The sequence below is a fragment of the Niabella agricola genome, from assembly GCF_021538615.1.
Lineage (GTDB): Bacteria > Bacteroidota > Bacteroidia > Chitinophagales > Chitinophagaceae > Niabella > Niabella agricola.
The window spans coordinates 1556457-1614127 of record NZ_JAJHIZ010000003.1 but is presented as its reverse complement, the minus strand read 5'-3'; the positions used below and the strand labels follow the sequence as shown (position 1 = coordinate 1614127).

Below are 57671 nucleotides of genomic sequence, written 5' to 3'. Positions count from 1 at the left end.
GTGAACCATATTTTTGTGGTGATCTCCGGGTTAACAAAAGCTTCAAATACTTCAGCAACCGGCCTTCGGATCAGCCTTGCTGCCTGTGCAAAGTTTTGTTCTGTTGTTGCTATGACTTTTTTTATAAAAGTACATTTTTATTCAAAAACCCTCAGGTAGCGCGCTATTGAGTCATCAAAGGCCTTCCTCGCCTGCCGGGTAATCGCCTTTCCGAAGGCGCCGTACATGGCCTCAAATGGTACACCCGCGAGCGACGACCTTATATGCAGGATGCTTTTTTTATCGAGTGGGATGTAATTGGGATAGCTGTACATAAAGCTTGCGGTTTTAAGGTTGGGTGACACCTGTATGATATCGCCTACTAATAAAATGCGGTCGTAGTGCAAAATGGTACCGCCATCAAAATGACCGGCGCTGTTAATGAGCGTGGCACCTGGGAGGAGCTCTGTTTTTAACCCCTCCCAAAGCTGCAGGTTAAAATCCCTGCGGGGAATCCAGTCCGCATCCCGCTGATGGATATACACGGGTGCCCCAAAGGCATGGCTCCATTCTGCCATTGTCGTATAATAATGCGGATGGGAGATGGCTATTTTCTGAATACCCCCCAGTTCGTTAATCAGCTCAATGGTTATGGCATCGAGGTTGGCAATACAATCCCAGAGTATATTGCCCTGCGGGGTCTTGAGCAAATATGCCCGCTGCCCGATGGCAAGGGAAGGGGTAGTATACAGGGCATACAGCCCTGTGTCAATCTTATCAATGATGTTTTTATGCGTGCGGTTGATCTGCCTAAGCGTTGTCCAGCTTTGTCCCATCGGATTTACATACTGGCGCTCATCTTCGCAAACCGGACATGCTGAAGGTGGTTGTGTTGAAGGGGCGTAACCAGTACCACAGGTGGTACAAATAAATGATTCAGATAGCATAGATGACTGTTTTCGTTACAATGATAGCTGTTTTTTACCGGTGATAGCCGGCGAATGAACCGGCAGTACTACTATTCCGGTAATGCACCCAGCTGACGAAGAAAATGCCGGGTGATGGATTTCCGGCAATTGCCAAAGCCGGGGTTATTGTCAGACCGGCTGTTCTGAATACGGGTGGCAAAGAAGTATACGTTGTTTTTTGTAGTAACATATCCCGTCCACCACCCGATATTTTTGCCTGCAATACGTGTCCATCCCGTTTTGGAGCGGATCGTATGATGGTCGTTGGTTTCGGTGACCATTACGTTTTTCAGGATGGCCAGGTTCCTTTTGGAAAAGGGGAGTTGTTCCTGATATACTTTTATCAGAAAGGCTACCTGGTTTTGGGGTGTAATAGCAAAAGGACCAAAGTTCCAGAAGTCGGTCCCCTTCTCTGTCAGGTTCCCGTTCCCATAATGGCATTGATCGAGATAGTGCTGATATTTTTTCCGGCCGATGCGTTTAGCTAACTCAATAAATACCCATCCGGCTGAAACTTCAAATGCTTCTTTTACACTCATATCCCTGTATATATCGGGCCGGTATCCATAAAGGGTGGTGTCCGTATGCCCCGGCCATTTTACGATCTCCTGTTCATCCCTGATCACACCGGATTCCAGGGCAATCAGCAGGTTAATGATCTTAAATGTAGACGCCGGCTGTGTGGCGGCCTGTGCATCCGCACTGTCGGTGATGAACCAGCGGTTGTTATTAAGATCAAAGATCGTCGTACTACCTGTTACACCGCAGTCAATAAAGGGTTGTCGAAGGCCGGTCTGGCTCCGGACGCAGATCCCGGTCAGCAGAAAAATAAAAATAAAATATATACGCATAAATCTGCTGCAATTTAATAAGCCTGGGTGATTAAAAGAAACCGCATCGATGCTTGGTGCTGATCTGCGGATAGCGATAGTAACGCTTAATGGTTGCAAATACGATTTTTGAATCCTCCTGCATCTTAGGAGGCCCTAACTTTTCTATTTAGATTTTTTTGGTAGTTTTGACGGATGTTGTCCAATACCGAAGAAAATTATCTCAAGGCGTTGCTCTATCTGACGTCTGAGGATTCCGGCAAAAAAGAGGCAGGGACCAATGATCTTGCCATTCACCTGGGATTGAAGCCCGCAACCGTAAACGACATGTTGAAGCGGTTGAAGGAAAAGGAGTATGTGAGCTATAAGAAATATGGAAAGATTTCGCTTACCCGCTCCGGTAAAGACATTGCCATGTTTGTGATGCGTAAGCACCGGTTATGGGAGACTTTTCTCTGTGAAGTGCTGGAGTTTAGCTGGGATGAAGTGCACGAGGTGGCGGAACAGCTGGAGCATATTCAGTCAGACAAGCTTACTGAACGCCTGGATAAATTTCTAAACTATCCGGATTATGATCCGCATGGCGACCCCATTCCCAAGCCCAACGGCAAGATGCCATCCCGCGCCACAACCTTACTGTCTTCTGTGGCTGTTCAGCAGTCCTGTACGGTGGCGGCCGTAAAAGATACCTCTCCTGTATTTTTGCAATACCTCGAGCAGTTGTCCATCGGTATTGGCACAAAGATCAAGGTATTGGAAAAGATCTCTTTTGACGGTTCCATGACGTTGCTGGTGGAAAAAGATAAGCTCACCGTTTCGGAAAAATTTGCCAATAGTTTGCTGGTGGAGTGAAAGGACGGGTAGGGTTTGACGTTTAAAGTTTCAGGTTCGAGGTTTAAGGCGCGCCCGCCGTGGCAGATCTAATTAGGGTTTATGCTTGAAGACGTTAAATATCAGATACCAGATGCCAGACACCAGATGTGTATTATTAGTATCTAGCGTGTAACGTCCATAGAATATCGATCGGAGGCGGTTTACGGAGCAGGAACGGCATCTTCACTCAATATTTCTCATTAGAAATTTTACATTCCCCGAAGGGTAAGTACAGCATCTTCATTTCCACATTTTCATATTCACATTACTTTGTCCAGATTTCATCCAGCGCTTCGTTGAGCGTTGGATATTGAAATGCAAAACCGGCTTCCAGTAGCTTTTGAGGAACCACCCATCTGCTTTTTAAAACCAGTTCTGTTTCGGTGCCAATGAGTATTGCTCCCAGCTTTAACAACCATTCGGGGGATGAAAAATAAACAGGTGGTTTTATTCGTTGCCTTAATGCCAGCATCAATTGTTTATTGAGCACAGGAAATGGTGCAGCCGCATTGTAAACGCCTTTCGGTAGCGGTTGTTGCATACAAAAACATATTATCCTGTACATATCTTCTATGTGGATCCAGCTAAATACCTGCTGCCCGCTGCCCTGTACGCCTCCCAGTCCGAACCGAACAAGGTTGCTGTATGGTTGTATCACTCCACCACCTTTACCTAACACAATGGCCATCCGCAATGCGATTTTCCGTGTTTGAGGCGTGGGGGTTTCAAAAAAAGCCTGCTCCCAGGACCGGGCGACATTTACCGAAAAACCGGTCCCGATCTCGCCGCTGCGCTCATCCATGGCGCGGTCAGTTGCGTGCCGGTAAATCGTAGCGGTACTGGCATTGATCCATAATTTAGGAGGACGGATACATTGGTCAATTACAGACTGCAGCTGCCTGGTGCTTCCGACACGTGATTCCAGGATGGCCTGTTTATTGGTTGCGGTATACCGGCAATCGACAGACTTGCCTGTCAGATTGATCAGGACTTCCGCACCTTCAAGCGCTGTTTGTATTTTATCGTTATCGGCCCAGGTTATATAAGACGCGTTGCGGGAGATCAATAACACCTCGTAACCATCCTCACGGAACCGCTTTACCAGGTGCTGACCAATAAACCCACTGCCGCCTGCGATTACTATTTTTGATTTCATGATGTAGTTTTTTTAAGCTGGCATCAGCAATGGCGATGCCAGCTTTGTTTCCGCTTGTTTCATTTCAATGGCCTATACCTGGGGTATATTGGGATGACTGATAAACTGTGTGGCCAGCCTTTTTTGTTTAGCGATCCGTTTGCCTCTGAAGAACAGGTAGAGGTTCAGGAACAACATAGCACCCAGGTAAATGCTGAAGCCTCCGATTTTAACGCTCAGTGCTTCAATGGCCGCTTGAGGTGTTTCAAGAATCCGGCTGATCTCCAGGATATACAGACCAAAGCCCAGGTTGAGCAGGTAAAAGCCGATCTTGAAAAGGGTGTTGGTTGCAACGGCTATTTCATCGCGCCCGTTAAAGATGTCCTTCATGTACACCAGGCTGTTGCGAAACAGGCTATGCGCAACATAAAAAGTAAGAAGGATCACTACTGGTAAATAAACCAGGTACGCTATTACGATTAAGTTTTTCATGATGATTTGTTTTATGATGAATAATGAAATATACGTCTGGAAAGTATATAGATCAGTGCCATATTGAAGTAATGGGTTACGGCAAGGATGCTTACAAGGACGCCAGTCTTTACAGCGATGGAAGCGATCAATACCGGAATGGAAAGAACGGGTTGCCAGTTGCTGAACTGCACGATGGCATAGCCGGTATTGAACAGGTAATAGGCAACCAGGATAATATTATTGGTAGCATCTGCCTGTGCTGCGTGGTAGTGAAAAAGTCGTAAAATGAACACCCTTCCGTTTCTGTGAAACAGCCGTCCCACCCAGTAGATGATATAAATGGTAATGGATGTATAGATAATATAAGCTAGAATATTGTAGTTCATGGAGGCATTTGTTTATCAATTCTCTGATCTCCGTTTTTCAATCTGCAGGATACTGTTTTGTATATCTTTCATGATCCATTTAGCCCACCAGCCGGCGTAAAAATTGAAGGTGGTGGTGAGTTGGAAACGGCTGCAGAGATGTAGTCTGTGCGTAGTATTATTTAAGCGTTCCAGTTCGTAAGTGCCTTTAAGTACGTCAAAATATTTTCCGCCAATTACAATGTGCTCGTCCATGGTAGTGGACGGAATTTCGTGAGGATATGCTTTAATGGAGAAGACCATTTTTTGTTTATCCGTATATTCAGTTACAGTTTCGTGAAAGACAAGTCCGTTGGTGAACCGGGCTTCTCTTGAAGCGTCGATGCCTTCATAGTTAAGGATGGCTTCAACTGGCCTTGGAAGGCCTAATAGTTTTGTGAGCCAGCCTTTATCCTGCGCTTCTTTTATAGGATATACGCGGGTTACATTACTCCAGATTTTTTCCGCAGGCGCCTGTATGTCGATATAAGTAACGGCCTCATATGTGCGAGGTACAGCATTTATCATTTTTTCAGCAGGTGCCAACGGGATGGGAACGAGCGAGAGTGCTGACAAATGCATTTTGTTGGTGCGTTTCTTAAATTTGAAATAGCCGCCGATCAAACCGCCTACAGAGGCGGCCAGCAGAAAGAGAGGCATGATCATCATCCAGCAGGCCCAACCTTCCAGCCGGGTTGAAAGGGTAATAAAGAAGAACAGGAAAATGGGTATCCAGGGTGCAAAAATCCGGTAGGCTAATTTTCTTGCGTTGGCCTCGGTAGAAAAGTATACGATGAGTATACCGGCTACGGTGGGTAGACAGAATAAAAAACTAATGGACATCACGGTAAAGAGTTCGTTCCATTGTTTAATTCCAAAAAGCGATCTCAAAACAACGGCATAAAGCGTGGGTATGCCCACTACAATCAACGCTTTTTTTTGTCTGGAGTTGTTCATAACATATGATTGTTAATGTTACGATCAATGTTTTCTTAATTTCTGCAGCGGTATTGGCACCGCTGTTTACATAACCAGCTTCAACAATTTTAACAGCAGCTCCCCGCGGGTAGAACTGGCCACCCTTTCCACCAGGGTGCTTAATTGCCCGGTGAATACCTGGATCTCATGCACCGTCTGATGCAAGGCTTTTCCCTCCACGGTTTTATCCTTTTTTGTTGCGGTTTCCAGCTCGGTCAGTACATTTAATACAGGATCGATTTCTTTTTGCTTGCGCATCAGCGCTATTTTGAGTGCCCATTTCCATATATCTTTTTCCGCCACAAAATATTCCTTCCGGTCACCGGCGATCACCTTTTTGTAAATGATGCCATAGTCCAGCAATTGCCGCAGGCTCATATTGGCATTGCCGCGGGAAATAGTCAGGTGTTCCATGATCTCGTCGGTGGAAAGTGGGTTGTCGGAAACCAGCAGCAGGGCCTGAACCTGTGCTACAGATTTATTAATACCCCACTCCGTGCCCAGGGCGCCCCAGGTGTCAATAAATTTTTGTTTGGATGTTTCTAAGCTCATTTTGAATACATTTCAGGAGCAAAGATAATACTGTTTATTGAATTTTCAATATTTATTGAAAATTCAATAATATTTTTTCAAGGTTGACGGATCGTGTTTTACAAGAACAGGTCCGGCCGCCGGTGTAATCCGGCCCGGAGTGGCAACATCCTATTGCTAATCGCAGGGAATGCCAAAAAGGTCCAGACTGTTGCTCCAGTACAGGTGAAGTGAATCGGGCAAATGGCTTTTGAAGACTGCGCGCGACGGAAACCGGAACCGCTGCGCGTTTTGCAGATCGGGTATGGTAAAATTGTCGGTATAAGTAAAGTAAAAGGAATCGAGGCGGGCAAAAGTGCGGGCCGCTACCGTATCCATATGGCTGTAATCGCCAGGCTGCCGGGCCTGCTGCTGCCGGATCCGCTGGTCAATGGTTGTATAGGAAGAATCATATGATAAAGGCAGCGGCCGGGAAGCCGCAAGCAGCGGTTGCCCGATGCCGGCAGTGTCTTCCGGGCGGATGGTGCAAATGATGAGATTGGTAATGCATTCGTCCAGGGCATAGAAAACCTCTTGGTAGGTGATCTTTCGCATGCCTGTTGTGCCGTACAGGTAAAAGACCCCGGCCCATTGTTGCCGGATGGCTTTTTCAAGCGCTGGGTTCTTCATTAAAAGAAAAGGGCCGGAGCTGTCCGCAATGGTACAGGTAGTACAAGGCGTTACTGCAAACGGATGGAGGTGCTCTTTCTCTGCAATTGCGGAGAAGATTGAATCAGCCCGGGTGGGTGCCGGATTATCAATAATCTCCATAACAAGACCGGTCGTTTTAGGCGATAGGGTATACACCGCAAAAAATTCGGTGCTTTCAACCGGCAGCCGGATGAGCGCTTTTTCAGGGGAGAGGCTTACGCGGTGTGTTGTATCCGCTGGACGGTTTGCGTCTTTAGCGGCACAGGAGAAAAGTGCCATAAGACAGATACCGGCGACCAGGATTTGTTTTTTCATAAAGTAATGGTTCACTGATAGCATTATGTACCGGCGGTTAATAACCGGAGAACGGATGTTTTTACCCGTTCGATGTCTTTTTCTGTCGTTCTGAAATTGACAAATGCTGCGCGGATCCCGGCCTGTCCTTTGTATTGGGTCTGGGTCATAAATACTTCTCCGGTTTTATTTAAGGCAGAAAGAAATGCCGCCACTTTTCCTGCATCGCCGGCAGCACCTGCCAGAGAGAAACAAACCGTGTTCAGACGTACCGGCGCCAGCAATTGCAGCTGCGGGCAGGATTCGATAAAAGCCTCGAAGTTTCGGGCCAGTTGGATGCTGTTCTCAATAATATAACGGTATCCTTCACGGCCATATGCGTTCAGGGTAAACCAGGCTGGAAGCGCCTTTAACCGCCTGGAGTTTTCGGGAAGCAGGTTCAGGTAATTAAATTGTTCCAGCGGATCGCCAAGATAAGGCGCATTGGAATTTTGAAAAGTACTTACCTGTAACAGCCGGTGCCTGCGTTTGATAAAGAATACGGCGTTCTCATAAGGAACGTTCAACCATTTATGACCATCTACCGTAATGCTGTCGGCCTGTTCCCAGCCTTGCAGTAGCTGTTTGTGTGCGTCAGAAAGGATCGCGAAGCCACCAAATGCGGCATCTATATGCCACCAGAACTGGTATTTCTTTTTTAATGCGGCGATGGCAGTAAAATCGTCAAAGTCAACAGTATTCACTGTTCCTGCGCTGGAGATCAGGATAAAGGGCCGGCCATTCAACTGCAGGATTTTTGTTTCAAGATCGGACATGTCCATAGCCTCACGATTGCCTTCCATTGTTTTAACGCTGATGATATGGTTGCTCCCAAAGCCAAGTAAGGCCAGCGATTTTACGGAGGAGGAATGCGGAGTCGCTGTAAGTACGGGCAGTGGTTGTGTAATGCCTTCCTTTGCGATATCGGCTCCGTCCTGTTGTCCCAACCATTGCCGGGCAACGGCCAGGCAGGTAAAGTTCGACATGGTGGCGCCGGTTACAAAACCTCCCAGGAATTCATCGGGCAATTCCAGCAATTCCAAGAGCAGGCGAACGGTTTCCAGCTCGATGGCGGCAGAGATATCGCCGTCGCCCGTTATAGTCTGGGTATTCTGGTCATAGACCGTGGTAAGCCAATCTCCGGCTATAGCAGCAGGCGTGGTGCCACCCGTTACAAAACCCCAGTAACGCGGCCCGGATGCGGCCACCATCAACGGTTCCAACCGGCTGTTGAACTGCTGCAGGGTTTCAATGGTACCCAATCCTTTTTCGGGCAACCTTCCTCCGGGTACGGCTTCATGGTTCACCGAGGTATGCCGCTCTTCGATCTGTTTTAAATAATCCAATCCCTGCCGGCTAACCAGTTGCATTATTTTTTCAAGTGAAGAAAGATCTTCCTGCAATTGCTTATTCATATATTGATGGTTAATGAACGGTAAAGTAGGTCTGAGCCAGGTATTGTAGCAATCTCCTTAAGCGGCTTTCGCTGCGGCCGGTTGCTGCGTTGGTTGTTCCTTAAACAGTGCCAGGAAGATGAGCATACAGACAATGGCCATGGCGGCCGGTGACAGCCATATGTAACGCCAGTAGGTAGCACCTTCATAGGCTTTAAGTGCTTCGGAAATGAACCCGGCCACCCAGAAGCCAATGAGCATCCCGATCCCATACATGGCCACCGTTACCAGGCCCTGGGCGGAAGACCGGTATTGTTTACCCGCAATGGCATCGGTATAGATCTGCCCAACCACAAACATAAAATCATAACAAACGCCGTGCAGGAGAATACCGAGGATCAGCATAAAAGCCAGGTCCTGCCCATTGCCAAACGCAAAGAGCAGGTACCGCAAGGCCCAGGCGCTGATACCGATCAGCATCATTTTCTTATAGCCGAGCCTTACAAAAAAGAAGGGAACCAGCAGCAGGCACAGCAGTTCCGAGAACTGGCCCAGCGCCATTTTACCCGTGGGTTTGGGCAGGCCGGTTGCCACCAGGTACGGGTTCGCATTCTGGTAGTAAAATGAGATCGGGATGCAAATAATAATGGCAGTGATGAAGAATATCAGGAAGTTTTTCTGTTTCAGCAGGGCCAGTGCCTGCAGTCCCAGGGCATCGCCCCAATGGAATTTTTGATTTTTCTTTAATGGAGGTGTAGCCGGAAGCAGGAAGCAGAGCAGGCCCAGCGCCAGCGAGCAGGCAGCGCCCAGCAGGAACGTATTTTGCAAGGCTCCGGATGCCACGGCCTCCTTTGTATCCCAGTGAAACAGATAGCTGATGGAAAAGCCGGCTACCATCCACCCAAGGGTTCCAAACAGGCGTATGAACGGGTATTGTTTTTTGGGATCGCTGAGATTGCGGAAGGAAACGGAGCTGGTGAGGGCCAGGGTAGACATATAAGAAATGAAATACAGCAACACATAGGGATACATGCTAGCCGCATTGCCGGCCCGGTACATCATCAGCAGCAAACCTGCCCCTATCAGGTGCAATACGCCCATCACCCGCTCGGCATTAAAGAAACGGTCGGCGATAAACCCGATAAAGAACGGCGCTGCTACTGCGCCCAGTGATTGCGTGGAGAAAATATTGGAAACCTCCAGCGGAGCGGCCCCAAGGTTGGTTTTTAAGTAAGTACCGAGGGTAACAAACCAGGAGCCCTTCATAAAGAATTCCAGAAACATCATGGCGGATAATTGGAGCTGCAGCGACCGTTTCATATGTAGTTGACGTTAATAAAAGACTGAAAATAAGGTTGTTTTTTTAGTCTGCAAAGGAAGTGCCGGGCAGATGCGGTTTTTAATACAGGGGCGGTAACAAATTCCTGTTGCCGGTAACCGGTGCGGTATAGGCCAGGTGTAAAAAAAATCCCCGCCGGTAAGGCGGGGATTGGGGGGTTATTCATTTCTGCCGTGGCAGTTCTTATATTTCTTACCGCTTCCGCAGGGGCAAAGATCATTGCGTCCAACTTTTGGAGCTACGCGGATCGGTTCCTGTTTTACGGGTGGTTGTGAAGGATCAAAATAATCCCTTTCATTAGCACCGTAATCATCACCTGCGGCATCAATTTCATCTTTATTTACCCGCATTTTGCTCAGATCCGTCCGCTCTTCACGCCCTTCTCTGAATTTGGGTGCTTCTTCCTGTGCCGGTAGGTTGGCCTGTGTAAGGAAGGAGATGATATCCTTGTTCAGGTTGGTGGTCATATTGTTGAACAACTGGAACGCTTCTACCTTGTAGATCACCAGTGGATCTTTTTGCTCCAGGTAAGCGGTTTGCACGCTTTGTTTCAGATCATCCATCGCACGCAAATGTTCTTTCCATGCATCGTCGATCACCGCAAGGGTGATGGATTTTTCCATGCTGGCAACCAGCTCACGTCCTTCCGTAGTAATGGTTTTATCCAGCGGCGCCAGTACATTGATCGCTTTGCGGCCGTCCATGAATGGTACTACCACGCTTTCGATATGCGGGCCCTGTGTTTCGCGGATATTCTGGAATACCGGAACCGCCTGTTTTTGGATCAATTGCTTATGTTCTGTATAGCGGGCCAGCGCTTCTGCATATAATTGATCGGCCAGTTTGGTTGCATCGGTATTATGGAAAGTTTCCTCATTAATAGAGGTGTCCATACCAAAGTTTACAATGCTGGCCAGTTTGAAGCCTTCAAAGTCTTCCTGCTCTTTAAAAGAGGTACACAGGCTTTCGGCTACAATGGAGAAGGCATTATCGATATCCAGCGACAGACGCTCTCCAAACAACGCGTGGTTCCGTTTTTCATACACCGCATTCCGCTGCTTGTTCATCACATCGTCATACTCCAGCAGGCGTTTACGGATGCCAAAGTTGTTTTCTTCCACTTTTTTCTGGGCACGCTGGATGCTGTTGCTGATCATACTGTGCTGGATTACATCACCTTCCTTATATCCCATTTTATCCATCATGCTGGCGATCCGGTCACTACCAAACATCCGCATCAGGTCATCTTCCAGGGATACATAGAACAGGGAGCTTCCCGGATCGCCCTGGCGACCAGCACGACCTCTTAGCTGACGGTCTACCCGGCGGCTCTCATGGCGTTCGGTACCAATAATGGCCAAACCGCCTGCATCTTTCACGCCAGGTCCCAGTTTGATATCAGTACCACGGCCTGCCATGTTGGTGGCAATGGTTACGGCTCCGGGTAAGCCTGCTTCTGCAACGATTTCGGCTTCCCGCGCGTGCTGTTTGGCGTTTAATACATTGTGGGGTATCTTTTTTTGCTGCAGCATACGGCTGAGCAATTCACTGATTTCTACCGAAGTGGTACCTACCAGCACGGGCCGGCCGGCTCCACGCAGTTTCTCGATTTCATCGATTACCGCTTTGTACTTTTCGCGCTTGGTCTTGTACACCATGTCCTGGAGATCTTTCCGGATGATCGGCACATTGGTGGGAATGGTTACTACATCTAATTTATAAATGCTCCACAACTCACCGGCTTCGGTTTCTGCCGTACCGGTCATACCCGCCAGCTTGTGATACATCCGGAAGAAGTTCTGCAGGGTAATGGTAGCATAGGTTTGTGTGGCGGCTTCGATTTTTACATTTTCTTTTGCCTCCAGTGCCTGGTGCAAGCCGTCGGAATAACGGCGGCCTTCCATGATACGGCCTGTTTGCTCATCCACGATCTTGATGGCGCCGTCTACCACCACGTATTCATCATCTTTTTCGAAAAGCGCATAGGCTTTTAATAATTGCTGTACGGAGTGAATGCGATCCGCTTTTTGTGAATAATCATTCAACAAAGCTTCCTTTTGTTTGAGCTTCTCCTCCGAAGGAGCATCGCTCTTTTCTACCTCTGCCAGGGCTACGCCGATATCCGGTAATACAAAGAAATCGGCATCTTCTCCCACTTTGGTGATCATCGCCAATCCCTTTTCTGTAAGGTCTACGGAGTTGGTCTTTTCGTCGATCTTAAAGAGCAGGTCTTCATCCACGATCTTCATATTGCGCTCCTGTTCCTGCAGGTAGTAATTTTCCGCTTTTTGCATTTTTACCTTAACACCGGGCTCACTTAAGAACTTGATCAGCGGGCCATATTTCGGTAATCCGCGGAAAGCACGGTATAAATACAAACCACCGGTTTTAGGATCGTCTTCGCCTTTCTCGAAGAGCCGTTTGGCCTCATTCAGATTGGTACGCACAATACGCTCCTGTTCACGGTACAACTGTTCTACACGCGGTTTATGAATATGATATTGCTGCTCGTCACCTTTATCAACCGGTCCGCTGATGATCAGTGGTGTACGGGCATCATCGATCAATACGCTGTCCACCTCATCCACCATCGCATAATGGTGCTTGCGTTGCACCATTTCTGATGCATTGTGCACCATATTGTCCCGCAGGTAGTCGAAGCCAAATTCATTATTGGTACCATAGGTGATGTCGGCCAGGTAAGCGTTGCGACGGGCTTCGGAATTGGGTTGATGCTTATCGATGCAATCCACCCGCAGGCCCAGCCATTCAAACACCGGTCCGTTCCATTCCTGGTCACGGCGGGCCAGGTAGTCATTCACCGTAACCACGTGCACTCCTTCACCGGCTAATGCGTTCAGGTAGGCCGGCAGGGTAGATACTAGTGTCTTTCCCTCACCGGTAGCCATTTCAGCGATTTTACCGGAATGCAGCACCGCACCGCCGATCAGCTGCACATCGTAGTGTACCATATTCCAGGTGATCTTTGCGCCGGCGGCCGTCCAGCTGTTTTTATAGATGGCATTTTCGCCGTCAATAGTGATATATTCAGCTGTACGCGCCAGTTGCCGGTCCAGTTCGGTTGCTTTGGAAACCAGTTCGGTATTAGCAGTAAAACGGCGGGCAGTTTCTTTTACCACTGCAAATGCTTCGGGGAGAATTTCCTCCAGCACTTTTTCAATTTCTTTATCCCGATCCTTTTTCAGATCGTCCACTTGTTTATAAATAGCGTCTTTTTGCAGCAGTTCTTCATGAGGAAGCTGATCGGCCTGCTCATTCAGGGCCGTTACCCGGGCATCGATTTCACTCAGCCGGTCCTGGATACGCTGACGGAATTCATGGGTCTTATTACGCAGTTCGTCGTTGCTAAGTGATTGGTACTGAGCAAAATTCTTGTTTATTTGTTCAATGACAGGTGCAAGCTTTTTAACGTCTTTTTCCGATTTGCTGCCACCGAACATTTTAGATAGAAAACCAAACATATAATTATCGCGATATTTTATTAAAAACAGTGATCCTTCAAAAACAGTGCTATATCCTTTTTAAGCCATTTTGACAGCCTATACAGGCGGAGGGCAAAGATACGGAAGTTTCGGGGTTTGGCTTTTAGTGTTTGAAGTTCGATGTTTAGGAGCTAAAACGTTGAGTCTGAAACTTTAAACCTGAAACCGGCCTCATCCCAGATCAATACTCGTATTATCCCCGATATTCAGGCTCCGTGTTTCTCCTTTTATACTGGAATCGGAGCCAATAACGGAATGCTCCAGTACAATATCGAATAAATTGGAAAAGGCGCCTACAATCGAGTTACGGATGATGGACTGGTCCAGGAATGTATGCTCTCCCAGTGTAACATTCGGACCGATGATCGAATTCCGGATCACACATCCATTGCCGATGCTTACGGGAGGAACGATCACCGTATTTTCAAACTGGGATGCATCTGCAGTTGCTTTGTATTTTCGTAAAAGTGTGGCATTCGACCGCAACAGGGTCTCTTTATTCCCGGCATCGAACCAGTTGTCTACCTTAAATGCTTCGAATTTTACCCCGTTTTGGATCATGCAATGCAGGGCATCCGTAATATTAAACTCGCCATGGGTCAGCAGCCCTTTGCGGATATTAGAGGCCAGGCATTCGAACAGCAATTCGCTTTCGCGGATCTTATAAATGCCCACCATCGCCATATTGGATTTCGGGATATGCGGCTTTTCCACCACGGATTCGATAAACCCGCCGGCGTCGATCTCTGCCACACCAAAATCGCGGGGATTATCAACCTTCCGGATGCCCACCATCGAGTGCTCGTTGCTTAAAACAGCGGGTACGTCGTATTCGCAGATGGTATCTCCCAGCGATATAAACACCTCGTCACCATCAACAAGGCTTCGGGTAAGGTTTACGGCATGGCCGATACCGCGGCGTTCCTGCTGGCTTACATAATGCGCCTGGATATCCGGATGATGTTCTTTTACATAATCGGAAATCTTGTCACCCAGGAAGCCTACAATAAAAATAAATTCCTCTATACCCGCCTCTTTCAGCTGATCAATAATAAAACTTAACACCGTTTTACCCGCCAGAGGAATTAACGCCTTAGGTTGGGTATAGCTTTGTGGGCGTAGTTTTGTTCCGGCTCCTGCTACAGGAATGATCGCCTTCATGTATTTAAATAGTCGTTATCAATTAAATTATAAATGAGCCGTAAAAAAACGGGAACGTTCCCTGCTCATTTCGATGGGTGAAGGTAAGCATTTTCTTTTGTACGGCAGAACAGCTCTGTGTGAAGGCCGGATAAACGCAGCTGAATTGTTTTGAGCCATGGTGCGGTTTGTTTTTGGAAAGCCGCGCTTCAGCGCAGCAAGGAATGCTTTTATATTTTATCTTTCAGGAATACAAGCAGAAAAAATAATGTTTGAACCATGACCAACTATACAATTATACTGATATTGCTGGGGCTGATGGTATTGCTGAATGTAGTGGCCGACCGGATAAAGATCGCGTCCCCGATCGTGCTGATCATAGCAGGTATAGCGGTGGGATTTATTCCCGATATGCCGGTTCCGGAAATTGACCCCGAGATCATTTTCCTGTTATTTCTGCCGCCACTGCTCTATGATGCTGCGTTTAATATCCATTTTAAAGATTTCCGTGAGAACCTGGGAACGATCAGTGCACTGGCAATTGGTCTCGTATTTCTGACCACAGCAGGTGTGGCCGTATTATCGTATTACCTGATACCGGGTATGACCTGGCCACTGTCGTTCGTGTTGGGTGCCATCCTTGCGGCAACGGATGCGGTGGCCGCCATCAGCATTACCCGCAACCTGGGTCTTCCAAAACATACAGTAACCATACTGGAAGGAGAAAGCCTGATCAACGATGCATCGGCACTGGTAGCGTACCGCTTTGCTGTGGCCGCGGTGATGGGTACCAGCTTTGTATGGTGGAAGGCTTCTCTCACGTTTGTACTACTAATGGCCGGAGGTTTCCTGGTGGGGATGATACTGGGCAAACTGTTGGCGGTAATTTTGCGCTATGTACGAAAAAACACAATGGCGGTGCTGGCCTTTACACTTCTGGCGCCGTTTACCACGTACCTCGTCGCGGAGGAACTGGAAGTTTCCGGGGTAATTGCTGTTGTGATCCTTGGCTTTGGTGTTTCCATGTTAAGTGAACGCCAGTTTTCCCCGGCACTCCGTCATCAGTCAAAAACAATATGGGAAGTGATCGTTTACCTGTTAAACGGGCTCATTTTTATCTTCATCGGTCTGGAATTTCCGGTGGTGATCCGCAATGTTGATTCGTCGAGGTTCCTGCCCTATATCGGTTATGCATTCCTGATCACGATCGTTACCATTCTTATACGGATGATGCGGGTGTTTGCCCAACGCCGGCGACTGGAAAAGGGCTTCCGGGATCCTAAAATGCAGCGTTCGCGACGCGCGATTACCGAGTCTGCATTGCTGAGCTTCCAGGAAAGTGTGATCATCAGCTGGTCCGGCATGCGGGGGATCGTTTCCCTTGCCATTGCCATCGGCCTGCCCACACACCTGAAAGACGGAAGTCCGCTTCCCATGCGCAATGATATCATCTTTATTGCTACTGTAGTGGTCATCATTACCATTCTTGGCCAGGGGCTGTTGCTGCCCGGGATTGTTAAGAACGTGACAGGGAGGGAGGTGGGAAAAGGGGCATAGTGCAGGGGGGATTATCGCCATTAAAAGCGCTGGTTGACTTTGCCTTTCGGGCGCCGGCCACCACTAGCGGCCGGTTAAGCCGGAGAAAGTTTTTCTTCCGGTGTCAGGAAACACGTTCATGCGGTATCATAATGCGTTGCTCCAGGAGAGGCAGCGGAACCGTAGCTTTCTTGGGGGGGCAGCGTTGATGCAACAACTTATGCAGGATGCTGATAGGGACGGTTTACAATAAACAAGGGTGTTATCATTGCAGGCAACGGGAATTGAAATGACCATTCAACGGGAATGTTTCTTTGGGCTTGATGAAAATGATAAACGGGCATTTAATCGATCCCATAAGCATGTTTGATTCCGGTGGAGACATCTCAACTTAAAAGCCGGAATGGAATACTCCTGCATAAGGCATTATGGTAATACGGATGCTAACAACTGGTAGCGGATGGCGCGGATCATTGATAGAAGCGGTATATAGCCCGTCACGTATAATCCCTCCAACTTTTCAACCCATAAACTTTTCAACATCCCCGTACCCCCTTAACTTTGCGCCATGCAACAGGATAATACAGTATTTGACCTTATCAATAAGGAATTAGACCGCCAGCGCAATGGCATTGAACTGATCGCTTCAGAAAATTTTGCTTCCCTGCCCGTGATTAAGGCCATGGGGACCGTACTTACCAATAAATATGCGGAAGGCTATCCCGGCAAACGCTATTATGGGGGCTGTGAGATCGTAGATGAAATCGAAACCCTCGCGATCGACCGCCTGAAAAAGGTCTTTAACCTGAGCTGGGCCAATGTGCAGCCGCATAGCGGTGCGCAGGCCAATGCCGCCGTGTTTTTTGCCGCGCTGAACCCTGGCGATAAGATCATGGGATTGAACCTGAGCATGGGTGGCCACCTGACACACGGAAGCCCGGTAAATTTCAGCGGGAAACATTACCAGGTGATTTCTTACGGAGTTGTAAAGGAAACCGGCCTGGTGGATTATGACGACCTGGAAGCAAAGGCCCTGGCAGAAAAACCAAAGATGATCATCTGCGGTGCTTCGGCATACAGCCGCGACTGGGATTATGCCCGCATTCGTGCGGTTGCTGATAAGGTAGGGGCATTGGTGATGGCGGATATCGCACATCCGGCCGGACTGATTGCAGCGGGATTGCTGAACGATCCGTTTGAACACTGCCATATTGTAACCAGCACCACGCACAAAACCCTGCGCGGTCCCCGTGGCGGCATCATCATGTTGCGCAATGATTTTGAAAATCCCTGGGGCTATAAAGATCCCAAAGGAAATACACGTACTATGAGCCAGCTGCTGGACCTGGCCGTTTTTCCGGGAATGCAGGGCGGACCGCTGGAACATATCATTGCAGCAAAAGCCGTTGCTTTTGGTGAGATCTTATCCGACGACTGGAAGATATACGGGAAACAAATCATCGCAAATGCACAGGCGATGGCCAAAGCCTTTGTAGATAAGGGCTATAAGCTGATCAGCGATGGTACCGATAACCACCTGATGCTGATTGACCTGCGCAATAAGAACCTGACGGGAAAAAAAGCACAGGAAACGCTGGATAAAGCACATATCACATTAAATAAGAATGCTGTTCCTTTTGATGACAAGTCGCCGTTTGTAACCTCCGGTATCCGTGTGGGCGTTCCGGCGGTAACCACCCGGGGAATGAAGGAAGCCGATGTAACACAGGTGGCGGAACTGATCGATAAAGTACTGATGAATGCTGATGACGAAAATGTAGTCGCATCGGTAAGAGAGGAGGTTAAGACATTCATGCAGCAGTTTCCGCTTTATCCGGAGCTGTCCTGATTCATTGTTTGAGGTTTATTGTTTGAGGTGCTGGTTGGTTTATGAAACTATTGAATGCCGGAAGAACTTCAAATCCTAAACCTCAAACCTCAAACTATTTATCATGATCCAAAGAAAACAAACATTGTGGCTGTTATTGTCCGTGATCTCCGCCGGGCTTACGTTTAAGTTTCCTTTTTATAATGGTACCGTAACCGGCACCGAGGGGTTGGCGGGTGCAGATATGAATGCCGCAAGCAATATCTGGCTCACGCTTCTTACAGGCGCCATTGCAGCATTGGGATTGATTACCATTTTCCTTTATAAGAACCGGAAGCTGCAGCTGCAACTGACCTTCCTGGGACTGGTGGCCTCCGTGGGTTTAATTGCGCTGTATGTTAGTTATATGAAAGCATTTCAAACCGGAGGTATTGCCATTACAGCTATTTTGACCTTATTGGTGGTGGCAGGCTTCTTTTTTGCATTAAAGGGTATTCGCAGGGACCAGAAACTGATCCGGGACCTGGACCGGCTGCGGTAGACCGTATAACCTTCAGGCGCCGGTAAAGGCGCCTGTTTTTTTAACAGCATCAACCGATCAAATAAATTGTATGGCAAAAGTAAAAGTAGGTCTGGTTCAGATGAGTTGCAGTGCCGATAAGCAACAGAACCTGAATAAGGCCATTGAGAAAATAAAGGAGGCAGCGGCAAAAGGCGCACAAATCGTGTGTCTTCAGGAATTATTCACATCGCTGTATTTCTGTGATGTGGAAGATTACGGCAACTTTCAACTGGCGGAGCCTGTACCCGGGCCCTCCACGGATTCGTTGAGCCGGGTGGCCAAAGAGCTGGGGGTGGTGATCATCGCCTCGCTGTTTGAAAAACGGACCGAAGGGTTGTATCATAATACTACCGCGGTACTGGATGCAGATGGTGCTTACCTGGGTAAATACCGGAAGATGCATATACCCGATGATCCGGCCTATTATGAAAAGTTTTACTTTACGCCCGGCGATCTGGGATATAAAGTGTTCAAGACTAAATTTGCCACCATTGGAGTACTGATCTGTTGGGACCAGTGGTATCCCGAGGGTGCACGGATCACAAGCCTGATGGGCGCCGAGATCCTTTTTTATCCTACCGCTATCGGTTGGGCCACCACACAGGATGAAGCAACCAACAAAGAACAATACAATGCCTGGCAGACCATCCAGCGCAGCCATGCTGTTGCAAACGGTGTGCACGTGGTGAGTGTAAACCGTATAGGCCTGGAGCAAAATGGCGCTATGCAGTTCTGGGGCGGATCCTTTATCTCCAATCCCTTTGGTACCCTGGACTATCTTGCTTCGCACGACCAGGAGGAAGTGCATGTACAGGAGCTGGACCTTTCCAAAACCGATACCTACCGGACACACTGGCCGTTTTTACGCGACCGGCGCATCGACTCCTATGCCCCGATAACAAAGCGTTACATTGATGATGAAGCTTAAGATCGAATTTTCACTACATTAAAAAGAGATCCCTTGAATACAACTGCTGAAGCAACCCCCAAAGAACTGGGCTATTACTTTCCTGCTGAATGGCATCCGCATGACGCAACCTGGCTGAGTTGGCCGCATAAAGAAGCTTCATGGCCGGACAAGATCCAAACCATCTATCCCTATTATGCCCGGTTTGTAAAAGAACTGGCAAAGGGTGAACGCGTTTGTATCAATGTAGGGGATAATGCGATGAAAGCCGCTGCAACCAGCCATCTCGAAACCGCCGGTGTCGATATGGAAAAGGTGACGTTTTATGATCACCCCACCAATGATGCCTGGTGCAGGGATCACGGTCCGGCTTTCCTGATCAACCCTGGTGCTTCTGTAAAAAAAGTAATTGTAGACTGGGGATACAATGCATGGGGGGGTAAATACCCTCCGTTTGACCTGGATGATGTGATTCCGACAAAGATTGGAGCACACTACAATATTCCGGTTTTTCACCCGGGGATTGTAATGGAAGGAGGTTCGGTGGAATTTAACGGCAGCGGAACCATTCTTACTTCTACGGCCTGTTTGCTGAACGAGAACCGCAACCCGCATTTGAACCAGGAACAGATCGAAACCTATTTGTACAATTATTACGGTGCGGAACAGGTGCTGTGGGTGGAAGAAGGCATTGTGGGAGACGATACCGACGGACATATTGATGATACCATCCGGTTTGTAAATGAAGATACCGTACTGGCTGTAGTGGAAGAAGATAAAAATGACGAAAATCATTTGCTGTTGCAGCAGAACCTGGAGCAGCTAAAAGCGATGCGGCTTTTAAACGGTAAGCAACTCAATATTATTGAACTGCCCATGCCCGAAGCAGTAATTTGGGAAGATCAGCGTTTGCCGGCATCCTATGCTAATTTTTATATCGCCAACCAGGCGGTAATTGTTCCCACCTTCCGCAGTAAATACGATGATAAAGCACTTCGTATCATCGAAGCGGCTTTTCCGGACCGGAAGATCGTGGGCATTGATTCTACAGAGATCATTTGGGGACTGGGTAGTTTTCACTGCCTGAGTCAGCAGGAGCCAGCAGTTTAATCACTTAGCGGCCACGCCATAAAAGGCTGCCATCGCCATAACTCAAAAAACGGAAATCATTCTCTAAGGCGTATTGATAAACCATTCGCCAGTCATCCCCAATAAAAGCGGCCACCAATAACAATAGGGTGGAGGAGGGCTGATGAAAATTGGTGACCAGGGCGTCTGCAATTTTAAAAGGATATCCCGGCGCTATCAGGATCTGCGTTTTAGCAACCAGGGTGGTCAATTGTTTTTCCGACAGATAGGTGACCAGCGCATCTAACACGGCATGTACCGGGTACTGCTGCAGTGGTTCCTCGTAAGCCTCCCATTGATCAATATAGGGAATGCGGCTGTCGAAACAGTGCGGATCCCGCAGGAGCTTTGCGCCCAGCCAGTACAGGGATTCCAGGGTTCTGAGCGAGGTGGTACCCACAGCGATCACCGGGTGCTCCTGTGTACGGGCAATATTCCGGATCAATTGGGGAGATACGGAAATGAATTCCGCGTGCATCTCATGATCGTTCATCACTTCCGCTTTTACCGGCTTAAAGGTTCCTGCACCTACATGCAGGGTTACAAAATCGGTTTCAATCTTTTTTTGCGCCAGTTTTTGTAATACCTCATGGGTGAAATGTAACCCGGCAGTTGGAGCAGCTACCGAACCATCGTGCAAGGCATACACGGTTTGATACCGTTCTTCATCTGCCGCGTCGGCGGTTCTTTTTATATAAGGCGGCAGCGGGACCTGTCCTGTAGCGTGCAGGATCTCTGCAAAACTCAAAGAGGCCGGCGTCCAGCTCAGGTCGATCAGAAAACGATCATCCCGTTTTTCTAAAAAGCGAGCCTCCAGAATGGTTTCACCGGCCGGCCCGTTGATGGAACGGGTTAGCACCTGTCCGCTTTTCCATTTAGATGCGCCGCCAATAAGGCAAAGCCACAGCACGTTACTCTGCTGCGCCATCGCCGTGGTGATATCTGCATAACCTTCATAAGGCTCCAGACAAAAAATTTCAATTTGTCCGCCTGTAGGCTTTTTAAACAAGATCCGGGCTTCCACCACCTTTGTGTTGTTGAAAATTGCCAGCGAATGCTCCGGGATGTATTGATCAATGTTGCGGTAGATATCGGTAGCGATGCTACCAGATTGATACACGAGCAGCAGCGAAGCGTCCCTTTGTGTTAACGGGAAAAAAGCGATCTTTTCTTCGGGAAGTTCGTAGGTGAAATCTGCGATATTCAGGTCCTTTGGATGCAAAATGAAACGGGTTTTAAAAAAATAAAGTGCAAGTTAGTTTATTTTATTGGCCATACGAACAGCTTCAAAGTCTGTTTATAAATTGCCGGACCGAACGGCCGGCCTGCAGTGGGCGGGTTTTGTATCCGTTGACAGACTGCCTTCATATTACATGCTAAAGAAATCCCAAAGATTCGCCTTAGCGCCGGGTTCAATCCGGATATCAAAAGTTTTTTTACAAGCGGCCGAATCGATGTAGCCATAACAAGCATGGGTTAACATCCACGTAGTCTTGCACAGATACCGAAACAATCCCGGTCGATCCGGCGACATGACGGAGGTGGATGGATGCCGCCCCGTGCGCTGCCGCTAAAACTCTTTCTCACCCATTTCACTTTGAGGCAGATTAATCTTCCGGTTACGGCGGGAAAGATTAAAGCCTACAGAGAGCTGGAACTGGTCGGGTTCGTAAATATAATTGGTGGTCGTATAAAAATTCGCACCGTAGGTAGTGATGCGCTGACGGTTCGATTCCTTCATTCCGGCGTCGATATTCAGCCATTGCATCTGGAAATACCATCGTTTATCTTTTGTTGTTTTTTTGACTGTAAAATGGGGAGTTAAAAAACGGCTGTCTTCGCCCTGCGCAGTTACGCGTTCAGAAAGATAGTTCACGCTTAACTGCAGCAGCCAGTCGGCCGGAAGCGTAACGTTTTGACTGGTATTGACTGCGTATACCCAGCTGCTGTTGGAAACCGGCAGGGTACCGTTAAAAATTTCACCAGCAATTTTGTATTTGTACAGATTGCCGCCCAATACGCACTGCCACCAGGGCGTAACGGTAATACTGAGATTGGTTTCCAGCCCGGTTTGAAAAGCTTTTCCGGCATTGGTAAATACCCGGTTAAGGATGGAATCGTTATATACTTTATTCACCCGCTGGATGGGGTTCAGGATCCGCTGGTGGTACAGGGTCAGGAAAAAGGACCCGGACCCTAGTTTTTGTTCCCATCCCAGTTCATAAGTGCCCGTTAGCTCCGGCAATAAGTGCGGATCACCCTGTTCCAGTGTTTCAGAATGCTCCCGCTCCGGAAACGGATTGAGCTCGTAGTTGTTGGTACGCTTGATCCTGCGGTTATAACCTGCTTTTAATGTAGCGTGATCCGTAAGTGTATACCGGAACTGTGCGGCCGGAAAGAAATTATTCAGCACCAGCTGTTGCTTTGCCTCGTCTTTGGAAAAGTCCAGATCCCGTTCAGAGTATTCCAGCCGGGCGCCCAGGTTATAATTCAATTTCCGGGCCTGTCCGTTTAACTGCACGTATCCTGCATGAATGCGGTTAACGGTTTTAACACGACTGGTAAACTCGGGATCGATCGCATAATCTGGCGTTCCAAGGATTTTTGTGTAATAGGTAAAAGTGCCGTCCTGCAGGTCGTACCGGAGCTGATACCCTCCCTGAAGGGTATGCTGTGCGCCTATTTTTTGTGTATAATCTGCTTTGATGCGGAAGGCGTTCAGCGGATTACTATTGGGGTTATGTGTAAACTGCAGGGTATCGGAGGTGTTGGGATAGTAAAGGTTCCTGTTATAGGTATTGCCCGACAGGCCGGCATGCTCATAGAGCGCAGAAACCGTAATGCCGGAGGTTTTACTGAAGTGATGGGTGTAATCCAGGTTTGCAAGGCTGAACAGGCCTTCTTTTTCCTGGGTATTGGCATTATAATAAGTAAAGGGGGCAAATACTTCACCGGTTTGCACCTGTTGGCGATAATTGTGGTAGAGCAAGTCGGCCTCCCGCGACTGGAATTTCTTACCCATATAAAACCCGGCACTAATGAGGTTACGGGCATTTGCCTGGTAACTGGCGGCAAACCGGCCTCCGTAATTATAGCGTTTAAAGCTCCGTTCTCCGTTTGACGGAAACGCGGTTTTAATGCCGTCGCGGAGGGTGTATACATCTCCTTCGCGGTAGCCTGCAATATCATTCCGCAGATAGTTCAGTCCGCCGCTGATATCCCATTTGTTTTTGCGGTAGCCGGCGCTGATATCGGCTCCAAACCGTTGCGGATGATGCGCATTGTCAAAATCATTAACAGGAGGCATACCGTACATCAGGCTGGATTGCAGCATCCACCCATCCTCAACTCCCGTTTTAGTCACCACGTTGATGATGCCGGCTTTGCCATCGGCATCATAGGCGGCGGAAGGACTGGTAATGACTTCGATATTTTCGATGGCGGCGGCGGGCAGCTGGCTCAATACGGTTGCCGGGTCACCCTGCGCGGGTTTGCCATTGATCAGTACCAAAAAGCTGGAAGAGCCCCTGAAACTGATTTCTCCAAGCGCATTTACGGAAACGGAGGGTAGGTTCCGGATGACGTCTACTCCCGTTCCGGAAGCGGCGTTACCGAATTGCCCGGCATGGTACACCTGGCGGTCTACCTTAAAAGATACCGGGGGCTTCTTCCCCCGTACGATGACTGCTTCCAGGGATGTGGTAACGGGTTGCAGGTAAATGGTATCTGGTATTTGGGCCGGTGAGGAAGACAGCTCAAGTTTCCTGGCCTGGTAGCCATTGTGGGATACCAGCAGGGTGGCATGTTCACCGGATGGAATACGGATTGTAAAGCGGCCGTTGTTTTGAGAAGCAACGGCAGGACCTGCCTGGTTGTTGTGGTATGAAATGACGGAGGCCGCTTCCAGCGGGGCATGTGTGGCACTATCCGCTACGACCCCCGAAATGGTAACCTGTTGTGCATCGGACTGAAGATAAAAACCAAGAGCCAGCAGCAGGCCGGAATATTTTTTCATTGTTAAAAGAACGTATTTAATAGTATGGATCAAAAAGAACGGTAAATATAATGAAAAGCCCGTATCGGACCGGAGGAACCATGCGTAAAATGGCCGGTACCGTTGGTACAAACCGGTACGGGAGCACCTGTGCGCATCAGCGGATCATTAACGCCCTCTCCGGAATTCATTGCACCGGCCATAAGCAGAAAAAGTTTTGTATTTTCAATATCGATCGTGTGGCGAAGACATACGCTGTATGATACAGCTGACCCAGGCACCGGTAAATGGAACTATAAAAAATATATAATGATAACGGAAAAAGCATTTGCAAACCTGGCTCTTTCTTTTCCGGGAACGGAAGCCCGGCCGCATTTCGATCGTACCGGCTTTAAAGTAATTGGCAAACGGATGTTTGCAACATATCTTGACAAAAATAACACCGCCAATATTTTTTTAAACAGGGAAGAGCAGGCACTCTTTTGCCAAATGGATGCAAAATATATCTATCCGGTGCCCAACAAATGGGGCGAGAAAGGTGCTACAACATTCGAACTGGATGGTGTGGCTATCGAACTGGTAACCGAAGCGCTGCTGGCTGCTTATAACGAAATCCTCAAACAGAAAAATAAAAAGGAAGGATGAGGGTAAATCAACGACCTGAAAATCAGCTGAATATAAAAAAGGCCTGCCCTAAAAAGAGCTGGCCGTTGCTAACCTATGAAAAACACTGGTATAAAGGTACGAAAATTTTCATATATAAATAATGTTTTTATTAATAAATTAAATAATTTTTTAAGGCCACTCAACGCAACGCGGTTTCCATAAAAAAACCAATGCATTTGGGAGTAGCAGGAACCGGCCTTAATTTATATTTGCCGGAACTGCCTGGTTTTACCGGCCTGCGGGGAATTTAAATCATAGAAATATGCGGATCTGGTCATTACATCCAAAGTACCTGGATGCAAAAGGAATAGTGGCATTGTGGCGGGAAACACTTCTTGCCAAACATGTACTGGAAGGCCGGACGGTAGGATACAAAAATCATCCGCAGTTAAACCGCTTTAAAGCCCTGAAGCAACCCGTAGCAGCCATCAACGCGTATCTCATAACCATATACGAAGAAGCATTAAGCAGAGGGTATCGGTTCGATCAAACAAAGATTGGCCGTACATCCCCGGGGGTCCGGATCAGGGTGCAGGAGGGGCAACTGAACTATGAGTTCCGGCACTTGCTGAAAAAGTTGGAAACGAGAGATCCTCAAAAGTTCAAACAGCTTCAAAACTGCAGGAATATTGAGGTGAACCGGTTGTTTGAGGTAGTACCGGGGGAGATCGAAGATTGGGAGATCATTTAATATTTTGAGTAAGCCGTTTTAAAGCCGAGGCTGCAGGATGTATCATTTTTATTATGCCATATATCAATTTACAGGTTACACCGGGTATTTCCCGTGCTCAGAAAGAACAGATCGTACAACAGTTTACCCAAACCCTGGTCCTTGTTTTGGGAAAAAAGCCGGAACACATTCACATCGTGATCCAGGAAATTGAATCAGACAACTGGGGATTTTCAGGAATGCTGACCTCCGATTTCCGTAAGAGGGAAGCCGTTTCAGGAGACTAGCCATATTGACCGTTCAATATGAACCTGTTCCAGGAAATCCTCATCATGCGACACAACAATCAACGTGCCCTGGTAGGCATTCACGGCGGCGGTCAGGATCCCGATATTTTGTAAATCCAGGTTATTCGTTGGCTCATCCAGGATAATGATATCCGGGGCCTGGCTGCTGATGGTAAGACAACAAAGCAGAAGCCGCATCCGTTCCCCGCCGCTTAGCTGGTTGCAAGGTTTAGTCCAGTATTCGGAGGTAAACAGGAACCTGCTGAGCCGGATCTTAATCTCGTGCTCCTGCAAGTCGCCGGTGTTAAACTGCTGTGCCTGCTCGTAAACGCTGCGATCGTTGTGAACAAGAGCATAGTCCTGGTCGATATAAACGGATGAAATGTCGATTCTGTGAATGGTGCCCGTAGTGGGTGCAATAGCACCGGTAATCAGCCGGATCAGCGTGGTTTTGCCGGACCCGTTCAGTCCTTTTAGCGCGATCCGTTCCCCGCTGCTGATCTGGAGGGTCAGTGGTTCCTTCCACAGCGGATGCGATCCATAGCTGTAGTTAATTCCCTCAGCGGAAAAGAGCACCTTCCCCTTATGCAGTGTGGCATGCTCAAAGCCAAATTTCATTTTGTCAATATCTGGTAATGCCGCACGCAGTTCCTGCAATTCCTGCGAGATGCCGCCGATCTTTTCGGCATGTACCTGTTTGAGTTTTGAGGTGCTTTGCTCTGCACTATTCCGGAGCGTATTCATCATAATGCGGGCCACACCGGCTTTTTCCTGTTTTCCTTTTCCCCGAGCATCCAGTTTTTGCTGGCGTTCCAGGGTCTCACGCTCTTTCTCTTTTGCCTTACGGAGCGCTTTTTCCTTGCTTTGTATATCCTGGCTCAGGGCCTGTTGTTCGGCTTGTTTCTGAGTGGTATAAAAGTCGTAGTTACCGCCATAAACGGTCAGGCCACGTTTGTCCAGCTCACATACGGTATCTAAACGGTTCAGGAGCTTCCGGTCATGACTCACCAGGATGATGGTGGCGGGAGCAGATTCAATAAATTGATATAACTGCTGCCTGCCGGCAATATCAAGGTGATTGCTGGGCTCGTCGAGCAACAGGATGCCGGAACGGTGAATGGTCATTCCGGCCAGGAACAGTTTGGTCTTTTGACCGCCGCTCAGCGTAGATAGCTGCCGGGAAAGATCCGGTTCGTCCAGTTGCCATTGCTGTAACGCTTCACGGCTTCGCTCCTCAATCGTCCAGTCATCATCAAGCGCGGTAAAATATGCTTCTGACGTGTTGCCATTGAGGATCTCCCGCAGGGCGGCCCATTTTTTTTCAATGCCCAGGGCCTGTGCCATGGTGTAATGATCATATTGTCCGAACGCCTGCGGAACATAGTAAGGCGTAACATCGGCATAAATATGTCCGCCCGATGGTGGCAGCAGGCCGGCGATCACCCGTAGCAGGGTCGATTTACCCGCACCATTGTTACCGGTTAAAGCGATTTTATCGCCCCTGTTTACCGTGAGATGAATATTGCTGAATAATGGCTCTTTGTCCGGGTGGACGTAGGATAGGTTATGAAGCGTCAACATGTTTCTTTCTTTAAGGATGGAGTAATTCGGCGGCTCCCCCGGGAGTGCCCGTTCTTATGATCTTAAAAGAAAGAATCGATTACATGTGTTTGTTAGATGATTATAGGTGAGTGGCAAAGATACGGATTTTATTGAACCAGCCAACCCTTCGGTCCGCTTACATGAGCGGTTGGCTATAATTTCTGCTTATTTTTGAAAAATGATGCCGTTCGAAATTCAAAATATAAAAAAAGGGATAGTGCTGGTGAGTTGCTGCGTCTTATTACTTTTTAACGCCGCTGCACAACCGAATGCGCAAAAGGTCTTTACCGAGGATATTGATCATTTCTGGACGGCCTATGACAGTTGCCGCACAACGACCGACAGTTTGAAACAACTTCATTTTGTTCAGACGCTGTATGTCGACAAGGGCACCGAAGGCCTCCTTGCGTTCATGAAGGCCCGCGACTACTCGGCGCCGCTATGGGTAAGCCTGATCCGGAATTATCCCCGGTTCTGGAATTCGATACGGCCGGCCACCAATACGGTAAAGTCCAAGGCAGGCGACATAGAAACCAGCATCCAGAAATTTAAGCGCCTGTACCCGCAGCTACGGCCCGCAAAAATGTATTTCACCATCGGCGGATTCCGTTCCGGCGGCACCACTATGAATGACCTGGTACTGGTAGGTACAGAGATCGCAGCGGCGGGACCGTCGACCGACGTGTCTGAATTTCCGGAAAAATGGAAATGGCTGACCGATGTGTTCCGGAGCCAGCGGTTAGACAATATCGTATCGCTGAACGTGCACGAATATGTACACACGCAGCAACGCGGCGAGGCCGTAAACCTGCTTGGAGATTGCATTATGGAGGGTGCCTGCGATTTTGTTACAGAACTGGTAATGGGCCGGCTGTTGCAGAATAACTATATCGTTTACGGGAGAGCGCACGAAACCGAATTAAAAGCACAGTTTAAAACTGAAATGTTCAGCCCCGCCTCAGGTAACTGGTTGTACAATGCCTCAAGTGCGGCTACGGTAGCGGATCTCGGTTATTTTATGGGCTACACAATCTGCAAACAATACTATAAAATAGCCGTCAATAAACAACAGGCGTTAAGAGAGATCATAGAACTGGATTACTCGGATACCGCTGCCGTGGAAGCCTTTCTGCGAAAATCGCAATATTTTAAGGAGCCGCTTTATAAAACGCAGCTGGTTCAGGCCTACGAGGCTAAAAGACCCATGGTAACAGGAACTGCACCCTTTGTAAACGGTGATACCCTGGTAGACCCTGCGGTTAAAGAAATACACATTCTTTTTTCGGCTCCAATGGATAAAAGACGTTACTCCGTTACGCCTGGTGAAAAAGGAAAAGAAACCTGGCCTGTGACGGGCATTACCGGCTTTTCTGCAGATGGCACCGCTTTTACGTTGCAGCTGGATCTCAGGCCCGGCCGGGAATATGAGATCCGGGTGAGTGAGCGGAATTTTGCTTCTGCGGAAGGCTTCTTTTTAAAACCCTATACGGTGAAATTTAGAACGCGCGCAGCGCAGCGCTAGGCATTATTACAACAGGCCGCTCACATTCCGGGACCCGTATTCAACCTCGGTGTACTGCGGGCGCCGTCAATTTTAGATGCCTTCCGGAAGAGAGGGTAATAACAGCGATTTTTTCTATTTTTATAGACGGAGACCCGTATTATGACAAAAATTTCCAGGCAACAATTATGGAACAGCTATTCCGGTATTATTCTATTATTGGGTGGGATGCTTACAGGAGGCGTTATCGGTGTTTGCTTTCCGGGTTCAGTGGCTGTTCTGAAGCCCCTGGGAGATGTGTTCCTAAACCTGCTTTTTGTCACAGTAGTGCCCCTGGTATTTTTTGCTATTGCCATATCCGTTGCTGCTATTGAGCAAAAGAACCGGCTGGGGCGAGTATTGGGAACGATGGCGCTCACTTTCCTGGTATTTGTAGTGTTGGCTGCATTGTTTACGATACTAATGGCCTGGCTGTTTCCGTTATCAATATCCCCAACGGCACAGCAACCGGGGATTGGCATCGGAGAGGGCGATCATAAAACCTGGGGAGAGCGCCTGGTTTCTTTTTTTACAGTAGGGGAATTTTACCAGTTGTTATCGCGGCAAAACATGCTGGCATTGCTTGTGTTTTCGCTGTTGCTGGGTACGGCTGTCCGTAAATCAGGACCAGTGGCCAAACCTTTTTATGAATTTCTGGTAGCGGCAAATGAAGTGATGAAAAGCCTGCTGCTGCTGATCATGAAGGGGGCACCGGTAGGGCTGGGTGCGTATATTGCCTACCAGGCAGCCGACCTGGGGCCACAGTTGTTTGGCTTTTATGCAAAACCCATGGCGTTGTATTATGGAACCAGTGTGCTGTACTTTTTTATTTTTTTTACGCTGTATGCATTTGCTGCCAATGGTCCCCGGGGAATACACTTGTTCTGGAAAAACAATATCGTTCCATCCCTTACTGCTGTAAGCACCTGCAGCAGCCTGGCCACTATGCCGGCTAACCTGGTTGCCGCCGAGCGCATTGGCATTCCGGCTTCCATTGCCAATGTGGTCATCCCGCTGGGTACAACCTTGCATAAGAACGGCTCATCGATCTCTGCCATTGTAAAAATTTATGTAGTATTCCAGATGCTGGGATGGGATTTTTTTGATCCGCAGCACCTGTTGCTGGCGCTGGGCATTACCATATTATGCAGTATGGTGGAAGGCGGCATTCCGAATGGAGGCTATATCGGCGAGTTGCTGATGATCTCGGCCTATCACCTGCCCACCGAGGCAATACCGGCCGTAATGATCATCGGCACTCTTGTAGATCCGTTGGCCACCGTTCTCAATGCCACAGGAAATACCGTGGCGGCCATGGTAGTGACCCGGCTTACAGGAGAGCGGTTTCATATTCCATCTTCAACGCCTATAGCCACCGGGCCCACATCAGATGTGTCCAATGCCTGACGGGCTTATTAGGGTTATGTTTAAAGTTTAAGGTTCCAGGCCCGCCCGCCGTGGCGGGTCAGATCCGTTTTAGTTTAGCTATTAGATACCAGATATATCGTCTAACGTTTATCGAATATCGATCAGAGCGCAAATTACAGAGCAGGAACTGCAACTTCACATTTTCACAGCTCCCCATTTCCGCAAGCCCGTATGTCATGCCCGCAAATTTGGAATTTGATTTTTGGAATTTGAGATTTTGTATTTAGTATTTGATGTTAAACATCCCCTATCTTAGCGGTCATGAACCGTAAAACCTTTGTTCAATCATCAATGACTTTGTTGGCCGCAGCAGGAATGCCGGCAATAGCCCGTGCCCATGTATCAACAACGGATAATAAAGAAATCATTCCACCTTATCTAAAGCCGGGCGATATGATCGGCATTACCGCTCCGGCCGGGTTTATTTTGAGGGAGGGCATCATCCCGGCTGCAACCCTGATGCAGCAATGGGGATTTAAGATACGGGCAGGTTACACCATTGGCCGGCGGGATTTTACATTTGGAGGAACCGATGCAGAACGGATGGAGGACCTTCAGAAAATGCTGGATGATCCGCAGGTAAAGGCTATCATGTGCGCCCGCGGAGGCTATGGATCGGTACGGATTGTAGATGGGCTCAACTGGGACCGGTTCAAAGCACGTCCCAAATGGCTCATCGGGTTTAGTGATATTACCGTGCTGCACGCACATATTCAGCAAAATTTCGGCATCGCTTCCATTCATTCAAAAATGTGTAACAGCTTCCCGGATGTATGGGATACGGCAGATCCGCTGCAGAAAGATACGATTGAATCGATCCGGAAGGCCCTTACCGGCGAGGAAATGCATTATACCGCAGAAGCATTCAACAGTCTTAATCGCCCGGGAACAGCTGCCGGTGTGCTGGTTGGGGGAAACCTCAAAACTCTTGAAAGCCTTGCGGGGTCTGCCTCTGATATGGATACAGACGGTAAAATCCTGTTTGTGGAAGATACGGGCGAGTACTTATATAGCATCGACCGCATGTTCTGGAACCTGAAACGCACCGGTAAGCTGGCGCGGCTGGCGGCGCTGATCGTGGGTGGAATAAAGGTAAAACAGGATCCGGTTGACGAACAGTTTGGGAAAAGTATTTATGACATTGTACTGGAAAAAGTAAAGGAGCATCGTTATCCGGTTTGTTTTGATTTTCCGGTCGGTCACCAGGTCGATAATTACGCGTTGCGTTGCGGCACCAGGCATCAGCTAACGGTTACTGCGGGCGGTGCCACGCTAACCAGTATATAAAATAATTTGTGTATGCGTATAATATTACCCCCGTATTTGAAAAAGGGCGATACCATCGGAATCGTATGCCCGGCAGGATACATGGATGCGGCAAAGGCCGAAACCTGCATCAAAACTCTAAAACAATGGGGTTACAACGTGAAGACCGGTACCTCCCTTGGCGGAGATTCGGATACCTATTTCTCCGGAACTGACGCAGAACGCCTGCAGGACCTGCAACGGATGCTGGATGATGACGGCATAAAGGCAGTGCTTTGTGGCCGGGGCGGTTATGGTACGGGACGTATTATTGACCAGATCGACTTTAAGAAATTCCGGAAAAACCCGAAATGGGTGATCGGATACAGCGATATTACAATATTTCACAATCATATTTACCGCAATTTCGGAATTGCCGGGCTGCATGCACCCATGGCGGCGGCCTTTAATGATAACGGGTACAGGAACCGGTATGTGCGATCGTTGCGACAAGCGCTTGACGGAATAAAGGCCTCCTATACCGTTCCGGGATCCAGATACAATCGGCCGGGAACAGCTACCGGGCACCTGGTTGGAGGAAACCTGTCATTGCTGGTAAATATGATCGGTACCCGGTCCGATGTGCCAACGCGGGGAAAGATTCTTTTTATAGAAGACATCGGCGAGCAGAAATACAATATCGACCGTATGCTGTACCAGCTGAAACGCAGTGGAAAATTAAGCGGGCTGGCAGGGATGATTTTTGGCGGTTTTACCGATCTGCAGGATACAACAAGGCCATTTGGGGAAGCGCTTAAGGACTTGCTTTGGGATAAAGTAAAAGAATACAATTACCCGGTTTGTTTCGACTTTCCGGTGAGTCACAACAATGAAAATTATGCCCTAAAAGTGGGGGGGCAGTACCAGCTAACCGTGGATGAAAAAGTGTTACTGGAAGAACTATAGTGGTCTGCTGGTGGTGACAGAACCGGTGAAAAAAAGGTGGCGTTTATCAATGATTAAAGACCAAAGTGAGGAAAGTTGCATTTCAGTGACGCGGTGTAGTTATAGCCAAAATCAATAAATTTCTTATTTTTATCGACAAAACCGATAGCGTATGACCCTGCAGCAACTGGAATACATACTGGCCGTGGATACACACCGGAATTTTATAAAGGCCGCGGATTCCTGTTATATTACCCAACCCACACTGAGTATGCAGATACAGAAACTGGAAGAGGAGCTGGGGGTGAAGATCTTTGACCGCAGCAAGCTGCCGGTAGTGCCTACATCTACCGGACAGGGAGTGCTGGAACATGCCCGGCGTGTGCTGCATGCCCGCAACGAGCTGAACCGCTTTATTGAGGATCAGAAGGGAAAAATATCCGGGCAGCTGCGCATCGGGATCATTCCCACACTGGCACCGTACCTGCTTCCAATTTTTGTACCTGCTTTTATAAAAAAGTATCCCGACATCAAACTGATCATCCATGAACTGATGACGGAACACATTGTGTCTTACCTGAAGGATGAAAAAATAGATGCAGGGATCCTGGTAACACCATTAAATGAAGCCGGCATTACAGAGCATGTTTTATTTTATGAAGAACTCATGGTGTTTACCTCTAAAAAGAACCGGGCTTATGAAAAACAATACCTCCTTCCAAAGGATATTGATACCAGCAAACTTTGGCTGCTGGAGGAAGGGCATTGTTTCCGCTCGCAGATTCTTTCCATCTGTGAATTGCAAAAACAAAGCCGCGAACATTCCGGTTTAGAATATGAGGCAGGCAGCCTGGAGACCCTGAAACGGATGGTTGAGATCAGCGATGGGGTTACGATTGTGCCCGAACTGGTAACCCTTCAGATGCCCAAAAACCAGCAGCAGCTGATCCGCCATTTTAAAAAACCGGTGCCGGTGCGGGAAGTAAGCCTTGCGGTACACCGCGATTTTTTAAAGGAGAAGCTGGTAAAGGCCCTCCGGGAAGAGATCCTGCTGGCAGTGCCGGAGCAGTTAAAGAAAAAGCCATCACCGAATGTGATCCCGATTGGGTGAGGCATACGCCTTGTAGAATTTGGAAATGTAAAGTTAGGGAATGGCGAGTAGCCAGCAGAGAGGAGTTAAGTACATGATGGATAAAATCCGACCCAATCTCAAACCCTCCATTCGGAAATGTAAAATATCCAATGAGAAATATTAAATGTAAAAGTGAAGATGCCGTTCCTGCTTCAGTAAACCTCCTCCAATCGATTCAATAGAGACGTTACACACTAGATACTAACGATAGACACCTGGTGTCTGGAATCTGGTATCTAATATTTAACGTCTTACATCAGGCATAAAGCCGAATCAGACCCGCCACCTGAAACAAATCTTGATCACTCCGGGTCCTGGATCCTGTTGAGTTTAACGCTGGTAACCGGCGCCACAATCAACGGGAATTTTTCTACGGTTACATTGGAAAGATCCAGCCCAAAGCCTTTTTCTTCAGACAGACTGATCTGTTTGATGAGGAAATGCAGCTTCATGATGATCTTCTCTATAAAGGGCAGGTCATTATCCGGGCTGAGATATTTTTCCATCACCATAAACTGGAAATCACCTACCGTATTGCTGCTTGCCAGGCTTTCGTAACGGCTGATGATGTTTACTTCATTATTTACTACCAGGTCTTCCACCACTTTCTTAAACATAATATTGATCCGCGGCTGTATACGGAAACCCAGCCGGAAATCGATGCGGATAATATCGTTGGGAATAATATGTTCTACCTTGTATTCGGCCGTGTACGGATCATCCAGCGTATCTACATGCACAAACCAATAAATGTCGGCACGTTTGGGCTTCTTATTCAGGATGGAGTAAATGATCTTATGCTCAATTTCCCTGGGATTATCGGCACTGGTCAGATAGATCAGATGTGTGGCATATTTGGCAATAGAACGGTCGGCGCTCAGTTCCTGCATTTTGGGAATATAATGCTCCATACGCACAAATTCCACGTAGCGGTTCTTGATCTTACGCGCGCGGTACCATACATACATAACTACAAACATGATTCCGCCGATCAACAAGGTAAAGAAACCTCCATGTGCAAATTTTTCCAGCAGCGCAATGAGGTAGGCAATTTCAATGATAGAATAACTGATGATAAACACATAAACCAGCGCCGGCCGTACTCTTTTTAACACCAGGTAATTGGCAAAGAGGATGGTGGTAGTGATCATGGTAACGATAATGGCCAAACCATAGGCGGCCTCCATACGGGAAGACTGCTGGAAATAAAGCACCACACCAATACAGCCCACAAACATCAGGGTATTGATGGCCGGGATGAACAGCTGCCCTTTGGCTTCCGAGGGGTAGCGTATTTTTACCTTCGGCCAGAGGTTCAGCCGCATGGCCTCACTGATAAGGGTATAGGCACCGGAGATCATGGCCTGGCTGGCAATAATAGCGGCTGTTGTGGCAATGATTACCCCGGGTACAATGAACCAGTCGGGCATTAAATTGAAAAAGGCATTGATGCCCAGTGTTTTTTTAACGGATTCGGTAATGGTAAGCCCGTTGTGATGTGATAAAAGATAGGCCCCCTGTCCGAAATAGTTTAACAGCAGGCAGAATTTTACATATATCCAGGATATCCGGATGTTTTCCCTTCCGCAGTGCCCCAGGTCGCTGTAAAGGGCTTCTCCTCCCGTTGTACAGAGAAATACGGCTCCCAGCAGCCAGAAGCCGTGAGGGTAGGTGATCAGAAAATCAATGGCATAATGGGGGCTGAGCGCACGGAAAATAGAAAGATCGTCAAACAGGTGAAGCAAGCCGAAAACGGCCAGCATGGTAAACCAAAGGAGCATGACAGGCCCGAATATTTTACCGATGGAAGCAGTTCCGAACTGTTGCAGGAAGAAAAAAGCAGATAAAATGCAAAGGACGATGACTACGGTAGTATTGGTTGACATGTGTCTGAGAGAGGGGAGAATGGTAAGGCCTTCAACCGCAGAAGTGATGGTCATAGGCGGGGTAATGATGCCATCGGCGATCATGGCGGCACCGCCAATCATGGCAGGAATGACCAGCCATTTTCGTCGCCGCCGGACCAGGGCAAATAAGGCAAAAGTACCTCCCTCACCCCGGTTGTCCGCCCTTAAAATGAGCACTACGTACTTGATCGTGGTTTGTAGCGTAAGGGTCCAGATGATACAGGACAACGACCCGATTACCAGCAACTCGCTCACCTCCCGGTTCCCGATAATTGCATTAAACACGTAGAGCGGGGAGGTGCCGATGTCACCATAAATAATTCCCAATGCAACTAGCAGGCCGGCGGCCGTCATTTTGTTTGTGGAAGCTTTCACTTGCTATGAGTCCTTTTATTCTGCGATAAAGCAGCAAAGTTTAAATAAAGATTAATAAACAAAAAACTTATTTTATTACCGCCTTTCACTATATTTTTCCCCTGGTAACGGCCTTTGTTAAAAGCAGGCAGGGTATTAAAAGAAAGCTGTAACTTTATATAATTGAATATTGAAAATGTATGAAAAAATTGATTTTTAGTCTGTTACTACTTAGTTTCAGCCTTATAAACGTTGCAAATGCTCAAAGTATTGTGTACGCCGATGTAAATAAGGCGGACGTGCAGCGGATGAATTTTGAAATCATTGGAAAGCTGGCCAACAATTATCTTATCTACAAGGAGGTGAAAGGGAACCACCAGATCAATGTCTTTAATGAAAGCATGCAATTGCTGGAATCGGTACCCATAACAGTGCTCCCCAAACAAAAAGACCTGCTGGACCTGACTTTTTACCCGTTTCATAATTATGCGTACCTGCTGTACCAGTTTCAGAAAGGGAATGTTGTTTACTGCAATGCCCTGCGGATAGAAGCAAATGGCCGGGTCCTCCAGGAGCCGGTGACCCTGGACACAACGATTATCGCTTATACGGCAGACCGGAAAATCAACAGTTCGGTAAAAAGCAGCGACGGGGGCAAGATCCTCCTGTTTAAGATCAATAAAAAAGACCCCGCGCACCATGTTTTTAAGACCCGGCTTTACGACGGTGAACTGAACCTGGTTAAGGAAAGCCGCTATACAGTATCCATGGTTAAAGGCGGCGATTATCTGAGTGGCTACAGCCTGGCAAATAATGGCGACTTTGCCTTTGTGAAATATAACCGGCTCAACAGCGGTAACATCCAGGAGGCGGCACTGATCGTAAAACCGGAAAACAGTGATATTTATAACGAATACCCGCTTTCGGTAGATGCCTTATACCTCGACGATATAAAACTGAAAATAGACGAGGGCAACAACCGCTACCTCTTGAGTTCGTTCTATGCCCAGCAAAAGCGGGGAAATATTACAGGTATTTACAACTATGCGTTGAGCCTGGACCGCCGGGAAAAGCTTTTTGAGACCCAAACGGCATTCAACGATGACCTAAGGAAAAAAATGGGCGGCAAAAGCGGAAGCAAAACGGCATTTAATGACCTGTTCATCAACAGCATTATCATTCATCAGAACGGCGGTTTTTCTATAGGTGCAGAGGCGCTTTATACGACCAGCTCCGGTGGGATGTGGGACCGGTGGAACTACTGGGGCGGCCCTTATGGCTTTTACGGAGGCTGGGGAGGCTGGGGCCCCTGGGGTCGGGGATACTGGTCGCCTTACTATTATTACTCGCCTTTCTTTTACCGGAGCTATTGGTGGGGAACCGGCTATGGCTATGGGGATGGCTATGCGCGTTATAATGCAGGCAATATTGGTGTGTTTTCTTTCGATAAAGAAGGCAATCGTACATTCGAACAGATCATTTTCAAGAATCAGTCGGAAGTTGGAACAGATGGTACCATTTCTTACCAGGTGCTGGTAGATGGAGACCGGATGCATTTTGTATTGAACAGAGCCGCCAAGATCTCCGACCTCGATGATGTGATCATTACCGAAGATGGTCAAATGACCGAAGCTGAGCCGATCGAGGCAAAAGATAAATATGTGAACTTTATGCCCAGGTATGGCAAGCAGGTAGGATCCAGCAGCATGATCATTCCTTATCTATACAAAAAGAATATTTCATTTGCAAAGGTCGACTTCTAACCCATAAAGGGATCCAAATAAATATGACTGACTGTTATTGTGATTGGAGTTTTTAAACAAAAGAACCCGGGAAATCTTATTATGATTTTCATTCTGGGGCTATTGCTGAAATTGCCCTGGTTCTTCCTGCCTGGTGTCCAAAATGAAAGGCGACCGGTAGTCATCCGCCGGCAGGATGGGTTTTTATACGATCAATTGCTCCGTATCCTGGAACCGGTTGCTGCGGTATTCCCATCCGTTTTTGCGATAACGGCCTTCCTGCTGTTGTTTTGGCAGGCCTACCTCCTGACTAATTTTATTAATAACCAGCGGCTGGTGAACAGGGCCAATTATTTGCCAGGTATGGCATTGATGCTGGTTTCTTCTTTTATACCCGAATTTAATTACCTGTCGGCGCCGCTCATTGTATCCTTCCTGTTCCTGTTGGCGTTTATCTTTATTTTCAGAGCACATAATCATCCCAATGCCAAAGGCCTTATTTTTAACTGTGGATTGGTTTTGGGTGTAGCCACAATGTTTTTTCAGCCATCTGTATTTTTTCTGGCATGGGGCCTGTTGGCATTGGGCATATTAAGACCGTTCAGGATAAACGAATGGTTGTTGTTGTTGCTGGGCGTTTGTACCCCGTTCTATTTCTACCTGATTTATCTGTTTTTAACAGACCAGTGGGCCCAGTCATACTCGATGTTGGAGCCATTCTCCATCGGCATTCATCTTGGAAAACAGCGGCTTTGGTTTGCAGGGGCCCTGTTTCTTACAATCCTGCCTCTATTGGCAGGAATCTATTCGATCAATGCCCTTTCCTCGAAAATGCTGATCCAGGTGCGAAAAGGGTGGGTCCTGTTTCTCCTGTACTTTGTTGCTGCAGTAGGCATCGCCTTCGTGAACCCCGGGCCGGGATTTACCAATTGGGTGCTGGTGCTGGTACCCTGTGCGGCAGTGCATGGGTTTGGTTACCTGAACAGTGAAGTGCGGCTATACCCGTTAATTGCATTTTGGTTAACAGTAGGCTATATCATTGCAGTAGAAATCGCAGGGTTCCGGTAGGAATATTGTTTTAACACTCGTACTGGTGGCCGGATGGCAGATCCCTTGATCGCTGACAACGGAAAGCGGATGGCCTGGAGCAGGATAAATCCGGATTGTGGGCTCCTGTTACCTGGAATTGAACCACTTTTATATTTAATATTTTACATTTAATATTCTAAATTCCAGCAAGGAAAATAAGGCCTATCTTTGCGTTCTGGATAAAACAAGATACGAATGAAATTTGGAGTAGTTATATTTCCCGGGTCTAATTGCGACCGCGACATGCTGGATGCCTTACAGTACGATCTGAACCAGGAAGTGGTTCCGCTCTGGCATAAAAGTGAGGATATCAGTGCTTTTACCACGGAGGATTGTATCGTGCTGCCCGGAGGATTTTCTTATGGCGATTACCTGAGATGTGGTGCTATTGCCCGTTTCAGCCCGGTTATGAAGCAGGTGATTGAATTTGCAAACAACGGAGGGAAAGTATATGGAGTGTGCAATGGCTTCCAGATTCTTTGCGAATCGGGCCTGCTGCCCGGCGCATTGCTGCGGAATGAACGCCAGCAGTATATCTGTAAAAATATTTTTATTAAGCCCGATGGTTTTTACAGGGAACAGCTGAAGGAAGATCCTGAGCGTTTTCAGGAAGTATACAAAATTCCGATTGCTCATGGAGAAGGCCGGTTTTATGCAAACCCGCAAACGCTTGAAGAACTGAAGGAAAACGGGCAGATCCTTTTCAGATATTGCGATGCTGCCGGTAATGAAACACCCGAAAGCAATCCCAATGGAGCCATCGACAATATTGCCGGTATCTGCAATGCCGGGCGGAATGTATTTGGCATGATGCCGCACCCCGAGCGGGCCTGTAGTGCTGTTTTGGGTAATGAAGACGGTAAAAAAATCCTTACCTCCCTGCTGATGGCCAGACAACTGGTTTCTTAAGTTCAGCGTCCTTTATAAACTCATTTTAGGTTTTTGTAAACGAATGAGCGGGTACCTTTGTGTGTGAAAAAATAAAATCAGAAAAGATGAAAAGTATTGTATTGGCGCTGGTGGCTGTATTAAGCCTGGCTACAGCAAGGGCGCAGGTAGATCCTGCAAGCTGGAAGTTTACGGCAAAAAAAATCAGCGAAAAAGTTTATGAAGTACAAATGGTGGCAACCCTAAAAAACGGCTGGCACCTGTATTCGCAAACACAGCCCAAGGGCGCCATAGCGTATCCCACAAAGGTTGGTTTTACAAACAATCCACTGGTCGTGCGGTCCGGTAATGTAAAGGAACTGGGAAAAATGGAGAAATATCATGATGTCAGCACCAACTCAACAGCACATCAGTACGCCAACACGGTAACTTTTGTGCAAAAAGTGACCTTGAAAGCGGCTGCGAAAACAGCGCTTTCCGGAACGGTAGAATACCAGACCTGCGACGACAAACAATGTCTGCCGCCTAAAACCGTTCGCTTTAATATTCCCTTAGGATAAACATAATTTACAAGTGTAAAGGTCATCTGCTGAAGATGACCTTTTTCATTTACAGAGAGTGTTGCTTTACAGGAAAGGCTTTGTGTAGGAATCCAGGAAGAAAGGACGGCCGGTGCAGCTTATGTCTTTACAGGGCCGCTCCGGCCTTATACCCTCAGTACGCTTGCTGCTGCGATTTACAGGAAAAGAAACGCCATATAAGCATCGTTAGTTGATTTTACGAGCTCAAGGCTGCTGTTGCAGGTCTCTTTAAACCTCCTGTCCGGCACTGCCCCAGCGATAGGACGGAATATCAAAGCCGGCCAGGTCCAGCACCCGGTCTACTACGGTGTCTGCAACGGCTTCAATGCTTGTGGGATTACTATAATAGGAGGGCGTTGCGGGGCATACAATGCCTCCGGCAAGGGTCAGGAATTCCATATTTTTTATATGGACCAGGCTATAAGGCGTTTCACGCACCACACAAATCAGCTTCCGTCGCTCCTTCAGCACAACATCAGCCGCCCGGGTGATCAGGTCGTTAGAAATTCCCGTAGCAATCCGGCCTAGCACGCCCATCGAGCAGGGCATAATGATCATTGTATCAAACCGGCCGCTGCCCGATGCAAAAGGCGCATTAAAATCGGTGGTAGCATAATAAGAAAAGGAGGGATCCGGTGTAAAAGCGGTTCCTGTTTCCACCTGCCATACTTCCTTAGCATTGTTGGTAACGACCACCCCAACCTCGTTCCATTGTTCCCGTATTTGTAAAAACTTGGAAAGCAGCCGCAACGGATAAATAGACCCGCTGGCGCCGGTAATGGCCACTACAACTTTTCTTTTCATTGATTTTTAGCTTATTAGGGGTTTGGCAGTAAATAAATTGATAACAAAATGTGAAAATTTCCCACACTTCAAAATATTACTTTTGAAATATAGGAAATAGTTTATAAATTTGAGATTGAATTTTCATAGGATAAGGTTTAATGGTTAATGGTTTTTGATGAAGGTCCCCAACGTGTAACAATGTTGGGGATTTTTTTATCCCATTTTGATCATTCAATCGGAAATAAGACGCAGGAAGACGGAACCTGGTTGCCTGGTTATCAATATTTTTTGGCTCGCCAAAACGATTGTTTGTTCACGAAACCTTCGGTACCTCCGCTGCATCCCTGTTGCCGCCAGTAGCCGGAACCTCAGATACCCTCAATTTTTACAGCAGTTCCGCTGGCTGCCACCATCAGCATGCTTTGGCCAACCGTTTCATAGTCCAGGTCTATGCCAATTACACCGTTGGCACCCAACCGCTGGGCATGTTCCTGCATTTCTTTAATAGCGGTGTCCTTTGCTTCCCGCAATACTTCTTCATAAGAGCCCGAACGGCCGCCCACAATATCGCGGATGCCTGCAAAAAAGTCGCGCACGATATTTGCGCCAATAACTGTTTCGCCGGATACAATACCACAATACTCCACGATTTCGGCTCCTTTCAGGTTAATGGTGGCGGTGGTGGAGAGGATGAATTGCTTGTTCATAACAGATTTAATATTTTTGTAAACCTACAAAATTTTAAGAACGATGCTAAGAACACCCCGATACCTTTCTTTTTTTTTATGGTGCCTGTATGCCTGCGGCCATGTGGCTGATCCGAAGCAAGTACAGGATGATACCATGAGCGGGCAACACCCCGATACCTTATTTCATCCGCCCGCTAAGGATACGCTGCCGCCGAGCAGTCCGGAATCGGGTGATTCCATTATGGTATTAGCGTCTTCCGGGAACAGGGATACGCTGCATGCGGATATACAGAAAGAGTATCAGCAAATACATATACGGATTCCGGTAACCGGTACACAACATTTAGCGGTACAGTTGAAACCGGAGGGGTATGAGCGGAATGTCCGGATCAGCCAGATTGAAATGCCCGATGGAAAAACGGATGGACCTTTTGGACTTACTATGCAATATAAAACCGGAAAAAAAGGAACGTATACGCTGATCATTGCAAGAAGCAATATGGCAGACGGGACTGTTAAAGGACCCGTAAACATTTTTGTTCAAAAAAACTAAGCGGCTGGAAGCACCGTTGATTGTGATGGATGCGATGCGTTTCTGAAAAATACCATTGTGCTTGCTAAGAGCCGCATCGATATAATAAACGACTCATCGAATAAAGAACGGTGTTCATCGAATTTCATTTAACTGCAAACGCCACAGTATCTACTTTTGCCGCACAATTTAATCAAGACGGATTGAAGCAACCAGATGAGATTTTATGATTCCGGAAAAATAAAGCTGATCTGGTTTACAAATTCGGTGTATGAAAAATGGAATATATACGGGTGTGATTTCTAGAGCGCATCCGGGAACCCGGGTTACCAGTTATACACCGTCCGTTTAAACTGCAACTCTCTTACCTTCTATCTCTTAAGGACGTATGCGTTAATGCTCAGCATTAAGCAAACGGAGGAATTATGTGCTGTTGTGTACCTGAAGAGATATCGTAAAAGGGTTGTAAGGAACGGTAGTTGCTTTTCTGTATGCGTTGAATTGTTTACACCTGATTGCTGTATGAACAGCAACAAATCATCTTAAACACATTTTAAACAAAACAAAATGAAAAAACGGTTTTTACTCCCTTTAATAGCGCTTTTTATTGCAGGCTTTGCCAATGCTCAAAATTGTATTCAAATTACCCGCGCTATCTTTTCTAATCCCAGTAATGACGGTCAAACCTGGCAGCTTGACTACAGCTACCTGACAGATGGTAACAAATCGTTACAGGTATATATTTATTGCGACGGAAACCTGGTTGCAAGTTCCGATTGTTTGAAATACCCAGGCGGGCCAGGCTCTGCACAGATGACCGGGGTAGCCTGCAGCGGCGGCCTTTCCAAGCTGAAGGCTGTATTTGTGAGATGGACCGGGAATTGTGGCGCAGCCAGATGCGGCGATGATATTGTAGTACCCGGAGATGTACCACTGGGCGTTCAGTTTGAAAGCGTAACCGCCGCGATAACAGGAGGGAAGCTGCAGGTGAACTGGCGAACCGGAAGTGAGGAAAATAACAAAGAATTTGTTGTAGAAGGGTCTGCAGATGGCCAGGTGTGGACCGCGCTTGGTAAGTTGGAATCTAAAGGCATCGATGGAAACTCCGCGCAGCCATTGGATTACAGCTTGCTGCTGAGTCTACCGGCTTCATTTGCCGCGATTGGTCTGGGTGGCTTATTGCTGTTGACTGTAACAAGATCCAGGTGGATGAAAGCTTTCATGATCCTTGCGATTGTTATTGCAGCGGGAGCCTGTGCAAAAAACGAACAAGTCCTGGAAGGGAAAAATCAAACCGCCTTTGTACGTATTGCTCAATATGATAAGGATGGCGCTGTAAGCTATTCGAAAGTAGTAAAAGTTATTCAGGAATAAGGTGTAGTAAAAACCAGGATGACGGGGCTGTCCGACGGGGCAGCCCTTTTTTTATTACTGCTTTAACCTGTTTGCAAAACATATCTGACGAACAAAGCCCGGTACTCATCGAAATTTATAAATATCCGATCTGTATATGATTATTTTTGAAGTAAGAAACGATTAGGTAATGACTGCTGTGAGATAAAGACGGTTGGTCTGATAGCCTGGCGGACAGCGGATATGCTACAAACAATATGAATGTACAGTGATATAAAATTCATTCATTACGTCAATGTTTAGTCAAAGGATCTTGCTGCATGCCGGTAATCTAAAATAAAACGGACAAGAGGCCTTGTTTTTTAGAGTCGGAGAGATGATTCGGGCGGATTACCTTTATTGATGGATGTTGATCATTGCTACATTTCCTCCAAACAAACGGTTACATTCGTTGCGAATGTTACTGCTTCCCTTGAATAAATACAAATAACAGATGCTGTGATGTAGCGCTCAGTTTATCATTCCTGTGCCTATATGCTGTGGTCTGTATACCACTCAAAACTTATTGATACTGCTTCGTATCTAAATTTTTTGAACCCAGTTTGCCTTCGCTGCCAGAAGTTGTTTCTGGAGAAGACCTCTTTTTTTGTTTTTTAAACTGCTTAAAATGAAACTCAGATTTTTATGTTTTTTTATTGGGCTGCTCGCTGCATTGACAGGTACCGCTCAAAACGATACGATTCCCAATGCCGGAGACGACAATCTGATATGGGATCTTGACATTACGTATGCTGCAAACGGAAGTAAATTGCTTGAAATAAAAGTGTACGATAACGAAGACTCTATTCCGGTGTATACAAAATACGTAACAATCAAGGATGATAATGACGAGGTAGCTGTGCTTGATTATTTGAGAATGGGTGCGGCGTTTGGACGGATAGCCGCAACTGCTGCCAATGGTAGATTAATGGTGTCCTGGCAAACGGTTACCGAGGAGAACAGTAAGGAGTTTGTAGTGGAAGGGTCTGCAGACGGGCAGCAATGGGAGGCGCTGGGTACAATTCAATCAAAAAGCAGTAATGGAAGTTCTGCCGAATCACTGGAATATGGCCTGCAGTTAAAGCTTCCGGTTTCTTTTGCAGCAATTGGTATGGGCGGGTTGTTGCTGTTAACCGTTACCCGTTCCCGAAGAACGAAGTTGCTGATGATTGCTGCCGTTGTTTTAGTAGTCGGCGCTTGTAGAAAAAAAGATCAGATGGCAACAGCAGGAACCGGTAAAACAGAATATGTTCGGATTGCCCAGCATGAAAAAGATGGTGCAATAGGTTATTCGAAGGCCGTAAAGGTGACGTATAATTAAGGCATAAAAACGACAGCCTAAAGGGTTTATTGCAATTGGGATATAGTAGCTAAACATCCTTTTTTGTCTTCCTGTAAAACGCATTTGCCGAATAAAAAAGGAGGTTCAACGAATTTATATAAAACTGGGCATATATATAAGTAGATTTGAAATTGAAAAATTGCGGACAGTACTCGTATGTGGGTGTTGTGTGAAGCAGAAGACCAGGCGAGGTATGAGCTTCGTTCTTAATGAGGGCACCGTGTAACCAGAAAACGATGGTTTCGCACAAATAATCCGAAGCCGGGCCTTGACTGTCTGTTATTTTTAATTTTTTCTGTCTATGCAATGGCATCCCTATTTTCAGGGATTTTCCAGGAGCCGGGAGGGTAGTAATTTTGTACAGAATAAATGCTCCCTGTGATGGGCTGATCCATCCTCACCCATACCTTCCAAACCAATTTGCAACATCCGTTGCGGATGTTACCGCGAACCGTGAAAGCAAACCGTATGGTTATACGGCTGCTATTTTTGTCTACATTCCGGCCGGAATGACAGACATAGATATACGCCGCTAACCCCACTCAAAACTATTGCGATACCCCGTACGTATCCGACATTTTTTGAATATCCCATCCCTCTCTACCAAATGTCATTTTGGTAACTGGTTTCTATTTTTTTAATTCTAAAACTGCACAACGATGAAAACTCGGTTTTTAATTTTAACTGCAACACTCTTTTCTCTTATTTTATTAAGTCAACAGAGCGCTATGGCTGCTCCCTGTACTTTTGTAAGCCCATTGATACAAGTTCAGGGTACATCAAACGTAATGATTAACGGGCAGCCCTATTGCCGGACAACACTAACACTTTCGGTGGATATTGATGTGAACGGTGGTAATAAATTTACCTATATACACGTATGGACGGCGACGGGGTATCATAATGGTCAAAACTGGACGTATAGTAACCAGGCGCCCACCAGTGCCAATATACTGGGAAACGCCTTATTTACATTGGCATTGGATTATACCAATGTTTCGAATCCCGTGTTGTCGAGTGTTTATGGGCCAGATAATACCGTAAACGTATTGGACGCATCCGATGGGATTACATTTAGTAAAACCCCGGTTCCGAATTCAACTGCAACTCATTTTACATTTCAGAACATCGTAATTGATTTGCCCGGAGCCTGCAATACTTCTGCACCTCCGCTGTTTAAAGGAGACTCCTGGTCTGCACAGGATAACAATGGTAAAATTGTAGCATGTGCTTTACCTGGCTTTGTTTTTTCGGCTGCAGATCCTTCGGTGGTTGCCTTGATCGGTTGTGGAAATCCTGACCCCAACATTCTGAATTTTACCGTTACTGCCAATGGCATCGGTAACTCCATCAACTTCGCTTTTGATGTATATCAGGAAACTGATGGAATTGCGGGATACTCTGCTACCGATACCAAGATCTACGATGGCGGCGCCACGCTGTATACCGTTGTCCAGGGAGCTTCCAACAGTTCAATCACTTTCAGTTCGGCTAGCGGCACCAATGACGCCACGCATATTTACCTGCCCGCCATCTATCCGGCACCTTATTCCACCAATAACCCGGACCGGATAAAAGATCTTTATGTGGTGGTACGTAATATTAGTATTACCAATGGAGGTACTACTACTAATGTGGATTTTGGATTGGTGACTCCGGCGGTTAATACCTGCAGCCCGCTGTCTGCAGCAATTGACAATGTTGCGGCCAGCCGGAAAAACGATCAGATCGTGGTAAACTGGAGAACGCTCACCGAAAAGAATAATAAGGAATTTGTAGTGGAAGCTTCCAATGACGGAAAGAACTGGACGGCTATCGGCAAATTGAATTCAAAAGGTGTAGACGGTAACTCTGACCTGCCCATCGATTACAGCCTGGCATTAGGCATCCCGGCGTCGTTGGCGGCGATTGGCCTGGGTGGCCTGTTCCTGCTAACATTGGTAAGATCCAGATGGGCAAAAGTGCTCGCAATAGCCGTTATTGTAGTAGCTGCTGCATCTTGTTTAAAAGACGGAAAGAACGTCGATGTAAATCGTGGTCAGACCATTTTTGTTCGCATCGCTCAATATGACCAGGCGGGAACGGTGCAGTATTCAAAAGTAGTAACAGTAGTTAATGATTAAGGTGCAGTAAAAACCGGGATGACAGGGGCTGTCTGAAAGGGCAGCCCTTTATGAACCGTGCCCGGCTTCTTACCCGCACAAATATCTTTTGTAAATAAATCTGGCTTGCTCGGTAAAATCTATTGCTGGCGTTAAAAAAGCTGCTTCTCAAAAGAGATGCAGCTTTTTTAATTACCGTTGGCCGGACAAGAGCGACGGTCCCTTATTTAAAAATACCCCATTGGCGGTATTGGCAAGGGATTCGTGATCCTGTACTTTTGCCGGCATCGGTACACTCGAAAACAAACGACTGATACTCCTTTAAACTAACAATGGTGATCCACTGCGGATCCCGGGCTCCTCTGAAACCTCCGATATATTAGACATACAGGAATCTACCATCCATGGCAAAATCTGTGGAGAATAGTTCTGTAGCATCTGACACAGCCACTCAAAACTATTTCTAAGGCCCTTTGCGTGCGCCGGAATTTTTTGAATCATCTTTTGCTTTACCGTTATCACCAACAACCGATTTATTTAATTCTTAAAACTGCACAAAATGAAATTATCTTTTTTTAGCAGGATGCGCATCCGGTGCGCTCTTGTAAGCATGTTATTACTTTTATTGTTTTCGACCGTATCTGCACAAACAACAACGTATTATTATACAAATACTGCACAATCGTTTATTGTACCGGCCGGCCAGGCTAACAAAGTGACCATTAAAGTTTGGGGCGCCGGCGGCGGTGGCGGAACCCGTGCCAGTGGTAACAGTACCGCCGGGGGCGGTGGTGGCGGCGGCGCTTATTCACAGGTAAATGTAACCCTGCAACCCGGCACTTATACCGTCAATGTTGGTGGAGGAGGTGTATCCGGTACCAACGGAAGTGCTTCATCTTTCAACATATCGCCTGCTTTTATCATTACAGCAAACGGGGGCAGCTCTGGTAGTAACAACAGCACCGCCGGTAGCGGTGGTGTTGCACAAACTGCAGGTGAAACCTCGTTCTGGTCTGTAAACGGTGCCACCGGTATTATTAATTTCGGCGGTGGTAACGGAGCCGACGGCAACAGCAGTGTTGGCGGGTATGGCGGCGGTGGCGGCGGTGCTGCGGGTAGTGGAGGAAGCGGCGCCAATAGCCTGGGACGAGGTCCGGGGAATGGTAACGATCTTGGAGGAAATGGCGGCGAAGGAGCAAACACCAATCTTGATGCAACTGCAGGTGATGCGCCCGGCGGTGGCGGTGGCGGTGGCTTTCGCACAAATGGTGGTAATAACAGGCCTGCTTTGAGCGGTGGTAACGGCCGGGTAGAAGTGACCGTACTGTTGGTGCTGCCTGTACAGTTTGAGTCTGTTACTGCTATTGCAACCGACGATGACCTGCTCGTAAATTTTACGACCCTTGAGGAAAATAACAACGATCATTTCAATATCCAGGCTTCCGGAAATGGAACCGATTTTCAAACCATAGCCACTATAAAATCAAAACATGCGGGTGCCGTATTTACCGGTGCTACCACCTACTCTGTGCGTACCGATAAAAATGGAAATATGGTGTTACTGGGGCTTTCTGTATTGGCGGCTGCAGCCCTGGGTTTTGGCGGAGCCCGCAGAAACCGGAAGATATTTATGTCGGCAGTATTGTGCTATGTACTGATTGGAATGGCGGCTGTATCCTGCCGCCGGAACAGTGCAGAAATTGCTCCGGTGGAAGGATCGCAAAAAGCCTTTATACGCATCGAGCAGGTAGACGCTGATGGTCACAGCAGCTATTCTAAAGTGGTAGCCGTAGTTAAAAAATGAGCAAAGATTGCTAGGGGCAGCACCGTGGGATGAGCGGGTTGGTCTGAAGGATCGCCTTTTATCGAACGGCTTAATTGTTCCGCGAAGGACAAACGCTGTATATGTTACAATACGCCCGCCAATGGCGGGCGTATTGTTGTTGCGGCAAAAATAAAAAGTGCGCGGTTCTTGTCACGAATAATCATGACAAGGCAGTTGCTGCGCTTCATGTACTTTTGTTCCGGTTAAGTCAATCAAAACTAACTGCTTTTATAAAAAGGCTCGTATAATCGCTTGCATTAAAGGTATTATAACCCTCTCTTAGTTTCTGTTATTCATACTGTGTATAAGCTGGGTGTTGAATCAGGCAAATGCTCCAATAAAATTAGTAGTGGGTTATGGGTATAGGTATTGGCTACAGATCCTGCCGGATGAATGCTAAACCAGCAGCCTATGGTGTGTTCCGGCGATGGCTATCCAGATCCGAGCCATTGTCAATCGTTCGGATCATTATCCTTCGGTTGGAGAGGCCTTTACATAAATAGAGCTAATTGTGTAATTTCCGGCTCTGGTTGTTTTTTCTGCTTTTTCCCTTCCACAGTTTCAACGGGTTTGTCGTTTTCAAAATAATGATTGACCCGGGTAATGTCAATGCCGGTAATCCGTTCGGTACCCTCGTTGTTCATTTTTTTATGAATGGTCAGCTGACAGTTGATGGACGTGCCGTTTTTGAACTGCACCTTGCCGGACTGCACCAGCTTCTTAAATTCTTTGGATTGCATGTTAAAAGAGCGGGGGCGGCCCTGGTACATACCGGTCCATTTATAGCTGCTCTTTTTTAATACCGGGGAAATGATTTCAATGTCTACATCGTCAATTTCCTCAGGCTCCAGTACATTTGTGGTAAGGATATACGCACCAAATGCATGCCGGAGCAATTGTTGTTCCTGTGTTGCAATAGCCTGATGTTCTTCCAAGGCTGTAAAACACACCCCATTGATTTTGGGATAGCGGGTTAGCAGCTCAAAGAAATTGGACCGTCGTTTTTTGATAACGTTACTGGTGTCCAGATTTGCGCAACTGGCTATCAGTTGCAGTGTCAGTTTTTCAATCTGCAGCCGTAACCGCTCATTGTCTGTTTGGATAAACCCCGCCGCGTCCATCAATTGTTCAATCCGCTTCCGGGCCTCGTCGCCGGCAGAAACCGACAATGGGGCTGTAACAACAGCTACCAATGCCGCAGTAGCGATGGTAACGGCGGCGGCGGCAGTTTTAGTTTCCTTTTTTAAGGTCACCCTAAAACGCCGCCTGAATCCCTTTTCCGACAATGGAACCGTTTCAATAATAACGCGCAGTTTAAGACGGGAGGCTACTTCCCGCACCAATGCCAGCAATTCATACTCGCATTTATTCTGGACAAGGGCATCCATCAAATGGGTGGCTTCTTCAAAAAAATAGGCAACTTCAATACAGTTGCTACCGGTAGGAGCTGCTTCTTTGTTTGTGCTCATTACTTCTTCTGCTTTCATCAAGGGTTGCGAAAGTAGCGCTTTTTTAACGGATGTCAAGGAAGATGGAACAAATCCTCATCCAACGCATAAGTCTCCGTTTGCTTCAGGTATTACGGTTTTATTTTACGTACGGTATGTCAGTGACCGCAAAGCCTATAAGATGCTTTTATGCTATGGTATTAGCGAATGTCGTGCGTTTCGCGGTTTTTTTCTCTGTGCGTAAGGCTACCGGCCGATCCGGTAAATATTACCTTTATCGGTAATGGTAAAAAGCATGCCGTTTACACAGGCGATATCCCGGAAGCGCTCGCTCTTATCTGCCAACAGCCGCTCTTCTCCAACCACTTTGTTGTTTTTGATCACCAGCCGGTCAATATGCTGTCCGCTGAGGGATGCTACAAACAAATTATTCTTCCACTCAGGGATGGCATTTCCCCTGTAAAAACAGATGCCGCTGGGGGAAATAACCGGATCCCAGTAATATACCGGTTGTTCCATTCCTTTTTGCTGCTGCAGGGCATTGCCTACTTTTGAACCGTTGTATTCGATGCCATAGGTGATCACGGGCCAGCCATAATTTCTTCCGGCGCGTATGATATTGATTTCATCACCGCCACGTGGGCCAAATTCGGCTTCCCAGGGTTCACCGGTGGCCGGATTGATATCCAGTCCCTGCGGATTGCGGTGTCCATAGCTGTAGATTTCGGGCATGGCGCCAGGTTTCTTCAGGAAGGGGTTACCCGCGGCCGGTTTGCCACTGGTGGTGATCCTGAATATTTTTCCAAGCCCGGACTGCAGTTGCTGTGCCTGCGCCCGCCCTTCCAAAATAGATCGCTCACCTACGGCTACCAATAGATTTCCTGATGCATCAAAAACAATCCGCGAGCCAAAATGCAGGTTGCTGTTTAAGGCCGGTGTGGCGCGGAAGATTACGGATACGTTTTCAACTTTTCCCGCGGCCTCATTCAGGGTTCCTTTGGCCACGGCCGTTAAGTTGCCTTTTCCCTGTTTTTCGGAGTAGGTCCAATAAATCGTTTTATTGCGGCCGTAACTGGGGTCAAACGCCACATCCAGCAAGCCGCCCTGACCCACCAGGTCAACGGTCGGGAAACCGGTGATCGTTTTTACCAGGCTCCCGTTCCGGTTGCGTATTTCCATATGACCCGATTTTACCGTAACCATCAGTCGGCCGTCGGGCATCGCTACAATGGCAAAAGGAGCGCCTACCTTCTCTGCTATTTTTTCTACCTTATAGCCGGTGGTGGTCTTTGTTCCTTTTACCCGGGTTTGACCGTTAAAGGCCGGTCGGTAATTACTGTTGGGGGCCTTCTTTTCTACAGCGGGTAAGGTATCCGTGTAGGGATGAGCCATAAAAAGCGGGTTGTTTGTGGCTGCAGCTGTAGCACAAGCGATGAGAAAGGTTGCCGAAAAAAGACCCCGGGTTTTGTTATGCATAAAGTTGTTTTATAAAAATGGATGATAAAATTAGGATGATCCGGTAAAGAACCTCCGTTTTAACCGGTTTATTTGTGTTTTGAAGAATGTGTATTACGTCCGCCATTCGGCCACTGTTGCGGCAAGTGTGTGCACCGTCAGAAAGAAGCGTTTAAACCACTGCTTCTGCTTTTTTAGATTTCGCAACACCGTTGGTCATTGACGCAGGAGTCGTCATTTTAAGCGTACCGTTGTATTGCCCGCCCAGCTCTACCTCAAAAGCTTCTACCTCGATATCGCCGTCGATCAGTCCGGTGCTTTTAATATACAGGTAGCGGCATTGTATATTGCCATATAGTTTTCCGTGCACAACGATGATGTTGCTTTTTACGGCGCCCCTGATCTCCGATTTTTCCCCGAGAATAATGCCTTCTTTAAGATCAATGTTCCCTTCTATTTTCCCATCAATGCGGATGGCTCCTTCGCCCAAAATGTCGCCCTTAATCAGCATGCCTTCGTCAATCACCGTATTAATTGCGATATTGTCTAAATTCGTTTTTTTCTCCCTGGATGTATTCTTTTGGAACATAGTGCTACTATTTTGTATAACGAGAAGGATCGGTTCTGACCCCGTTTATAAGGATCTCATAATGTAAATGCGGACCGGTACTTCGCCCCGTGCTGCCTACTTCCCCGATCTTCTCGCCGGAGCGTATTTTTTGTTGTTCTTTGACGTTTATTTTGGATAAATGCCCGTATAAGGTTTGGAATCCATTTTGATGTTGCACGATTACACAGTTTCCATATCCGCCTTTGGGTCCGGCATGCACAACCGTGCCATCTGCAGTCGTTTTTACGGTTTCTCCGATCTCACCCTTGAAATCAAGGCCACTGTGACTTTCAACAGAACCGTTGCCGAATGGATTGTAGCGGTGCCCGAATCCCGAGGTTTGCTCACCAAAATGCGGTCTTCCGATAGGTGTATGGCGGATCAGGTTTTCTGCCTTCACCAACCCTGAATCATAAAGTGAGGCCACTTCGTCAATGTTCGTCATGTCAAAGATTTCGGGGCCGCCTGCATGCTCCAGTGTCAGTTTTGATAGTCCTCGTTCGGCAAGGAGCCGGTTGATCTGTTGCATACGCTGATCGATCGATTTAAATGCCGCCTTTATTTTTTCTACATTGACTTCTTCTCTTACACGGTTCACATGCTCCAGCCGGCTTTTGTAGGCAAGGGAATAAAAGCTGCTGGTTTTTTTGAAGATAAAAAAGCAAAGCGATGCACATAACAAAAGGATCAGGGTGATGCCGGCAATCAGATACTTCCTCCATGATAGCAATAAGGCCGTGGGAACCTGGACTGCTTTTTTTTCTTTGCCAGAGTTGTTGACAAACAATACAGAAGTTTTATGTTTGAGCATGGCTGAATACGTTTCGGCGCCGTAAGATACGGTAAATCTGTTGTATGATAAAAAAACAGTCTATGAAAAAACGGCCTTGTTACTACTGATTTCGGTTGGGTTTCGATATCTTTTTGAAACGGCCCCAGCCCTGTTTTTACACTCCATTCACGCTGAAAAACGGAATAAAAAACAGGCTGGAAAAGCACTGGAGACCGTAGAGGGATGATTTTATTTTTCGGTTGGATATCATGGTAGATGGAGTTTTAATGGTTTGAATTTCAGGATCTTGTGATGGTTGTTGCTTAGCTAACCACCCTAAGAATTGCCAAATATTGGTTTTATACGGCGTTTTGCAGACCGTAGCTTTGTGGTATCAATTTAAAAAAAGTGCTTTACAACGCACCCGATTGAGCTCAACAACCAGGATTCGCTTGTCTCGTTTTTGTTTGCCGCCCGGCGATATTGACCATTGAAGAAAATATTATAAAGATTAAACAAAAGGAGACGTAAAATGAAGACTTTATTAACAAAAGCTGCAAATGCGGCCTATCAATTGGGACTCTTGTTTTCCAATACCATTACCACAAAGAACATCTACATCAAATAGATGTGTTTATAAGCAAAACCTTAATTAAAAATCATAAAACAATTACCATGAAATTTAAAGTATTATCACTCGTTCTGGCAGTAGCGCTTGCCACTACTATTTCTGCAGGCAATGTTATCGCAAACGATAACGTTGACAATCCTGTTGAGTTAAAGTACATCAACTCAAATACACAATTGCCGATCTATCAACTGCGGTTGAACAACCTGAATAAGGGAACGTACGCGGTTGCAATCAAAGACGAAACCGGCGAGGTATTGTATAATGAAACGGTTTCCGGTGCTAAAATCGTACGTAATTACCAGTTCGATACCCAGCTGCCGGCTGATGTAAAGCTGACTTTTGAAGTAAGCGATATAAAGAACAACAGCGTTAAAGTATACAATATCAGCAAATCTGCTAAAACTGTAGAAGTTGTTGTTGTAAACGAAGTAAAATAACCAGTAAGTAATCGTTGAAAAAACGTGTGAGCTGTCTGTAAAGACAGCTCTTTTTTTGCAGTATGGCAGCGGAGGAACATAAAAAATGAGCGATGATTCTTTTTGAGATCACCGCTCATTTACCTTTATGATTGTATAGCTTATTTAAGAGCGTTCCGCCATGTCGGGGATGGCGTTTGTTTTGTAAGCTCCCTCATCGAGTTTCTCTTTTACAGCAGAGAAAGCCTCCAGGGTAGCTTCGATATCTTCATCTGTATGACTGGCCGTAGGAATCAGGCGGTAAATAATATGGCCCTTGGGAATTACAGGATATACTACGATTGAGCAAAAGATGCGATAATTTTCCCTCAGGTCCATCACCATTGCGGTAGCTTCTTCAACGCCGCCTTTCATATAAATAGGGGTCACCACGGAATCTGTTGTACCGATATCAAAGCCGCGTTCCTTCAAACCGTTCTGCAATTTTAACGCATTGTCCCAGAGTTTTTGCTTAAGTTCCGGGCGGGTGCGCAGCAGCTCCAGGCGCTTCAGGTTGCCTATCACCAGCGGCATAGGCAGGCTTTTGGCAAAAATCTGACTGCGGATATTGTAGCGGATATAATCAATGATCTTACGGTCGCCGGCAACAAAGGCCCCGATAGACGCCATCGATTTTGCAAATGTTGAAAAATAGATATCGATCTGGTCCTGTACGCCTTGTTCTTCACCAGCACCGGCACCGGTTTTGCCCAATGTGCCAAACCCGTGTGCATCGTCTACCAGCAGGCGGAAATCGTATTTACCTTTCAGGGCTACAATTTCTTTCAGTTTGCCCTGGTCTCCGGCCATACCAAAAACGCCTTCGGTGATCACCAGGATACCGCCGGATTTTTGTTTTTCGATCAGCGCCGTAGCCCGCTCCATTTGTTTTTCAAAGTCTTCAATATTGTTATGTTTGAATACAAAGCGATGACCCGGGTGCAGTCTTAATCCGTCGATGATGCAGGCGTGACTTTCCGCGTCATAAACGATCACATCATGACGGCTGCACAGCACATCGATGATGCTTACCATGCCCTGGTAACCAAAATTCAGCAACACGGCGTCTTCTTTGTGTACAAATGCTGCCAGTTCTGCTTCCAGTTGTTCGTGCAGGTTAGAGTTGCCGCTCATCATGCGGGCGCCCATCGGTAATGCAAGACCATATTGAGCAGCACCTTCAGCGTCAGCCTTTCTGATTTCGGGGTGATTGGCCAGTCCCAGGTAGTTGTTGAGGCTCCAAACGATTACATCGTTGCCCCGGAATTTCATAACGCTACCAATCTCTCCCTCTAATTTAGGAAACGCAAAATAACCGTGAGCTCTTTCCCTGTGTTGACCAATAGGCCCGTAATTTTTTAATAGCCGCTCAAAAATGTCTGCCATATAATGATTCGATTTTTAAATAAAATAATGCGCAAATATACGATAGTTCAGCCGTCAGACCGCTACCGGCTGTTAGCCGTTTGCCTGTAGCGTTTGGCACACAGCGTTCGGCCTTCAGCCGCTAATCATCAACTGACCGGTGAATGCCGACGGCTAAGCGCTAAAGCTATTTCTCGCCTTCCTGGTTTTTATTTTTATCTTTTTTCTTAAAAAGCCCGCCCAGAAATCCTTTCTTCTTTTTAGGCTCATCTGCAGAACCGATGGGCTTTCCCTGTACGGCTTTAGACGGTTCTTTTTTGGTAGTGTCCTTCACAGGCCCCTTTTCATCGGTTACCGGCTTGGATTCGGGTCCGATGTATTCATTATTGTTCTGCATATAGTCCTGTTCGGTGCCCAGCCCTGCATCTTCTCCCTCTGCTGTGGGCTCGGGGTTTTCAGAAGTGACATATTGAGACGGATCGGCACTGAGTACTTCGTTTTCCATAGTAGCCGGCTCTGCAAATTTTTCATCCTTATTAATGCCCAGCGATTTGTCGGCGTATACTTTTTTAAAGAATGCTTCCCAGATCGGGCGTGCTGCTTCACCACCAAAACCGCCCTTACCCTCATTACGGATGAAACGGTCATCACAGCCTACCCAAACACCGCCCAGCAACTGAGGCGTAAAACCCATAAACCAGGCATCACTGTTGTCGTTGGTGGTGCCGGTTTTTCCGGCCATCTCCGCAGCACCGAGGCGGGCACGCAATCCCGCGGCGGTACCTTTATCTACAATCCCCTGCATCATGCGGCTCATGGTATAAGCGGTGGCTTCGCTGATGGCCTCTTTGCGGTTCACGCTGTAGTCAAAACGCTTGATTACATTGCCATTCCGGTCTTCAATGCGGCTGATAAAATACGGCTTGGTAGAAAACCCCCGCCCTCCAAAAATGGAATACCCCCAAAGCATTTCAAAAAGTGAAAGTTCGCAGGCCCCCAGGGCAATGGAAGGGAAGGCGGGCACTTTTGTAGGGATATTGATCCGCTGTAGGAAATTAACAAACTGGGCCGGGCCCACGATCTTCATAATGTAGGCGGTGGCACAGTTGCGCGACCATGCCAGGGCAGAGGCCATTGTCATCGACCGGCCGGTACAGGTTCTTCCGGTGGCCGGCACCAGCTGCCCGTTGCCAAAATTCTGCTGTACATCTTCAACCATCGATTCAGGCGTCATATTCTGTTCTTCGATCGCCTCGGCATATAACAGCGGCTTGATGGTAGATCCTACCTGGCGCTTGGTTTTCAGGTTTACGTGATCGTATTTGTAGGTCTTGAAATCGATACCCCCCACCCAGGCTTTTACTTCACCGGTTACCGGGTCCATTACCATAAAGGCCGATTGTACCATCGTGCGGTGATATTTGATGGAATCATAAGGCGTCATGACCGTATCCCGCCCTTTGCTGGCATTCCAGGCAAAAATGCGCATGGGCACTTTTTTATAAAAGCTGGCCTTGATCTCTTTATCAGAAAACCCATCATCAGCCATATTCTTCCAGCGGTCGCTTTCCTTCATCGCCCGGAGTAAAATATTGTCCCGGCCTTTCCATACGGCCCCGCTTTTTATAAACGACTGGCGCACCAGCGCACGCTGCAGGTTGGGTA

At 47.3% G+C, this 57671-nt stretch carries 50 protein-coding genes (2 of these 50 cut by a window edge); 25 read left to right on the top strand and 25 right to left on the bottom strand.

The features are described 5' to 3' along the window. The 3 genes from LL912_RS12155 to LL912_RS12145 all read right to left on the bottom strand — a co-directional run. Window positions 1–9, bottom strand: the start of a protein-coding gene (locus LL912_RS12155) for an SRPBCC family protein (protein WP_235553840.1). The gene continues 309 nt to the left of window position 1, outside the view; 9 of the gene's 318 nt are visible here — the first part of the coding sequence; its start codon is at window positions 7–9; the stop codon falls past the left edge of the window. Window positions 10–137: 128 nt separating this feature from the next. Continuing rightward, on the bottom strand, window positions 138–926 hold the full coding sequence (locus LL912_RS12150; protein ID WP_235553839.1) for an MBL fold metallo-hydrolase: 789 nt from the start codon (window positions 924–926) through the stop codon (window positions 138–140). Window positions 927–997: 71 nt separating this feature from the next. Next, window positions 998–1798: a penicillin-binding transpeptidase domain-containing protein gene (locus LL912_RS12145; RefSeq protein WP_235553838.1), complete on the bottom strand. Its 801-nt coding sequence runs from the start codon at window positions 1796–1798 to the stop codon at window positions 998–1000. Window positions 1799–1972: 174 nt separating this feature from the next. On the opposite strand from LL912_RS12145, the gene LL912_RS12140 reads away from it, so the two are divergent. Further along, complete coding sequence (locus LL912_RS12140) at window positions 1973–2629, top strand: metal-dependent transcriptional regulator (RefSeq protein WP_235553837.1); 657 nt, start codon at window positions 1973–1975, stop codon at window positions 2627–2629. Window positions 2630–2915: 286 nt separating this feature from the next. Here the strand turns inward: LL912_RS12140 and LL912_RS12135 are convergent, their stop codons facing one another. The 10 genes from LL912_RS12135 to LL912_RS12090 form a co-directional block, all read right to left on the bottom strand. After that, window positions 2916–3806 (bottom strand): TIGR01777 family oxidoreductase, encoded by an 891-nt coding sequence (locus LL912_RS12135; protein ID WP_235553836.1) that lies wholly within the window; start codon window positions 3804–3806, stop codon window positions 2916–2918. Between the two features lie 72 nt (window positions 3807–3878). Continuing rightward, window positions 3879–4277 (bottom strand): hypothetical protein, encoded by a 399-nt coding sequence (locus LL912_RS12130; RefSeq protein WP_235553835.1) that lies wholly within the window; start codon window positions 4275–4277, stop codon window positions 3879–3881. Window positions 4278–4288: 11 nt separating this feature from the next. Continuing rightward, on the bottom strand, window positions 4289–4645 hold the full coding sequence (locus LL912_RS12125) for a hypothetical protein (RefSeq protein ID WP_235553834.1): 357 nt from the start codon (window positions 4643–4645) through the stop codon (window positions 4289–4291). Between the two features lie 15 nt (window positions 4646–4660). Beyond that, on the bottom strand, window positions 4661–5620 hold the full coding sequence (locus LL912_RS12120; protein ID WP_235553833.1) for a hypothetical protein: 960 nt from the start codon (window positions 5618–5620) through the stop codon (window positions 4661–4663). A 66-nt stretch (window positions 5621–5686) separates the two neighbouring features. Beyond that, complete coding sequence (locus LL912_RS12115) at window positions 5687–6193, bottom strand: GbsR/MarR family transcriptional regulator (protein ID WP_235553832.1); 507 nt, start codon at window positions 6191–6193, stop codon at window positions 5687–5689. Between the two features lie 156 nt (window positions 6194–6349). Continuing rightward, a complete protein-coding gene (locus LL912_RS12110; RefSeq protein ID WP_235553831.1) occupies window positions 6350–7177 on the bottom strand; it encodes a hypothetical protein in 828 nt (275 codons plus the stop codon). Window positions 7178–7200: 23 nt separating this feature from the next. Beyond that, window positions 7201–8610 (bottom strand): pyridoxal phosphate-dependent decarboxylase family protein, encoded by a 1410-nt coding sequence (locus LL912_RS12105; protein WP_235553830.1) that lies wholly within the window; start codon window positions 8608–8610, stop codon window positions 7201–7203. Window positions 8611–8667: 57 nt separating this feature from the next. After that, window positions 8668–9909, bottom strand: a complete 1242-nt coding sequence (locus LL912_RS12100) for an MFS transporter (protein ID WP_235553829.1) — start codon at window positions 9907–9909, stop codon at window positions 8668–8670. A 177-nt stretch (window positions 9910–10086) separates the two neighbouring features. Continuing rightward, complete coding sequence (secA, locus tag LL912_RS12095; RefSeq protein WP_235553828.1) at window positions 10087–13410, bottom strand: preprotein translocase subunit SecA; 3324 nt, start codon at window positions 13408–13410, stop codon at window positions 10087–10089. A 192-nt stretch (window positions 13411–13602) separates the two neighbouring features. Next, the gene (locus LL912_RS12090; protein WP_235553827.1) at window positions 13603–14592 is read right to left on the bottom strand and encodes a sugar phosphate nucleotidyltransferase; all 990 of its coding nucleotides are present in this window, start codon (window positions 14590–14592) and stop codon (window positions 13603–13605) included. A gap of 258 nt (window positions 14593–14850) precedes the next feature. Between LL912_RS12090 and LL912_RS12085 the strand changes: the two genes are divergently transcribed. The 5 genes from LL912_RS12085 to LL912_RS12065 all read left to right on the top strand — a co-directional run bounded on the left by LL912_RS12085 (window position 14851) and on the right by LL912_RS12065 (window position 20514). Further along, window positions 14851–16128, top strand: a complete 1278-nt coding sequence (locus LL912_RS12085; protein WP_235553826.1) for a Na+/H+ antiporter — start codon at window positions 14851–14853, stop codon at window positions 16126–16128. A gap of 547 nt (window positions 16129–16675) precedes the next feature. Beyond that, window positions 16676–17956: a serine hydroxymethyltransferase gene (locus tag LL912_RS12080; protein ID WP_235553825.1), complete on the top strand. Its 1281-nt coding sequence runs from the start codon at window positions 16676–16678 to the stop codon at window positions 17954–17956. Window positions 17957–18059: 103 nt separating this feature from the next. Further along, window positions 18060–18476, top strand: coding sequence for a DUF4293 domain-containing protein (locus LL912_RS12075; RefSeq protein WP_235553824.1), 417 nt, complete (start codon window positions 18060–18062; stop codon window positions 18474–18476). Between the two features lie 70 nt (window positions 18477–18546). After that, a complete protein-coding gene (locus tag LL912_RS12070) occupies window positions 18547–19425 on the top strand; it encodes a carbon-nitrogen hydrolase (protein WP_235553823.1) in 879 nt (292 codons plus the stop codon). Between the two features lie 33 nt (window positions 19426–19458). Next, complete coding sequence (locus tag LL912_RS12065) at window positions 19459–20514, top strand: agmatine deiminase family protein (RefSeq protein WP_235553822.1); 1056 nt, start codon at window positions 19459–19461, stop codon at window positions 20512–20514. A gap of 4 nt (window positions 20515–20518) precedes the next feature. Here the strand turns inward: LL912_RS12065 and LL912_RS12060 are convergent, their stop codons facing one another. After that, a complete protein-coding gene (locus LL912_RS12060; RefSeq protein ID WP_235553821.1) occupies window positions 20519–21754 on the bottom strand; it encodes an S-adenosylmethionine:tRNA ribosyltransferase-isomerase in 1236 nt (411 codons plus the stop codon). A 348-nt stretch (window positions 21755–22102) separates the two neighbouring features. Then, window positions 22103–24547: an outer membrane beta-barrel family protein gene (locus LL912_RS12055; protein ID WP_235553820.1), complete on the bottom strand. Its 2445-nt coding sequence runs from the start codon at window positions 24545–24547 to the stop codon at window positions 22103–22105. A 50-nt stretch (window positions 24548–24597) separates the two neighbouring features. On the opposite strand from LL912_RS12055, the gene LL912_RS12050 reads away from it, so the two are divergent. The 4 genes from LL912_RS12050 (at window position 24598) to LL912_RS12035 (ending at window position 26149) form a co-directional block, all read left to right on the top strand. Beyond that, window positions 24598–24789 (top strand): hypothetical protein, encoded by a 192-nt coding sequence (locus LL912_RS12050; RefSeq protein WP_235553819.1) that lies wholly within the window; start codon window positions 24598–24600, stop codon window positions 24787–24789. Between the two features lie 46 nt (window positions 24790–24835). Further along, window positions 24836–25171: an MmcQ/YjbR family DNA-binding protein gene (locus LL912_RS12045; protein WP_235553818.1), complete on the top strand. Its 336-nt coding sequence runs from the start codon at window positions 24836–24838 to the stop codon at window positions 25169–25171. 283 nt (window positions 25172–25454) lie between these two features. Next, a complete protein-coding gene (locus LL912_RS12040; RefSeq protein ID WP_235553817.1) occupies window positions 25455–25883 on the top strand; it encodes a pyrimidine dimer DNA glycosylase/endonuclease V in 429 nt (142 codons plus the stop codon). Between the two features lie 53 nt (window positions 25884–25936). Beyond that, entirely contained in the window at window positions 25937–26149 is a 213-nt protein-coding gene (locus LL912_RS12035) for a tautomerase family protein (RefSeq protein WP_235553816.1), read from the top strand. Here LL912_RS12035 and LL912_RS12030 read toward each other — a convergent pair. Next, a complete protein-coding gene (locus LL912_RS12030) occupies window positions 26138–27730 on the bottom strand; it encodes an ABC-F family ATP-binding cassette domain-containing protein (RefSeq protein ID WP_235553815.1) in 1593 nt (530 codons plus the stop codon). The two genes, LL912_RS12035 and LL912_RS12030, sit on opposite strands and share 12 nt — an antisense overlap. Window positions 27731–27929: 199 nt before the next feature. On the opposite strand from LL912_RS12030, the gene LL912_RS12025 reads away from it, so the two are divergent. The 5 genes from LL912_RS12025 (at window position 27930) to LL912_RS12005 (ending at window position 34020) form a co-directional block, all read left to right on the top strand. Continuing rightward, the gene (locus tag LL912_RS12025; protein ID WP_235553814.1) at window positions 27930–29273 is read left to right on the top strand and encodes a hypothetical protein; all 1344 of its coding nucleotides are present in this window, start codon (window positions 27930–27932) and stop codon (window positions 29271–29273) included. A gap of 141 nt (window positions 29274–29414) precedes the next feature. Then, window positions 29415–30698: a dicarboxylate/amino acid:cation symporter gene (locus tag LL912_RS12020; protein WP_235553813.1), complete on the top strand. Its 1284-nt coding sequence runs from the start codon at window positions 29415–29417 to the stop codon at window positions 30696–30698. 312 nt (window positions 30699–31010) lie between these two features. After that, window positions 31011–32006, top strand: coding sequence for a S66 peptidase family protein (locus LL912_RS12015; RefSeq protein ID WP_235553812.1), 996 nt, complete (start codon window positions 31011–31013; stop codon window positions 32004–32006). 12 nt (window positions 32007–32018) lie between these two features. Then, window positions 32019–32930, top strand: coding sequence for a S66 peptidase family protein (locus tag LL912_RS12010; RefSeq protein ID WP_235553811.1), 912 nt, complete (start codon window positions 32019–32021; stop codon window positions 32928–32930). A gap of 151 nt (window positions 32931–33081) precedes the next feature. Next, the gene (locus LL912_RS12005) at window positions 33082–34020 is read left to right on the top strand and encodes a hydrogen peroxide-inducible genes activator (RefSeq protein ID WP_235553810.1); all 939 of its coding nucleotides are present in this window, start codon (window positions 33082–33084) and stop codon (window positions 34018–34020) included. Between the two features lie 323 nt (window positions 34021–34343). Here the strand turns inward: LL912_RS12005 and LL912_RS12000 are convergent, their stop codons facing one another. Next, window positions 34344–36323 carry a KUP/HAK/KT family potassium transporter gene (locus tag LL912_RS12000; protein WP_406603610.1) on the bottom strand — a complete coding sequence of 660 codons (1980 nt, stop codon included), beginning with the start codon at window positions 36321–36323 and terminating at the stop codon, window positions 34344–34346. A 179-nt stretch (window positions 36324–36502) separates the two neighbouring features. Between LL912_RS12000 and LL912_RS11995 the strand changes: the two genes are divergently transcribed. From LL912_RS11995 to LL912_RS11980, 4 genes are all read left to right on the top strand, one after another. Further along, window positions 36503–38065, top strand: a complete 1563-nt coding sequence (locus LL912_RS11995) for a hypothetical protein (RefSeq protein WP_235553809.1) — start codon at window positions 36503–36505, stop codon at window positions 38063–38065. Window positions 38066–38146: 81 nt separating this feature from the next. Continuing rightward, the gene (locus tag LL912_RS11990) at window positions 38147–39112 is read left to right on the top strand and encodes a hypothetical protein (RefSeq protein WP_235553808.1); all 966 of its coding nucleotides are present in this window, start codon (window positions 38147–38149) and stop codon (window positions 39110–39112) included. Between the two features lie 216 nt (window positions 39113–39328). Further along, on the top strand, window positions 39329–40042 hold the full coding sequence (gene purQ, locus LL912_RS11985) for a phosphoribosylformylglycinamidine synthase subunit PurQ (RefSeq protein ID WP_235553807.1): 714 nt from the start codon (window positions 39329–39331) through the stop codon (window positions 40040–40042). 86 nt (window positions 40043–40128) lie between these two features. After that, the gene (locus LL912_RS11980; protein ID WP_235553806.1) at window positions 40129–40581 is read left to right on the top strand and encodes a protein-disulfide reductase DsbD domain-containing protein; all 453 of its coding nucleotides are present in this window, start codon (window positions 40129–40131) and stop codon (window positions 40579–40581) included. Between the two features lie 249 nt (window positions 40582–40830). Here LL912_RS11980 and LL912_RS11975 read toward each other — a convergent pair whose 3' ends face one another. Then, the gene (locus LL912_RS11975) at window positions 40831–41406 is read right to left on the bottom strand and encodes a UbiX family flavin prenyltransferase (protein WP_235553805.1); all 576 of its coding nucleotides are present in this window, start codon (window positions 41404–41406) and stop codon (window positions 40831–40833) included. Window positions 41407–41756: 350 nt separating this feature from the next. After that, window positions 41757–42095: a YbjQ family protein gene (locus LL912_RS11970; RefSeq protein ID WP_235553804.1), complete on the bottom strand. Its 339-nt coding sequence runs from the start codon at window positions 42093–42095 to the stop codon at window positions 41757–41759. A gap of 43 nt (window positions 42096–42138) precedes the next feature. On the opposite strand from LL912_RS11970, the gene LL912_RS11965 reads away from it, so the two are divergent. The 5 genes from LL912_RS11965 (at window position 42139) to LL912_RS11945 (ending at window position 49249) form a co-directional block, all read left to right on the top strand. Further along, window positions 42139–42630: a hypothetical protein gene (locus LL912_RS11965; protein ID WP_235553803.1), complete on the top strand. Its 492-nt coding sequence runs from the start codon at window positions 42139–42141 to the stop codon at window positions 42628–42630. A 546-nt stretch (window positions 42631–43176) separates the two neighbouring features. Next, on the top strand, window positions 43177–43983 hold the full coding sequence (locus tag LL912_RS11960; RefSeq protein WP_235553802.1) for a hypothetical protein: 807 nt from the start codon (window positions 43177–43179) through the stop codon (window positions 43981–43983). A gap of 646 nt (window positions 43984–44629) precedes the next feature. Then, the gene (locus tag LL912_RS11955) at window positions 44630–45322 is read left to right on the top strand and encodes a hypothetical protein (protein WP_235553801.1); all 693 of its coding nucleotides are present in this window, start codon (window positions 44630–44632) and stop codon (window positions 45320–45322) included. A gap of 749 nt (window positions 45323–46071) precedes the next feature. Next, window positions 46072–47466 (top strand): hypothetical protein, encoded by a 1395-nt coding sequence (locus LL912_RS11950; RefSeq protein ID WP_235553800.1) that lies wholly within the window; start codon window positions 46072–46074, stop codon window positions 47464–47466. A 538-nt stretch (window positions 47467–48004) separates the two neighbouring features. Beyond that, window positions 48005–49249 carry a glycine-rich domain-containing protein gene (locus LL912_RS11945; RefSeq protein WP_235556550.1) on the top strand — a complete coding sequence of 415 codons (1245 nt, stop codon included), beginning with the start codon at window positions 48005–48007 and terminating at the stop codon, window positions 49247–49249. A gap of 512 nt (window positions 49250–49761) precedes the next feature. Here LL912_RS11945 and LL912_RS11940 read toward each other — a convergent pair. From LL912_RS11940 to LL912_RS11925, 4 genes are all read right to left on the bottom strand, one after another. Further along, on the bottom strand, window positions 49762–50739 hold the full coding sequence (locus LL912_RS11940) for a hypothetical protein (RefSeq protein WP_235553799.1): 978 nt from the start codon (window positions 50737–50739) through the stop codon (window positions 49762–49764). Window positions 50740–50964: 225 nt separating this feature from the next. Further along, window positions 50965–52194 carry a PQQ-dependent sugar dehydrogenase gene (locus LL912_RS11935; protein ID WP_235553798.1) on the bottom strand — a complete coding sequence of 410 codons (1230 nt, stop codon included), beginning with the start codon at window positions 52192–52194 and terminating at the stop codon, window positions 50965–50967. A gap of 151 nt (window positions 52195–52345) precedes the next feature. Continuing rightward, on the bottom strand, window positions 52346–52762 hold the full coding sequence (locus tag LL912_RS11930) for a bactofilin family protein (RefSeq protein WP_235553797.1): 417 nt from the start codon (window positions 52760–52762) through the stop codon (window positions 52346–52348). Window positions 52763–52769: 7 nt separating this feature from the next. After that, window positions 52770–53594 (bottom strand): M23 family metallopeptidase, encoded by an 825-nt coding sequence (locus tag LL912_RS11925; RefSeq protein WP_235553796.1) that lies wholly within the window; start codon window positions 53592–53594, stop codon window positions 52770–52772. Window positions 53595–54230: 636 nt separating this feature from the next. On the opposite strand from LL912_RS11925, the gene LL912_RS11920 reads away from it, so the two are divergent. Beyond that, the gene (locus LL912_RS11920) at window positions 54231–54623 is read left to right on the top strand and encodes a hypothetical protein (RefSeq protein ID WP_235553795.1); all 393 of its coding nucleotides are present in this window, start codon (window positions 54231–54233) and stop codon (window positions 54621–54623) included. 144 nt (window positions 54624–54767) lie between these two features. Here LL912_RS11920 and LL912_RS11915 read toward each other — a convergent pair whose 3' ends face one another. After that, window positions 54768–56027 (bottom strand): aminotransferase class I/II-fold pyridoxal phosphate-dependent enzyme, encoded by a 1260-nt coding sequence (locus LL912_RS11915; RefSeq protein WP_235553794.1) that lies wholly within the window; start codon window positions 56025–56027, stop codon window positions 54768–54770. 166 nt (window positions 56028–56193) lie between these two features. Next, window positions 56194–57671, bottom strand: partial view of a penicillin-binding protein 1A gene (locus LL912_RS11910; RefSeq protein ID WP_235553793.1) — the 3' portion only. 964 nt of this gene lie beyond the right edge of the window; 1478 of the gene's 2442 nt are visible here — the last part of the coding sequence; its start codon lies beyond the right edge, outside the window; it ends in the stop codon at window positions 56194–56196.

What these genes read in the sequence shown, in the direction of transcription:
- LL912_RS12150 (WP_235553839.1), bottom strand. Translation starts at nt 926, where the DNA reads ATGCTATCTGAATCATTTATTTGTACCACCTGTGGTACTGGTTACGCC.
- LL912_RS12145 (WP_235553838.1), bottom strand. Translation starts at nt 1,798, where the DNA reads ATGCGTATATATTTTATTTTTATTTTTCTGCTGACCGGGATCTGCGTC.
- LL912_RS12140 (WP_235553837.1), top strand. Translation starts at nt 1,973, where the DNA reads ATGTTGTCCAATACCGAAGAAAATTATCTCAAGGCGTTGCTCTATCTG.
- LL912_RS12135 (WP_235553836.1), bottom strand. Translation starts at nt 3,806, where the DNA reads ATGAAATCAAAAATAGTAATCGCAGGCGGCAGTGGGTTTATTGGTCAG.
- LL912_RS12130 (WP_235553835.1), bottom strand. Translation starts at nt 4,277, where the DNA reads ATGAAAAACTTAATCGTAATAGCGTACCTGGTTTATTTACCAGTAGTG.
- LL912_RS12125 (WP_235553834.1), bottom strand. Translation starts at nt 4,645, where the DNA reads ATGAACTACAATATTCTAGCTTATATTATCTATACATCCATTACCATT.
- LL912_RS12120 (WP_235553833.1), bottom strand. Translation starts at nt 5,620, where the DNA reads ATGAACAACTCCAGACAAAAAAAAGCGTTGATTGTAGTGGGCATACCC.
- LL912_RS12115 (WP_235553832.1), bottom strand. Translation starts at nt 6,193, where the DNA reads ATGAGCTTAGAAACATCCAAACAAAAATTTATTGACACCTGGGGCGCC.
- LL912_RS12110 (WP_235553831.1), bottom strand. Translation starts at nt 7,177, where the DNA reads ATGAAAAAACAAATCCTGGTCGCCGGTATCTGTCTTATGGCACTTTTC.
- LL912_RS12105 (WP_235553830.1), bottom strand. Translation starts at nt 8,610, where the DNA reads ATGAATAAGCAATTGCAGGAAGATCTTTCTTCACTTGAAAAAATAATG.
- LL912_RS12100 (WP_235553829.1), bottom strand. Translation starts at nt 9,909, where the DNA reads ATGAAACGGTCGCTGCAGCTCCAATTATCCGCCATGATGTTTCTGGAA.
- secA (WP_235553828.1), bottom strand. Translation starts at nt 13,410, where the DNA reads ATGTTTGGTTTTCTATCTAAAATGTTCGGTGGCAGCAAATCGGAAAAA.
- LL912_RS12090 (WP_235553827.1), bottom strand. Translation starts at nt 14,592, where the DNA reads ATGAAGGCGATCATTCCTGTAGCAGGAGCCGGAACAAAACTACGCCCA.
- LL912_RS12085 (WP_235553826.1), top strand. Translation starts at nt 14,851, where the DNA reads ATGACCAACTATACAATTATACTGATATTGCTGGGGCTGATGGTATTG.
- LL912_RS12080 (WP_235553825.1), top strand. Translation starts at nt 16,676, where the DNA reads ATGCAACAGGATAATACAGTATTTGACCTTATCAATAAGGAATTAGAC.
- LL912_RS12075 (WP_235553824.1), top strand. Translation starts at nt 18,060, where the DNA reads ATGATCCAAAGAAAACAAACATTGTGGCTGTTATTGTCCGTGATCTCC.
- LL912_RS12070 (WP_235553823.1), top strand. Translation starts at nt 18,547, where the DNA reads ATGGCAAAAGTAAAAGTAGGTCTGGTTCAGATGAGTTGCAGTGCCGAT.
- LL912_RS12055 (WP_235553820.1), bottom strand. Translation starts at nt 24,547, where the DNA reads ATGAAAAAATATTCCGGCCTGCTGCTGGCTCTTGGTTTTTATCTTCAG.
- LL912_RS12050 (WP_235553819.1), top strand. Translation starts at nt 24,598, where the DNA reads ATGAAAAGCCCGTATCGGACCGGAGGAACCATGCGTAAAATGGCCGGT.
- LL912_RS12045 (WP_235553818.1), top strand. Translation starts at nt 24,836, where the DNA reads ATGATAACGGAAAAAGCATTTGCAAACCTGGCTCTTTCTTTTCCGGGA.
- LL912_RS12040 (WP_235553817.1), top strand. Translation starts at nt 25,455, where the DNA reads ATGCGGATCTGGTCATTACATCCAAAGTACCTGGATGCAAAAGGAATA.
- LL912_RS12035 (WP_235553816.1), top strand. Translation starts at nt 25,937, where the DNA reads ATGCCATATATCAATTTACAGGTTACACCGGGTATTTCCCGTGCTCAG.
- LL912_RS12030 (WP_235553815.1), bottom strand. Translation starts at nt 27,730, where the DNA reads ATGTTGACGCTTCATAACCTATCCTACGTCCACCCGGACAAAGAGCCA.
- LL912_RS12025 (WP_235553814.1), top strand. Translation starts at nt 27,930, where the DNA reads ATGATGCCGTTCGAAATTCAAAATATAAAAAAAGGGATAGTGCTGGTG.
- LL912_RS12020 (WP_235553813.1), top strand. Translation starts at nt 29,415, where the DNA reads ATGACAAAAATTTCCAGGCAACAATTATGGAACAGCTATTCCGGTATT.
- LL912_RS12015 (WP_235553812.1), top strand. Translation starts at nt 31,011, where the DNA reads ATGACTTTGTTGGCCGCAGCAGGAATGCCGGCAATAGCCCGTGCCCAT.
- LL912_RS12010 (WP_235553811.1), top strand. Translation starts at nt 32,019, where the DNA reads ATGCGTATAATATTACCCCCGTATTTGAAAAAGGGCGATACCATCGGA.
- LL912_RS12005 (WP_235553810.1), top strand. Translation starts at nt 33,082, where the DNA reads ATGACCCTGCAGCAACTGGAATACATACTGGCCGTGGATACACACCGG.
- LL912_RS11995 (WP_235553809.1), top strand. Translation starts at nt 36,503, where the DNA reads ATGAAAAAATTGATTTTTAGTCTGTTACTACTTAGTTTCAGCCTTATA.
- LL912_RS11990 (WP_235553808.1), top strand. Translation starts at nt 38,147, where the DNA reads ATGATTTTCATTCTGGGGCTATTGCTGAAATTGCCCTGGTTCTTCCTG.
- purQ (WP_235553807.1), top strand. Translation starts at nt 39,329, where the DNA reads ATGAAATTTGGAGTAGTTATATTTCCCGGGTCTAATTGCGACCGCGAC.
- LL912_RS11980 (WP_235553806.1), top strand. Translation starts at nt 40,129, where the DNA reads ATGAAAAGTATTGTATTGGCGCTGGTGGCTGTATTAAGCCTGGCTACA.
- LL912_RS11975 (WP_235553805.1), bottom strand. Translation starts at nt 41,406, where the DNA reads ATGAAAAGAAAAGTTGTAGTGGCCATTACCGGCGCCAGCGGGTCTATT.
- LL912_RS11970 (WP_235553804.1), bottom strand. Translation starts at nt 42,095, where the DNA reads ATGAACAAGCAATTCATCCTCTCCACCACCGCCACCATTAACCTGAAA.
- LL912_RS11965 (WP_235553803.1), top strand. Translation starts at nt 42,139, where the DNA reads ATGCTAAGAACACCCCGATACCTTTCTTTTTTTTTATGGTGCCTGTAT.
- LL912_RS11960 (WP_235553802.1), top strand. Translation starts at nt 43,177, where the DNA reads ATGAAAAAACGGTTTTTACTCCCTTTAATAGCGCTTTTTATTGCAGGC.
- LL912_RS11955 (WP_235553801.1), top strand. Translation starts at nt 44,630, where the DNA reads ATGAAACTCAGATTTTTATGTTTTTTTATTGGGCTGCTCGCTGCATTG.
- LL912_RS11950 (WP_235553800.1), top strand. Translation starts at nt 46,072, where the DNA reads ATGGCTGCTCCCTGTACTTTTGTAAGCCCATTGATACAAGTTCAGGGT.
- LL912_RS11945 (WP_235556550.1), top strand. Translation starts at nt 48,005, where the DNA reads ATGAAATTATCTTTTTTTAGCAGGATGCGCATCCGGTGCGCTCTTGTA.
- LL912_RS11940 (WP_235553799.1), bottom strand. Translation starts at nt 50,739, where the DNA reads ATGAGCACAAACAAAGAAGCAGCTCCTACCGGTAGCAACTGTATTGAA.
- LL912_RS11935 (WP_235553798.1), bottom strand. Translation starts at nt 52,194, where the DNA reads ATGCATAACAAAACCCGGGGTCTTTTTTCGGCAACCTTTCTCATCGCT.
- LL912_RS11930 (WP_235553797.1), bottom strand. Translation starts at nt 52,762, where the DNA reads ATGTTCCAAAAGAATACATCCAGGGAGAAAAAAACGAATTTAGACAAT.
- LL912_RS11925 (WP_235553796.1), bottom strand. Translation starts at nt 53,594, where the DNA reads ATGCTCAAACATAAAACTTCTGTATTGTTTGTCAACAACTCTGGCAAA.
- LL912_RS11920 (WP_235553795.1), top strand. Translation starts at nt 54,231, where the DNA reads ATGAAATTTAAAGTATTATCACTCGTTCTGGCAGTAGCGCTTGCCACT.
- LL912_RS11915 (WP_235553794.1), bottom strand. Translation starts at nt 56,027, where the DNA reads ATGGCAGACATTTTTGAGCGGCTATTAAAAAATTACGGGCCTATTGGT.